General features: G+C 71.4%; 44 protein-coding genes, 1 tRNA gene and 3 pseudogenes (1 of these 48 cut by a window edge). 30 read left to right on the forward strand and 18 right to left on the reverse strand.

Translation table 11 applies throughout. The annotated features are described in order from the left end of the window. Window positions 1-192 precede the first annotated feature (192 nt). Complete coding sequence (locus tag ACFYO2_RS33835; protein WP_388356742.1) at window positions 193-1,791, reverse strand: FadD7 family fatty acid--CoA ligase; 1,599 nt, start codon at window positions 1,789-1,791, stop codon at window positions 193-195. 255 nt (window positions 1,792-2,046) lie between these two features. Between ACFYO2_RS33835 and oxc the strand changes: the two genes are divergently transcribed. Beyond that, entirely contained in the window at window positions 2,047-3,795 is a 1,749-nt protein-coding gene (gene oxc / locus ACFYO2_RS33840; RefSeq protein WP_388356745.1) for an oxalyl-CoA decarboxylase, read from the forward strand. 75 nt (window positions 3,796-3,870) lie between these two features. Continuing rightward, window positions 3,871-5,127, forward strand: a complete 1,257-nt coding sequence (gene frc, locus ACFYO2_RS33845; RefSeq protein ID WP_388356748.1) for a formyl-CoA transferase — start codon at window positions 3,871-3,873, stop codon at window positions 5,125-5,127. Window positions 5,128-5,267: 140 nt separating this feature from the next. Here frc and ACFYO2_RS33850 read toward each other — a convergent pair whose 3' ends face one another. Further along, the gene (locus tag ACFYO2_RS33850; RefSeq protein WP_388356750.1) at window positions 5,268-5,660 is read right to left on the reverse strand and encodes a PAS domain S-box protein; all 393 of its coding nucleotides are present in this window, start codon (window positions 5,658-5,660) and stop codon (window positions 5,268-5,270) included. Window positions 5,661-5,875: 215 nt separating this feature from the next. Between ACFYO2_RS33850 and ACFYO2_RS33855 the strand changes: the two genes are divergently transcribed. The 3 genes from ACFYO2_RS33855 (at window position 5,876) to ACFYO2_RS33865 (ending at window position 8,682) form a co-directional block, all read left to right on the forward strand. Further along, a tRNA-Leu gene (locus ACFYO2_RS33855) sits at window positions 5,876-5,960 on the forward strand. 190 nt (window positions 5,961-6,150) lie between these two features. Beyond that, window positions 6,151-7,836, forward strand: a complete 1,686-nt coding sequence (locus tag ACFYO2_RS33860) for a ribonuclease J (protein ID WP_388356752.1) — start codon at window positions 6,151-6,153, stop codon at window positions 7,834-7,836. Window positions 7,837-7,953: 117 nt separating this feature from the next. Further along, window positions 7,954-8,682, forward strand: a complete 729-nt coding sequence (locus tag ACFYO2_RS33865; protein WP_388356754.1) for a spermidine synthase — start codon at window positions 7,954-7,956, stop codon at window positions 8,680-8,682. A gap of 40 nt (window positions 8,683-8,722) precedes the next feature. Here ACFYO2_RS33865 and ACFYO2_RS33870 read toward each other — a convergent pair whose 3' ends face one another. Beyond that, the gene (locus ACFYO2_RS33870; RefSeq protein WP_388356757.1) at window positions 8,723-9,337 is read right to left on the reverse strand and encodes a TetR/AcrR family transcriptional regulator; all 615 of its coding nucleotides are present in this window, start codon (window positions 9,335-9,337) and stop codon (window positions 8,723-8,725) included. Window positions 9,338-9,555: 218 nt separating this feature from the next. On the opposite strand from ACFYO2_RS33870, the gene ACFYO2_RS33875 reads away from it, so the two are divergent. The 7 genes from ACFYO2_RS33875 to ACFYO2_RS33905 all read left to right on the forward strand — a co-directional run bounded on the left by ACFYO2_RS33875 (window position 9,556) and on the right by ACFYO2_RS33905 (window position 19,600). After that, window positions 9,556-10,116: a 2Fe-2S iron-sulfur cluster-binding protein gene (locus ACFYO2_RS33875; protein WP_388356759.1), complete on the forward strand. Its 561-nt coding sequence runs from the start codon at window positions 9,556-9,558 to the stop codon at window positions 10,114-10,116. After that, a complete protein-coding gene (locus ACFYO2_RS33880) occupies window positions 10,113-11,105 on the forward strand; it encodes an FAD binding domain-containing protein (protein ID WP_388356761.1) in 993 nt (330 codons plus the stop codon). The genes ACFYO2_RS33875 and ACFYO2_RS33880 overlap by 4 nt, the downstream gene beginning before the upstream one ends. Then, entirely contained in the window at window positions 11,102-13,219 is a 2,118-nt protein-coding gene (locus ACFYO2_RS33885; RefSeq protein WP_388356764.1) for a xanthine dehydrogenase family protein molybdopterin-binding subunit, read from the forward strand. Before ACFYO2_RS33880 ends, ACFYO2_RS33885 begins: the two co-directional genes overlap by 4 nt. Then, complete coding sequence (locus ACFYO2_RS33890; protein ID WP_388356766.1) at window positions 13,212-14,369, forward strand: XdhC family protein; 1,158 nt, start codon at window positions 13,212-13,214, stop codon at window positions 14,367-14,369. The genes ACFYO2_RS33885 and ACFYO2_RS33890 overlap by 8 nt, the downstream gene beginning before the upstream one ends. Before the next feature lie 212 nt (window positions 14,370-14,581). Next, window positions 14,582-16,063: an MFS transporter gene (locus ACFYO2_RS33895; RefSeq protein ID WP_388357032.1), complete on the forward strand. Its 1,482-nt coding sequence runs from the start codon at window positions 14,582-14,584 to the stop codon at window positions 16,061-16,063. A 427-nt stretch (window positions 16,064-16,490) separates the two neighbouring features. Beyond that, window positions 16,491-18,623 carry an elongation factor G gene (gene fusA, locus ACFYO2_RS33900; protein WP_388356769.1) on the forward strand — a complete coding sequence of 711 codons (2,133 nt, stop codon included), beginning with the start codon at window positions 16,491-16,493 and terminating at the stop codon, window positions 18,621-18,623. 137 nt (window positions 18,624-18,760) lie between these two features. After that, window positions 18,761-19,600: an alpha/beta fold hydrolase gene (locus ACFYO2_RS33905; protein ID WP_388356772.1), complete on the forward strand. Its 840-nt coding sequence runs from the start codon at window positions 18,761-18,763 to the stop codon at window positions 19,598-19,600. A 72-nt stretch (window positions 19,601-19,672) separates the two neighbouring features. Here ACFYO2_RS33905 and ACFYO2_RS33910 read toward each other — a convergent pair whose 3' ends face one another. After that, complete coding sequence (locus ACFYO2_RS33910) at window positions 19,673-21,091, reverse strand: protein kinase (RefSeq protein WP_388356773.1); 1,419 nt, start codon at window positions 21,089-21,091, stop codon at window positions 19,673-19,675. 510 nt (window positions 21,092-21,601) lie between these two features. Here ACFYO2_RS33910 and ACFYO2_RS33915 point away from each other — a divergent pair. The 4 genes and pseudogenes from ACFYO2_RS33915 (at window position 21,602) to ACFYO2_RS33930 (ending at window position 24,477) form a co-directional block, all read left to right on the forward strand. Continuing rightward, on the forward strand, window positions 21,602-22,138 hold the full coding sequence (locus ACFYO2_RS33915; RefSeq protein WP_388356776.1) for a GNAT family N-acetyltransferase: 537 nt from the start codon (window positions 21,602-21,604) through the stop codon (window positions 22,136-22,138). 4 nt (window positions 22,139-22,142) lie between these two features. Beyond that, window positions 22,143-22,898, forward strand: a pseudogene (locus ACFYO2_RS33920) (ABC transporter substrate-binding protein); the annotation flags it as partial. Window positions 22,899-22,903: 5 nt separating this feature from the next. Then, window positions 22,904-23,215: pseudogene (locus ACFYO2_RS33925) on the forward strand (ABC transporter permease); the annotation flags it as partial. Next, window positions 23,212-24,477, forward strand: a complete 1,266-nt coding sequence (locus ACFYO2_RS33930; protein WP_388356779.1) for an MDR family MFS transporter — start codon at window positions 23,212-23,214, stop codon at window positions 24,475-24,477. The pseudogene ACFYO2_RS33925 and the gene ACFYO2_RS33930, both read left to right, overlap by 4 nt. A 149-nt stretch (window positions 24,478-24,626) precedes the next feature. Here ACFYO2_RS33930 and ACFYO2_RS33935 read toward each other — a convergent pair whose 3' ends face one another. Continuing rightward, window positions 24,627-25,409, reverse strand: a complete 783-nt coding sequence (locus ACFYO2_RS33935; protein WP_388356782.1) for a CDP-alcohol phosphatidyltransferase family protein — start codon at window positions 25,407-25,409, stop codon at window positions 24,627-24,629. Window positions 25,410-25,517: 108 nt separating this feature from the next. On the opposite strand from ACFYO2_RS33935, the gene ACFYO2_RS33940 reads away from it, so the two are divergent. The 5 genes from ACFYO2_RS33940 to ACFYO2_RS33960 all read left to right on the forward strand — a co-directional run bounded on the left by ACFYO2_RS33940 (window position 25,518) and on the right by ACFYO2_RS33960 (window position 30,638). After that, window positions 25,518-26,501 carry a zinc-binding alcohol dehydrogenase gene (locus tag ACFYO2_RS33940; RefSeq protein ID WP_388356785.1) on the forward strand — a complete coding sequence of 328 codons (984 nt, stop codon included), beginning with the start codon at window positions 25,518-25,520 and terminating at the stop codon, window positions 26,499-26,501. A gap of 174 nt (window positions 26,502-26,675) precedes the next feature. Then, complete coding sequence (locus ACFYO2_RS33945) at window positions 26,676-27,074, forward strand: 6-pyruvoyl tetrahydropterin synthase family protein (RefSeq protein WP_388356787.1); 399 nt, start codon at window positions 26,676-26,678, stop codon at window positions 27,072-27,074. Between the two features lie 11 nt (window positions 27,075-27,085). Beyond that, window positions 27,086-28,258, forward strand: coding sequence for a glycosyltransferase family 4 protein (locus ACFYO2_RS33950; RefSeq protein ID WP_388357034.1), 1,173 nt, complete (start codon window positions 27,086-27,088; stop codon window positions 28,256-28,258). After that, window positions 28,255-29,322, forward strand: a complete 1,068-nt coding sequence (locus ACFYO2_RS33955; RefSeq protein ID WP_388356790.1) for a trans-aconitate methyltransferase — start codon at window positions 28,255-28,257, stop codon at window positions 29,320-29,322. The genes ACFYO2_RS33950 and ACFYO2_RS33955 overlap by 4 nt, the downstream gene beginning before the upstream one ends. Next, window positions 29,319-30,638, forward strand: coding sequence for a lysylphosphatidylglycerol synthase transmembrane domain-containing protein (locus ACFYO2_RS33960; protein ID WP_388356793.1), 1,320 nt, complete (start codon window positions 29,319-29,321; stop codon window positions 30,636-30,638). The genes ACFYO2_RS33955 and ACFYO2_RS33960 overlap by 4 nt, the downstream gene beginning before the upstream one ends. Here the strand turns inward: ACFYO2_RS33960 and ACFYO2_RS33965 are convergent. Next, window positions 30,527-31,270 (reverse strand): annotated as a pseudogene (locus tag ACFYO2_RS33965) (creatininase family protein); the annotation flags it as partial. The gene ACFYO2_RS33960 and the pseudogene ACFYO2_RS33965 overlap by 112 nt on opposite strands. A 38-nt stretch (window positions 31,271-31,308) precedes the next feature. Here ACFYO2_RS33965 and ribA point away from each other — a divergent pair. From ribA to ACFYO2_RS33990, 5 genes are read left to right on the forward strand one after another with little or no spacing between them, the layout of a single operon-like run. Next, window positions 31,309-31,968: a GTP cyclohydrolase II gene (gene ribA / locus ACFYO2_RS33970; RefSeq protein ID WP_383874590.1), complete on the forward strand. Its 660-nt coding sequence runs from the start codon at window positions 31,309-31,311 to the stop codon at window positions 31,966-31,968. Window positions 31,969-32,001: 33 nt separating this feature from the next. Further along, the gene (locus tag ACFYO2_RS33975) at window positions 32,002-32,973 is read left to right on the forward strand and encodes an ornithine cyclodeaminase family protein (RefSeq protein ID WP_388356795.1); all 972 of its coding nucleotides are present in this window, start codon (window positions 32,002-32,004) and stop codon (window positions 32,971-32,973) included. Then, a complete protein-coding gene (locus ACFYO2_RS33980) occupies window positions 32,970-34,115 on the forward strand; it encodes an NAD(P)/FAD-dependent oxidoreductase (protein WP_388356798.1) in 1,146 nt (381 codons plus the stop codon). The genes ACFYO2_RS33975 and ACFYO2_RS33980 overlap by 4 nt, the downstream gene beginning before the upstream one ends. Next, complete coding sequence (locus ACFYO2_RS33985) at window positions 34,112-35,164, forward strand: saccharopine dehydrogenase (RefSeq protein WP_388356800.1); 1,053 nt, start codon at window positions 34,112-34,114, stop codon at window positions 35,162-35,164. Before ACFYO2_RS33980 ends, ACFYO2_RS33985 begins: the two co-directional genes overlap by 4 nt. A 1-nt stretch (window position 35,165) precedes the next feature. After that, the gene (locus ACFYO2_RS33990) at window positions 35,166-36,320 is read left to right on the forward strand and encodes a saccharopine dehydrogenase family protein (protein WP_388356803.1); all 1,155 of its coding nucleotides are present in this window, start codon (window positions 35,166-35,168) and stop codon (window positions 36,318-36,320) included. 120 nt (window positions 36,321-36,440) lie between these two features. Here the strand turns inward: ACFYO2_RS33990 and ACFYO2_RS33995 are convergent, their stop codons facing one another. Further along, a complete protein-coding gene (locus tag ACFYO2_RS33995; protein WP_388356805.1) occupies window positions 36,441-37,670 on the reverse strand; it encodes a serine hydrolase domain-containing protein in 1,230 nt (409 codons plus the stop codon). 237 nt (window positions 37,671-37,907) lie between these two features. Between ACFYO2_RS33995 and ACFYO2_RS34000 the strand changes: the two genes are divergently transcribed. Continuing rightward, window positions 37,908-38,345 carry a PPOX class F420-dependent oxidoreductase gene (locus ACFYO2_RS34000; protein WP_388356807.1) on the forward strand — a complete coding sequence of 146 codons (438 nt, stop codon included), beginning with the start codon at window positions 37,908-37,910 and terminating at the stop codon, window positions 38,343-38,345. Window positions 38,346-38,613: 268 nt separating this feature from the next. Here the strand turns inward: ACFYO2_RS34000 and ACFYO2_RS34005 are convergent, their stop codons facing one another. Continuing rightward, the gene (locus tag ACFYO2_RS34005; RefSeq protein WP_388356808.1) at window positions 38,614-39,957 is read right to left on the reverse strand and encodes an MFS transporter; all 1,344 of its coding nucleotides are present in this window, start codon (window positions 39,955-39,957) and stop codon (window positions 38,614-38,616) included. A 173-nt stretch (window positions 39,958-40,130) separates the two neighbouring features. After that, entirely contained in the window at window positions 40,131-40,796 is a 666-nt protein-coding gene (locus ACFYO2_RS34010; protein ID WP_388356810.1) for a TetR family transcriptional regulator, read from the reverse strand. Window positions 40,797-40,954: 158 nt separating this feature from the next. Between ACFYO2_RS34010 and ACFYO2_RS34015 the strand changes: the two genes are divergently transcribed. After that, the gene (locus ACFYO2_RS34015; protein WP_388357037.1) at window positions 40,955-41,833 is read left to right on the forward strand and encodes a shikimate dehydrogenase; all 879 of its coding nucleotides are present in this window, start codon (window positions 40,955-40,957) and stop codon (window positions 41,831-41,833) included. 32 nt (window positions 41,834-41,865) lie between these two features. After that, window positions 41,866-43,668, forward strand: a complete 1,803-nt coding sequence (locus tag ACFYO2_RS34020; protein ID WP_388356812.1) for a bifunctional sugar phosphate isomerase/epimerase/4-hydroxyphenylpyruvate dioxygenase family protein — start codon at window positions 41,866-41,868, stop codon at window positions 43,666-43,668. On the opposite strand, the gene ACFYO2_RS34025 is transcribed toward ACFYO2_RS34020, so the two are convergent. From ACFYO2_RS34025 to tkt, 8 genes are all read right to left on the reverse strand, one after another. Further along, on the reverse strand, window positions 43,655-45,118 hold the full coding sequence (locus ACFYO2_RS34025) for a membrane-associated oxidoreductase (RefSeq protein WP_388356815.1): 1,464 nt from the start codon (window positions 45,116-45,118) through the stop codon (window positions 43,655-43,657). The genes ACFYO2_RS34020 and ACFYO2_RS34025 overlap by 14 nt on opposite strands. A gap of 112 nt (window positions 45,119-45,230) precedes the next feature. After that, on the reverse strand, window positions 45,231-45,818 hold the full coding sequence (locus ACFYO2_RS34030; RefSeq protein WP_388356817.1) for a histidine phosphatase family protein: 588 nt from the start codon (window positions 45,816-45,818) through the stop codon (window positions 45,231-45,233). A 7-nt stretch (window positions 45,819-45,825) separates the two neighbouring features. Then, complete coding sequence (gnd, locus tag ACFYO2_RS34035; RefSeq protein ID WP_388356820.1) at window positions 45,826-46,707, reverse strand: phosphogluconate dehydrogenase (NAD(+)-dependent, decarboxylating); 882 nt, start codon at window positions 46,705-46,707, stop codon at window positions 45,826-45,828. 5 nt (window positions 46,708-46,712) lie between these two features. After that, entirely contained in the window at window positions 46,713-48,395 is a 1,683-nt protein-coding gene (pgi, locus tag ACFYO2_RS34040) for a glucose-6-phosphate isomerase (protein ID WP_388356822.1), read from the reverse strand. Next, window positions 48,388-49,323, reverse strand: coding sequence for a glucose-6-phosphate dehydrogenase assembly protein OpcA (gene opcA, locus ACFYO2_RS34045; RefSeq protein ID WP_388356825.1), 936 nt, complete (start codon window positions 49,321-49,323; stop codon window positions 48,388-48,390). Before opcA ends, pgi begins: the two co-directional genes overlap by 8 nt. Further along, a complete protein-coding gene (gene zwf, locus ACFYO2_RS34050) occupies window positions 49,320-50,915 on the reverse strand; it encodes a glucose-6-phosphate dehydrogenase (protein WP_388356827.1) in 1,596 nt (531 codons plus the stop codon). Before zwf ends, opcA begins: the two co-directional genes overlap by 4 nt. After that, on the reverse strand, window positions 50,912-52,057 hold the full coding sequence (gene tal, locus ACFYO2_RS34055; protein WP_388356829.1) for a transaldolase: 1,146 nt from the start codon (window positions 52,055-52,057) through the stop codon (window positions 50,912-50,914). The genes zwf and tal overlap by 4 nt, the downstream gene beginning before the upstream one ends. 19 nt (window positions 52,058-52,076) lie before the next feature. Further along, window positions 52,077-54,152 carry a transketolase gene (gene tkt, locus ACFYO2_RS34060; protein ID WP_388356832.1) on the reverse strand — a complete coding sequence of 692 codons (2,076 nt, stop codon included), beginning with the start codon at window positions 54,150-54,152 and terminating at the stop codon, window positions 52,077-52,079. A gap of 157 nt (window positions 54,153-54,309) precedes the next feature. On the opposite strand from tkt, the gene ACFYO2_RS34065 reads away from it, so the two are divergent. After that, window positions 54,310-55,215 (forward strand): AraC family transcriptional regulator, encoded by a 906-nt coding sequence (locus ACFYO2_RS34065; protein ID WP_388356834.1) that lies wholly within the window; start codon window positions 54,310-54,312, stop codon window positions 55,213-55,215. 36 nt (window positions 55,216-55,251) lie between these two features. On the opposite strand, the gene ACFYO2_RS34070 is transcribed toward ACFYO2_RS34065, so the two are convergent. Next, a protein-coding gene (locus tag ACFYO2_RS34070) for a transglycosylase domain-containing protein (RefSeq protein ID WP_388356837.1) crosses the window boundary here: on the reverse strand, window positions 55,252-57,340 show its 3' portion. Its footprint extends 356 nt past the window's final position; 2,089 of the gene's 2,445 nt are visible here — the last part of the coding sequence; its start codon lies off the right edge, out of view — the gene reads right to left on this strand; the stop codon is at window positions 55,252-55,254.

Consider the following 57,340-nt stretch of genomic DNA (forward strand, 5'->3'; position numbering starts at 1 on the left):
AGATCACCACGCGCCACCCTCGACAACTACCAGGCCCAGCCGCCCGCCACCGGCAAATCCCAAAACCAATGATCCGAACCTGGAACAGGCCCTAGTGCTCCGCTGGTTATGCGGTTCTCTTGCCGCGGGCCGGTGGGGGCTGGTCGCGCCCACGCGGCGGTAGCCGCAGATTCACCACAGCCCCGCGCCCCTTCAGGGCGCGTACCGCGCCTGCACCGCCTTCCGGTCCAGGCCCCCCTTGGCGGTGTACGGCAGCACCGCGACCAGTTCGAGGCGGTCGGGCACCTCGAACGCGGCCAGCCGGTCGCGGCAGTACTGCAGGATCTCCTCGGCCCCGACGCTCTCGCCCTCGCGCACCACCACGGCCGCGCCGACCCGTTGCCCGTACGTCGCGTCGGGCACCGCGAACACGGCCGCCTCGGCGACTCCCGGGCAGCCGGCGAGGATGTCCTCGACATGCTCGGGGGAGATCTTCTCCCCGCCGCGGTTGATGAGGTTCTTGATCCGCCCGGTCAGGGACAAGTGTCCGTCTCCGTCCAGCGTTCCCAGGTCACCGGTGCGCAGCCACCCGTCGACGAAGGTGTACGACGTCTCGTCCCGGTCGGCGAGATAGCCGCGCGCGACGGTCGGACCGTGCACCCACACCTCGCCCTCGACGCCCGCGGGACAGGGCCGCCCGCTCCGGTCGACGACCCGGACCTCGACCCCGGTCGGCCGGCCGACCGACCCGTGCTTCAGCGGCCCCCGCTGGTGCAGCGGCTCGCTGGTCGCCTGGTGCGAGGCCTCGGTCATCCCGTAGGCGGACAGCAGCGGCGCGCCGAACGTCCGCTCCAGCGCCCGCTGCGTGGCCGTGTTGAGGGGCGCACTGCAACTCCGTACGAACTTCAGGGGCGGCACCTGCAGGCCCGGATACTCCCGCTCCGACCGGTCCAGGAGGATCTCGTGGATGGTCGGGACCGCGGTGAACCAGGTGGCGCCCGCGGCACGCATGTCGTCCCAGAACGTCCCCGCCGAGAACCGCCCCCGCTCGGGCAGCAGCACACAGCCCCCGCTGGCCAGGGAGGCCAGCAGCGCCGCGAACAGCCCGTGGCCGTGGAAGAACGGCATCACCGCGACCGTCGCGTCACCGGGACCCAACTCGTAGGCGGCACAGATGTTCTGGACGGACGCGGTCACGTTGGCGTGGGTCAGCGGGACCATCTTCGCCCGGTCGGTGGTACCGGCGGTGAACAGGACCAGAGCGTCTCGGTCCGACAACTCACCTGCGGCGCCCCGGACGTGGGGCGCGGCGTGCGCGTCGACTCCGAGCGCGACCGCCGCTGTCCCCGCACGGGAGACGTCCACGCGCAGGGGCCACGCCGGGACCGGCAGCGCGACCCCGGACGCCCCGCCCGGACCGACGAGGACCGCCCGCGCCCCCAACGCCTCCAGTCGCGCCGAGAGTTGGGGCCCCGGCAGCGCGGGATCCAGCGGAGCCACCACCAGACCGGCCCGCGCCGCACCGAGCAGCGCGACGACGAACTCCGCGGTGTTGGCACAGATCAGGCCGACCGCATCGCCCGGGCGCAGTCCCGCGCCACGCAGACGCCCCGCCACACCGTCCGCGAGGCTCGCGAGACCTCGGTAGGACAGGTGCACCCGCTCCCCGGTGACGACCAGGGCCCGGGCGTACGGCCGTTCACGCACCTGCCGGTCGAGGAGATCGACGAGGCCCGTGACCTGCGGGGGCCGGTACCGGTTCGTGTCGCGCGCGTTCTTGGACGACATACGTGCCGCGGCCGGAACCGCCATGACCCCACCCCCTCGTGCCAAGTCCGATGAAGCAGTCCTCTGCGAGCCTGCGGTGGCACACGGTGCGCGTCCAATACCCAGTGGCGAACGGCCGATAGCAACCGTCTATCAAGGGAGTTGCGGGCCCCCGACCAGCCATCGATAGACGCTGTTTATCGGCTGGTCGCCGATGGGTCTTGGACGCGGGCGAGCGCGCTGCGGATGGTGAGAGGAGTAGCCGCTCCGGCAGGACCTGCCCAAGGAGGACCTCGGACCATGACCGCCCCCTCGACACTGGAGACCGCGGCAGCAGCCGACGTTCCGACCGAGCTCACCGACGGGTACCACCTGGTCGTCGACGCGCTCAGGATGAACGACGTCGACACCATCTACGGGGTGGTCGGCATCCCGATCACCGACCTGGCCCGCCTCGCCCAGGCGCAGGGCATCCGCTACATCGGCTTCCGTCACGAGAGCAACGCCGGACACGCGGCGGCCATCGCCGGCTACCTGAACAAGAAGCCGGGCGTGGCCCTGACGGTGTCGGCACCGGGCTTCCTCAACGGGCTGGTCGCGCTGGCGAACGCGACCACCAACTGCTTCCCCATGGTCCAGATCTCCGGCTCCAGCGAGCGCCACCTCGTCGACCTCAAACAGGGTGACTACGAGGAGATGGACCAACTCGCCGCCGCGCAGCCCTTCGTGAAGGCCGCGTACCGGGTCAGCCGGGTGGAGGACATCGGCCGGGGCATCGCCCGCGCGCTGCGCACCGCGATCTCCGGGCGCCCCGGCGGGGTCTACCTCGACATCCCCGCCGCGGTGCTCGGCTCCATCTTGCCCGCCGCGGACGGCGCCAGGACGCTGAGCCGTCTCGTCGACCCCGCGCCGCGCCAGCTGCCCGCACCGGAGGCCGTGGACCGGGCGATCGAGCTCCTGGCGGGCGCCGAGCGGCCGTTGGTGGTCCTCGGCAAGGGAGCCGCGTACGCCCAGGCGGACGCCAAGGTACGGGCGTTCATCGAGTCGACGGGCATCCCTTACGTACCGATGTCGATGGCCAAGGGCCTGCTGCCCGACGACCACCCGCAGTCGGCGGCCACCGCCCGTTCCCTGGCGCTGAAGAAGGCCGACGTCGTGATGCTCGTCGGCGCCCGCCTCAACTGGCTGCTGGGCCACGGTCAGGCGGGGTGGAACCCGGACGCCAAGTTCATCCAGGTCGACATCGACCCCAAGGAGATGGACAGCAACCAGCCCATCGCCGCCCCCCTCGTCGGCGACATCGAGTCGGTGCTCGACGCGCTCGCCGAACGCACCAAGCCCGGCCAGATCGCGGCCCCTTCGGCCTGGCGGGAGGAGCTGGGTGCGCGCTCGGCGCAGAACGTCGCCAAGATGGCGAAGCGCCTCGAAGCCGACCCGCAGCCCATGCAGTTCATGGGCGCCCTGAAGGCCGTACGCGACGTCGTGCACGCGCACCCGGAGACGTACATCGTCAACGAGGGCGCCAACGCCCTGGACATCGCGCGCAACGTCATCGACATGCACGTACCGCGCCACCGCCTCGACAGCGGCACCTGGGGCGTCATGGGCATCGGCATGGGCTACGCGATCGCCGCCGCCGTCGAGAGCGGCGCCCCGGTCGTCGCCATCGAGGGCGACAGCGCCTTCGGGTTCAGCGGCATCGAGATCGAGACCATCTGCCGCTACAACCTGCCCGTCGTCACCGTGATCATGAACAACGGCGGTGTGTACCGCGGCGACGACGTCAACCCGTACGACGACGCCCCTTCGCCCACGACCCTCATGTCGGCGGCCCGCCACGACCTCCTGATCGAGGCGTTCGGCGGCAAGGGCTACCGCGCCACCACGCCCGCCGAGGTCACCGCCGCCCTCACCGAGGCCCTGGCCTCGGGCGGCCCGGCGCTCATCGACTGCGTCATCGACCCCTCGGCCGGCACCGAGAGCGGCCACATCTCGCACCTCAACCCCAAGGGCATCACCGTCGGCAACATCACGCCGGCGAAGAAGTGACCCTTGCCCCCTCGCTGTACCTCGAAACCTCGAACCCCCGCTCCGTACGCGTATGTTCACGAAAAGGAAGCAGACATGAGTGAAAAGCCGCTCGCCGGAATCAAGGTGATCGACTTCACCGGGGTCCAGGCCGGTCCCGCCTGCACGCAGATGCTCGCCTGGTTCGGCGCCGACGTCCTGAAGGTGGAGCGCCCCAACGGCGGCGACGTCACCCGCAAGCAGCTGCGGGACATCGAGGACCTCGACGCGCTGTACTTCACGATGCTCAACAGCAACAAGCGCTCCCTCGCCATCAACACCAAGACCGCCGAGGGCAAGGAGGTCCTGGAGAAGCTCATCGAGGGCGCCGACGTCCTGGTGGAGAACTTCGCCCCGGGTGCCCTGGACCGTATGGGCTTCACCTGGGAGCGCATCCAGGAGCTCAACCCGCGCCTGATCTTCGGCTCGGTCAAGGGCTTCAACGACCAGTCGTCCTGGAACGACCTCAAGGTCTACGAGAACGTCGCCCAGTGCGCCGGCGGCGCCGCCTCCACCACCGGATTCTGGGACGGCCCTCCCACCATCTCCGGCGCCGCCATCGGCGACACCAACACCGGTATGCACCTGGCGATCGGCATCCTCACCGCGATCATCGACCGCGGCAGGACCGGCAGGGGGCAGAAGGTCTCCGTCTCCATGCAGGACGCCGTGCTCAACCTCTGCCGGGTCAAGCTGCGCGACCAGCAGCGCCTGGAGCGGGTCGGCTACCTGGAGGAGTACCCGCAGTACCCCAACGGCGAGTTCACCGACGTGGTGCCGCGCGGCGGCAACGCGGGCGGCGGCGGCCAGCCCGGCTGGGTGCTCAAGTGCAAGGGCTGGGAGAACGATCCGAACGCGTACATCTACTTCACCGTCCAGGAACAGAACTGGAAGCGCACCGCCGAGGTGATCGGCCACCCCGAGTGGGCCGAGGACCCGGAGTACGCCACCGCGCGCGCCCGCCAGTCGCACATCTTCGAGATCTTCGGAGAGATCGAGAAGTGGCTCGCGGACAAGACCAAGTACGAGGCGGTGAACATCCTGCGGGAGTGGGAGGTGCCCTGCGCCCCGGTGATGAGCATGAAGGAGATCGCCTACGACGAGGACCTGCGCAAGAGCGGCACGGTCGTCGAGGTCGAGCAGAAGGGCCGCGGTACCTACCTGACCGTCGGCAGCCCGGTGAAGTTCTCCTCCTTCAAGCCGGACGTCGCCGGCGCCCCGCTGCTGGGTGAGCACAGCTCCGAGGTGCTGGTCGAGCTGGGCTACGACGAGGAGACCATCGGCCGGCTGAAGGAGAGCGGGGTCATCGTCTGACGCGAGTCGTCCACCGCGAGTCGTCCACCGCGAGTCGTCCACCGCGAGTCGTCCACCGCGAGTCGTCCACCGCGAGTCGTCCACCGCGGAAGCGGCCGTGGCCTTCGGGCCACGGCCGCTTCCGCGGTGTCCGGTGAGGCTCAGACCGTCGCCTCGGCCCGCCGCCGCATCCGCTCCAGCTCCCGCTCGCGTCGGGCGGTGACGTCCCGGATGACCGCCCCGACGTACGTGCTGCCGTCGGGGCCCGGCAGCAGCACCACGCTGAACTCGATGGACAGCTTGCGGCCGTCCGCCGCCAGCGCCGGAACGGCCAGCAGGTCCGCTGCCCCGTACTTGGTGGACCCCCGGTCCATGGCCTCCTCAAAGCCGTCCCAGTGACGCTTCCGATGCTTCTCGGGGATGATCACATCCAGGCTGCGACCGGCCACATCGGCCGCCGCGAACCCGAAGATGCGCTCCGCACCCCGGTTCCAATAGCGGATCAGTCCCTCGCCGTCGATGATCACTATGCCGTCGGGTGCCTGGGCAGCCATGCCCAGAACCACCTCGGGATCAAGGTCTTCCATCTCGCCTCCGAGCCGGGGCCATTGGTGGCAACAGTATACAGATTAATCGTATACAGAATACGGAAATCGGCCCGGAAGATGCCGCCAGGAGGACGGAAACGCAGGTGAAAGGCACGCCGAAAGCTTGGTATTGTTGTCCATGTCGCCGCGGGGAACACCCCTGGCCAGGCGGCAGACACCTGGTCCGGGTGGCGGAATGGCAGACGCGCTAGCTTGAGGTGCTAGTGCCCTTTATCGGGCGTGGGGGTTCAAGTCCCCCCTCGGACACAACCTGTGCGCACGCGGATGGTGCCGGCCGAGTCTCGGTCGGCACCATCCGTGTTTCATGTGGCGGACACGGCCGTCCGTGTGGGCCAGATGATGCAGGGCACCCGTTCGGGCGTCGGGCCAGACGTCGAGAAGAAGAGAACGCGCAGGTGATGGATCACCCTTTCCCGCTCTCCGGTAACGTCGCGGTATGAGCCATCCGCATCCTGAGCTGCAAGCCGCCCCGCCACTGCCCGAGGGAGGGCTGCGGGTCGTCGCCCTGGGCGGTCTCGGTGAGATCGGCCGCAACATGACCGTCTTCGAGCACGCCGGCAAGCTGCTCATCGTCGACTGCGGCGTGCTGTTCCCCGAGGAGACCCAGCCCGGCGTCGACGTGATCCTGCCGGACTTCACCTCGATCCGGGACCGCCTGGACGACATCGTGGCCGTGGTGCTCACCCACGGCCACGAAGACCACATCGGGGGCGTGCCGTATCTGCTGCGCGAGCGTCGGGACATTCCCGTCGTCGGCTCGAAGCTGACGCTGGCGTTCCTGGAGGCCAAGCTCAAGGAGCATGGCATCCGGCCGCGCACGGTGCGGGTGCGTGAGGGCGACCGGCGCGCGTTCGGGCCCTTCGACTGCGAGTTCGTGGCAGTGAACCACTCCATCCCGGACGCTCTGGCGGTCGCGATCCGTACCCGTGCCGGGATGGTCCTGCACACCGGCGACTTCAAGATGGACCAGTTCCCGCTGGATGACCGCATCACCGACCTGCGCGCCTTCGCCCGCCTCGGCGAGGAAGGTGTCGACCTCTTCCTCACCGACTCCACCAACGCCGAAGTGCCCGGTTTCACTGTCTCCGAGCGCGAGTTGAACCCCGCGATCGAGCAGGTCCTGCGCACCGCCCCACGGCGCGTGATCGTCTCCAGCTTCGCCAGCCATGTGCACCGCATCCAGCAGGTTCTGGACGCCGCTCACCAGTACGGCCGCAAGGTCGCCTTCGTGGGCCGCTCCATGGTCCGCAACATGGGCATCGCCCGCGACCTGGGCTACCTCAAGGTGCCGTCCGGCCTGGTGGTCAGCATGAAGGAACTGGAGAAGCTGCCGGATCACAAGATCACCCTGGTGTGCACCGGATCCCAGGGCGAGCCGATGGCGGCTCTCTCCCGGATGGCCACCCGCGACCACGTGATCCGCATCGGCAAGGGCGACACCGTCCTGCTCGCCAGTTCCCTGATCCCCGGCAATGAGAACGCCATCTACCGGGTGATCAACGGGCTGACCCGGTGGGGCGCGCATGTCGTCCACAAGGGCAACGCCAAGGTGCACGTCTCCGGGCACGCCAGTGCCGGTGAACTCGTCTACTGCTACAACATCGTCAAGCCCCGCAATGTCATGCCGGTGCACGGCGAATGGCGTCACCTGCGGGCCAATGCCGATCTGGCCATCCGTACCGGCGTCGATCCGGAAAACGTGGTCATCGCCGAGGACGGCGTCGTCGTCGACCTCGTCGACGGGCGGGTGTCCATCACCGGCAAGGTGCCCGCGGGCAACGTCTATGTGGACGGCATGGAAGTCGGCGGCGCCACTGAAGCCTCCCTCAAGGACCGCCTCACCCTCGCGGAGGAAGGTGTGGTCACGGTGGTGGCGATCGTCGACGCCGACACCGGCGCCCTCACCGAGACCCCCGACTTCCTGGCCCGCGGATTCGTCCACGACGACGCGACATTCGAACCGGTCGTTCCGGTGATCGAGAAGGCGTTGGCCAAGGCCGCCGACGAAGGCGTCGGTGACGCCCACCAGCTCGAACAGCTCATCGCCCGCGCCGTGGCGAACTGGGCGTTCCGCACCTACCGCCGCAAGCCCCTGATCATCCCCGTCATCATCGACGCCTGACACGTCCCGGACCGGCACTTCCGTCCCCGCCCTGGCCGACGGCGGGGAAGTGCCCGGCGCCGAGCTCGCTGAGCCGGGCCCCGGCGTACGCATCGTCGGCATCAGAAAGGTGAACGGATGAGCGCGCGCTTCGAGGAGATCGACTGGCGCCCGACGGCGATGGGCGACATCAGTCTGCGGCGCCGACGGGACCCGGCATCGGGCGACGACGTGTACGAAGTGAAACTCGGGGACGAGTTCCTGATGTCGAGCCTGTTCACGGCGGGCGAGATCGCCCTGACCCGGCTCGGCCTGGCGGAGCTGCCCGACACCGCTCTCGACATCGCGGTGGGCGGGCTCGGCCTCGGCTACACCGCCCAGGCCGCCCTGGACGACGCACGTGTCCGCTCCCTGGTCGTCATCGACGCACTCGGCGAGGTGATCGAGTGGCATCAGCGCGGGCTGGTCCCGCTGGGCGCCTCTCTGGCGTCGGATCCCCGCTGCCGCCTGGTCCGGGGCGACTTCTTCGCAATGGTCGACGACTCCTGCGGGCTGGACCCCCAGGAGCCGGGGCGCCGCTTCCACGCCATCCTGCTGGACGTGGACCATTCGCCACGCCATGTACTGCACCCACGTCACGCGACGCTCTACCAGCCCGCCGGCCTGCGCGCCCTCGCCGGCCGTCTCCAGCCCGACGGCGTCTTCGCCCTCTGGTCGAACGATCCGCCCGACGAACAGTTCAGCTCCGTCCTCGCGGATGTCTTCGCGGAATCACAGGCCCACGTCGTCGACTTCGACAATCCACTGCAAGGAGGAACCGCGGCCAACACCGTCTATGTGGCGCGGAAGGCCGCCGACGCGACCTGATGTGGTCGTGCCGGTCCCCGGACGCCACTGAGGCCCCTGTTCACCGGGGGTCTTTCGCCTTTCCGGGCGCTCCCGCGCGCAGTCCGTCCATAACGAGGTCCAGGAGCCGGGCGGCGCGCGGCCGCCAGTCTCCGCGGGGGTCGATCTGCCAGAGGCCGGCGATGGCGAGAAGGAAGTCGTCCGCGGTGACTCCCGGGCGGATGGTGCCGGCCGCCTCGTTCGCCCGGAGCAGGAGTTCGGCCGCGGCCGTCACCGGGGTGTGACCCGGCTTCGCAGGGGCGCGGCCCGGTTTCGTACGGCCGTCCGATGCGCTCAAGGCCCGGCGGATCGCCTCCGCCATGCCGGCCTTTGCCATCGCGAACTGTGCCAGCCGGTCCATCCACTCGCGCAGCGCCCGGTCGGGTCCGCGCGTCCCGAGCAGCTGGGGCGCGGCGTCGGCGACCTGCTGCATCTCGTAGCGGTAGACCTCCAGGACGAGCGCCTCGCGGTTGGGGAAGTTCCGGTAGAACGTGCCCTGCCCCACGCCCGCCTTTTTCGCTATCGCGCTCAGCGGGGCGTCCGCGGAGAGCGTCAGTTCGGCCAGTGCCACTTCCAGGATGCGCTCGCGGTTGCGTTGCGCGTCCGAGCGCAGAGGCGCGTCCTTCTTCTGCTGCACTCGTCCTCCTCGGGGCGCGGCCGAAAGCCGTCCTTGCTGACCGGACAGCTGTCCACTACGTTCGAGTGGAACCGGACAGGTGTCCATTTGAGTCCACTCTAGCGCCGATGCCTCGGCGTTCCTCCCCCGCGTCCACCCAAAACGTCTCTGCTCCCGATCTCGGCTGCCCGCCGGAGTGCGCTGTCGACGTGCTCCGGATACGCGAAAGAAGGCTGATCATGGCCCCACCCCCCTCGTCGACGTCCAGCGCCATCACCTTGAAGATCAACGGGGAGAAGCACACGCTGTCCGTCGATCACCGCACCACCCTGCTCGACGCCCTGCGCGAGCGCCTCGATCTGACCGGCACCAAGAAGGGCTGCGACCAGGGCCAGTGCGGTGCCTGCACCGTCCTGCTCGACGGCCGCCGTGCCGTGGCCTGCCTGCAACTGGCGGTGGCGGCCGAGGACCGCGAGATCACCACCGTCGAAGGGCTGGCCGAGGGCGCGCAACTCCACCCGGTGCAGCAGGCGTTCCTCGACCTCGACGGCTACCAGTGCGGCTACTGCACGCCGGGCCAGATCTGTTCGGCCGTTGCGGTGATCGAGGAACACGCGGCGGGCTGGCCGAGTGCCGTCACCGCCGATGTCCGGCCCGAAGCGGGAGTGCCGGCGCTGACCGCGGACGAGATCCGGGAGCGGATGAGCGGCAACCTGTGCCGCTGCGGGGCGTACGTGTCGATCGTCCAGGCGGTCGCCCGGGCGGCCGAGGCACGGGTGGCCGAGGAGGCGGCGGCATGAGGGAGTTCGACTACCGGCGCGCCGCCGACGTCCCCAGCGCCCTCGCGCTGCTCGACGCCGATCCCGAGGCGCGCTTCCTCGGCGGCGGCACCAACCTCGTCGACCTGATGAAGACCGGCGTCGAGCATCCCACCCGGCTCGTCGACCTGCGGGAACTTCAGCTGGACGGCATCGAGTCGACGCAGAACGGTGGTCTGCGCATCGGCGCCACCGTCACCAACAGCGACCTCGCGGCGCATCCCGAAGTCCGCCGCCACTACCCGGCGTTGGCGCAGGCGGTGCTGGCCGGCGCCTCCGGGCAGCTGCGCAACATGGCGACGGTCGGCGGGAACCTGCTCCAGCGCACCCGCTGCGGCTACTTCGCCGACGTGACCAAACCCTGCAACAAGCGCGTCCCCGGCAGCGGTTGCCCCGCCGTCGAGGGCGAGCACCACAACCACGCGATCCTCGGCGCCTCCACGTACTGCGTGGCCACCCACCCCTCCGACATGGGCGTGGCGCTGACGGCGTTCGACGCGGTCGTCTCTTTCGAAACGACCGACGGGCCCGGCGAGTTGGCTCTTGAAGAGTTCTACCTGCCGGTGGGTGACACCCCGCACCTGGAGACCGCCCTGCCGCCGGGCGCACTGATCACCGGCATCACCCTGCCGCCGACGCCCACAGCGGCGGGCTCCCGCTACCGCAAGGTGCGCGAGCGTGCCTCGTACGCCTTCGCGATCGGCTCGCTCGCCGCCGCGCTCGACGTCCGCGACGGTGTCGTACACGACGTACGGCTGGCGTTCGGGGCGGTCGCGTCCCGGCCGTGGCGGGCCCGGGCGGCCGAACACGCGCTGATCGGGGCACCGGCGGACGCGGAGCACTTCTCGGCCGCCGCGGACGCCGAACTGGCCGCCGCGAAGCCGCTGCCGCACAACGGATACAAGGTGACACTCATGCGCAACCTCGTGGTGGCCGTGCTGACCGAACTCGCCGAGGAGACCACCCGATGACCACCGCTCCCACGCGCAGGAACGCCGTCGGCACCGCCCACACCCGCGTCGAGGGCCGGGACAAGGTCACCGGAGCGGCCCGCTACGCCGGGGAGATCCCGTTCGACCGACTCGCCCACGGCTGGCTGGTGTTGTCGACCATCGCCCAGGGCCGTATCAGTTCGGTGGAGGACGCCCCCGTCCTCGCGATGCCGGGCGTGGTCGCCGTCCTGCACCACCACAACGCTCCCCGCGTCGACACCGACTACACCGGCCTGCTCGGCACCCCGCCGGACCCGACCGCGGCCGTCTTCCAGCACGACCGGGTGCCGCACGTGGGCTGGCCGGTCGCCCTGGTCGTCGCCGACACCTCCGAACAGGCCAGGGAGGCCGCGGAAGCGCTCGTCGTGCACTACGAACAGAAGCCGCACGACGTCGACTTCGGCGCCGGCCGTCCGGACGCGTACCCGGTCGACAACCACGGGCCGGCAGTGGTCGAAAACGGGGATCTGGAGGCCGAACTCGCCGCGTCCGCCGTCGTCGTGGACGCGGAGTACACCACCCCGGAGGAGCACCACAACCCGATGGAGCCGCACGCGGCGACGGCCCGGTGGGACGGAGGCCGCCTCGAGGTCGTCGACTCCAACCAGGGCACCACGTGGGTCGCGAGCGAACTCGCGAACCTCTTCTCGCTCGACCCGGCCTCCGTCCGGGTGCGGTCCGAGCACGTCGGCGGCGGCTTCGGCAGCAAGGGCGTCCGCGCCCACCAGGTGGCCGCCGTGATGGCCGCGACCGCCCTGCAACGCCCTGTCCGAGTTGTCATGACGCGCCGCCAGATGTTCTCGCTCGCCGGCTACCGCAGCCCCACACGGCAGCGACTCAGGCTCGGCGCGGAGGCCGACGGCCGACTGCGCGCGCTGGAACACAGCTCGCTCAGCCTCACCTCGACGGTGCACGAGTTCATCGAGTCGGCCGCCCTGCCGGCCCGGACGATGTACGGCGCCCACGCCCACCACACCGCCAACCGGCTCGTACGACTCGACGTGCCGACCCCGACATGGATGCGCGCGCCGGGCGAGGCACCGGGGTCGTTCGCGCTGGAGTCGGCATTCGACGAACTCGCCGAGAAGGTGGGGATCGACCCGATCGAGCTGCGCGCCCGCAACGAGCCCGAGCTGGGTCCCGTCTCCGGGCTGCCGTTCAGCGGCCGCAACCTGCTCGCCTGTTTCCGCGAGGGCGCCCGCCGGTTCGGCTGGGCCGACCGGGATCCGCGTCCCGGGCTGCGCCGCGACGGTCGTCTGCTGCTCGGCAGCGGCATCGCGGCGGCCTCCTTCCCCGCAGGTGCCGCACCCTCCACGGCGGCCGTGACGGCCGAGGCGGACGGTACCTTCACGGTGCGGATCAACGCGGCCGACATCGGCACCGGGGCCCGCACCGCGCTCACCCTGGTCGCCGCCGACGCGCTTCAGACGGCGCCGGAGCGGGTCCGGGTACGCATCGGGGACAGCGACTTCGGGCCCGCGTTCATCGCCGGCGGCTCGATGGGCACCCGCTCCTGGGCCTGGGCGGTCACGGCCGCGGCCGAGGAACTGCGGGAGCGGCTCGCCCTCGGGGCCACCGTCCCGCCCGAGGGACTCACCGTACGGTCCGACACGACCGAGGCCGTCGGCGCCCTCGCCCGGAAGGAACGGCACTCCTTCGGCGCGCAGTTCGCCGAGGTCGCCGTGGACATCGACACCGGCGAGGTGCGGGTGCGCCGCATGCTCGGCATCTTCGCGGCCGGCCGGATCGTCAACCCGCTCACCGCGCGGGGCCAGTTCATCGGCGGAATGACGTGGGGCATCTCGATGGCCCTGCACGAGGAGGCGGTACGGGACGTCGGCACGGGCGGCCACTACGGCGCCGACCTCGCCGGCTACCACGTGGCCGCCCACGCCGACGTCCCGACCGTCGAGGCCGACTGGATCGACGACCCGGACCCGGACGACCCGGTCGGCATCAAGGGCATCGGCGAGATCGGCATCGTGGGCGCCGCGGCGGCCATCGCCAACGCCGTCTGGCACGCGACCGGCGTACGCCACCGCAACCTGCCCATCCGGCCCGACCGCGTCCTGACGGCAGGCCGACATGCTTGACATCGCCACCGAGCTGCACCGGTGGGCCGAGGAGGGCCGCGAGTTCGCCGTCGCCACCGTCGTGGCCGTCGGCGGCAGCGCCCCGCGCGGCCCCGGCGCCGCCCTCGCGGTCGACACGGAGGGCACGGTGATCGGCTCGGTCTCCGGCGGATGCGTGGAGGGAGCGGTGTACGACCTGTGCGGGCAGGCGCTCCAGGACGGTGAGACGGTCGTCGAACGCTTCGGCCACAGCGACGAGGACGCCTTCGAGGTCGGCCTGACCTGCGGCGGAGTCATCGACGTCATGATCACCCCGGTGCGCGCGAATGCACCCGGCCGTACGGTCCTGGCGGCGGCCCTGTCCACCGTCGCCCGAGGTGAGCCGACCGCGCTCGCCCGGGTCGTCCGAGGACCGGCCGAGCTGCTGGGCAGACCGTTGCTCGTGCGGCCCGACGGCTCGTACGAGGGTGATCTCGGCGAGCTGGACCGTACGGCGGCGGCCGAGGCCCGGGCCCTGCTGGACGCCGGCCGTACCGGCACGGTCGAACTGTCGGCCGACGGCTCGCACTGCCCCGGGGGCCTGACCCTGCTCGTCGAGTCGAGCGTGCCGCCGCCCCGCATGATCGTCTTCGGTGCGATCGACTTCGCGGCGGCGCTGGTGCGCGCCGCCAAGTTCCTCGGCTACCACGTGACCGTCTGCGACGCCCGCTCCGTGTTCGCCACCCGGGCCCGCTTCCCCGAGGCCGACGACATCGTGGTCGACTGGCCGCACCGCTATCTGCGGGGTACCGCGACCGACGCGCGCACGGTGGTGTGCGTGCTCACCCACGACGCCAAGTTCGACGTACCGCTGCTCAAGGAGGCCCTGCGGATGCCGGTCGCGTTCGTCGGTGCGATGGGCTCGCGCCGCACGCACGCGGACCGTGAGCGCCGGCTGCGCGAAGTGGGCCTGACCTCACGGGAGTTGGCACGGTTGCGCTCGCCCATCGGGCTCGACCTCGGCGCCCGTACGCCCGAGGAGACCGCCCTGTCCATCGCGGCGGAGATCGTCGCGGCCCGGCGGGGCGGCACCGGCGTTCCGCTCACCGGGTCGGGGACGCCGATCCACCGTGACGGGCAGGAGCCGATCCACCGTGACGGGGGAGAGGGGAGCGCCGTGGCGGCGGCCTGAAGGTCAGGTACGGGTTCGAAAGGTCATGCACGGGTTCGAGTGGAAGGGCCCCGGAGACGGGCGTACCGTCGAACGGTGAACAACGGTGGACGCCAGCGTTCACCACCCCTTGTGAGGGTTCACCTCCCGAGAGTGCCTATGCCATGACGAGCCCGCAACCAAGCCCCTCGGCGCAGACCACCACCCGGGAACCCGGCGGTGGCGGAAACGCGATGGCGTTGCTGGTCATCGCGTCCTGCCAGCTCATGGTGGTCCTGGACATCACCATCGTGAACATCGCGCTGCCGGACATCCAGCGCGCCCTGGACTTCTCCACCACCAGCCTGGCCTGGGTGGTCAACGCCTACACCCTCACCTTCGGCGGTCTGCTGCTGCTCGGCGGCCGGACCGGCGACATCCTCGGCAGACGGCGCGTGTTCATCTTCGGCGTGCTGCTGTTCGTGCTCGCCTCCCTGCTCGGCGGGCTCGCCCAGAACGAGGCCCAACTCCTCGCCGCACGCGCCCTGCAGGGCGTCGGCGGCGCCATCGCCTCCCCGACCGCCCTCTCCCTGGTCAGTACGACCTTCCGCGAAGGCCCCGAGCGCAACCGGGCTTTCGGGGTCTTCGCCGCGGTCTCGGCGGGCGGCGGAGCGATCGGGCTGCTCGCGGGAGGCATCCTCGTGGAGTGGCTGAACTGGCGGTGGGTGCTCTTCGTCAACGTCCCGATCGGTCTGCTCATCGCCCTCGCCACGCCCCGCTGGATCAAGGAGTCCGAACGCCACCCGGGCCACTTCGACATCACCGGCGCGCTGACCTCCACCGTGGGCATGGTCCTGCTGGTGTACGGGTTCATCAGAGCCGCCCAGGAAGGCTGGCGGGACGCCTTCACGCTGGCCTCGTTCGCCGCGGCCGTCGTCGTCCTCGCCTTGTTCATCCTGGTCGAGAGGCGTTCCAGGCAGCCGATCACGCCACTGCACATGTTCGCCGACCGCAACCGCGCCGGCACCTACGGCATCATGCTGTGCCTCGCCGCCGCGATCTTCGGCATGTTCTTCTTCCTCACGCTCTTCGTGCAGAACGTGCTGGAATTCAGCCCGCTGGCAACCGGGTTCGCCTTCCTGCCGGTCAGCGCGGTCATCGCGATCGGCGCCGGACTGGCCTCGCGGTTCCTGCCGACGTACGGACCCAAGCCCTTCATGGTCGTGGGCGCGATCCTCGCCGCCGTGGGCCTGTCCTGGCTTACCCTGACCGACGTCCACTCCACCTACGCGGGCAGTGTCCTCGGCCCGATCCTCGTCTTCAGCCTCGGCATGGGCATGGAGTTCGTCTCGCTCACCCTGATGGCACTCTCCAACGTCTCCGTCCGGGAGACCGGCGCCGCCTCCGGACTCCTCAACGCGACGCAGCAGGTCGGTGGTTCGCTCGGCCTGTCCATCCTGGTCACCATGTTCGGGACGGCCAGTACCAACGAGGCGGAGAAGCAGATCCCGCTCTTCCTCGAGCAGGCCACCCCGGCCGAGCGCCTGCGCTTCCAGCGCACCGGGGAGCTGCCGCGCCCCTTCTCCGACGAGGTCCTCACCGCCGGGGCGTCGGCCGCCTTCGTCATGGCGGCCATCTTCACCGCGGTCGCCGCGCTGATCGCCGTCGTGGTCATCCAGGTCCGGCCGTCCGACCTGGAGCGGCTCAAGGGGGGAGTGGGTCCCGGGGCGGTCTGAGAGGGGCTTGCGGGTGCGGGTGCGGGTGCGGGTGCGGGTGCGGGTGCGGCGGGGTGCGGGGTCCGGGGGGCGGTGGAAAATGCCGTGCCGTGCTCCTTCGCGGTTGCTTACACTCACCACGAACCACGCGTCGTCCACCAGTTCTCGGCGTGTGCGTGTGCCTTGACGTGGAACGAGTGAGGGGAGACCTGCCGTGCGTACGTGCACCGCTGTCGTCGTCCCCCGGTCGCAGTACGACGTGATCCTCGTGTCCTCGCCGGTCCGGTGCCCGCTGCGCGGCCGGTACCGGATGCCCCGGACGAACGACTGACCACGACGCCCGACGTCGAGCTGGGCGATACGTCCATTCACTGACGTCCCGCCAGATGATCAGTCCCGTCCGGGAATCGCGCTGCCCTGTCACAGACCTTCCGAAAGGCCATGGGCCGTGCGCACCAACCTCAACCCGCTCGTCGCCGTCCGCAACCTCGGCATCCTCGCCCACGTCGACGCGGGCAAGACCACCGTCACCGAGCGGATCCTCTACGCCACCGGGACCACGCACAAGCGTGGCGAGGTCCACGACGGCACGACCGTCACGGACTTCGACTCCCAGGAGCGCGATCGCGGGATCACGATCTTCGCCGCGGCGGTGAGCTGCGCCTGGGACGGTCACCGGATCAATCTCATCGACACCCCGGGCCATGTCGACTTCGCCGATGAGGTGGAGCGCTCGCTACGCGTGCTCGACGGCGCGGTGGCGGTCTTCGACGCCGTCGCGGGCGTCGAACCGCAGAGCGAGTCGGTATGGCGGCAGGCAGACCGGCACGGCGTACCGAGGATCGCGTTCGTCAACAAGCTGGATAGGGCCGGCGCCGATCTCGACACGGCCGTCGAGTCGATCCGGGAGCGGCTGCATCCGGCACCGCTCGTCGTGCAGTTGCCCATCGGGCGCGAGGACGCCTTCACCGGTGTCGTCGATCTGCTGCGAATGCGTGCGCTGACCTGGCGCGACGGTAGTGAGACGGTCGAGGAGGGGCCGGTGCCGGAGGCGCTGCGCGAGGAGGCGCTCCGGCGACGGCGGGTGCTGGAGGAGGCGGTGGCGGAACTCCATCCGGGCGCGCTGGAGGAATTCTGTATGCGGTCGACCGGAAGCGTGCAGTCGACGAACAGCGGCATACAGTCGACGGCCGATGGCATCCGGTCGGCGGCCGACATGCCGGTGCTCGACACGCACACGCTCGTCGACGCCTTGCGCGACCTCACCCGCACGCGCGAGGGAGTCGTCGTCCTATGCGGCTCCGCCTACCGCAACCGCGGGATCGAGCCGTTGCTGGACGCCGTTGTGGCGTACCTGCCGTCGCCGCTCGACGTGCCCGCCGTACGCGGCACCCTCGACGACGGAACGGAACAGGAGCGGGCCGCCGATCCGCAGGCGCCCTTCGCGGCGCTGGCGTTCAAGGTGAGCGCCACCCCGACGGGCCGTCTGACGTATCTGCGGGTGTACTCGGGAACGATCGAGAAGGGAGCCGCGGTGATGGACGCGGGTGTGCGGCGCACCGAGCGGATCGGGCGGATTCTGCGGGTGCAGGCCGACCGGCACGTCCGGTTGGAGCGCGCGGTCGCCGGGGACATCGTCGCCGTGGTCGGGCTGAAGTCGGCCCGGGCCGGCTCGACCCTGTGTGGGCCGGACGCCCCGCTCGTGCTCGAACCGCCGAGCGTGGCCGAACCGGTGGTCTCCGTGGCGGTCGAGGCGCGCAGGTCCACCGACACGGACCGGCTGGCCACGGCGCTCGCGCGGCTGGCGGAGGAGGACCCGTCGCTGGCGGCGCGAACCGATCCGGAGACCGGTCAGACGCTGCTGTCCGGCATGGGCGAGCTGCACCTGGAGGTGGCAGTGGAGAAGGTCCGGCGAGACCACGGGCTGGAAGTCGTCGTCGGCCGGCCGAGGGTGGCCTACCGGGAGACGGTCGTCCGCGGGGTGTCCGGCCTGGTGTACCGGCACGTCAAACAGGACGGCGGGGCAGGGCAGTTCGCCCATGTCGTCCTCGACGTGCAGCCATTGGACCCGCAGGCCGGCACCGGCTTCGAGTTCCGGTCCGTCGTCGTCGGCGGGCGCGTGCCGCAGGAGTACGTCCGGGCGGTCGAGGCCGGCTGCCGGGACGCCCTCACGGAGGGGCCGATCGGCGGGCACCCGGTGACCGGGCTGCGCGTCACCCTCACCGACGGGGCCACGCACGTGAAGGACTCCTCGGACACGGCCTTCCGCGCAGCGGGCCGGTTCGCGCTCCGGGAAGCCCTGCGCGCCTCGGCGATGACCCTGCTGGAACCGGTCGTCGAGGTCACGGTCACCGCACCCGAGGACGCCGTCGGTACCGTCCTCGGCGACCTCGCGGCACGGCGCGGTCGGGTCTCCGGCTCGGCCACGCGTGCGGGGTCGGCGGTCGTCACCGCGACCGTCCCGCTGGCCGAACTGTTCGGCTACGCCACCCGGTTGCGCGGCCGGACCCAGGGACGCGGCACCTTCACCGCCCGGCCCACCGGCTACGCCCCGGCACCGCTCGCCACACCGACGCGGTGACCGACATGGCGGCTCCACCCGCACCCGCGGGTGGAGCCGTCGTGGGCTCACGGGCAGGAAACGACAGTTGACGGCACCGTACGCTCCCATCCGCAATCCGGTTGCCGAGAAGGGAACCCGTTGAAAGGCTCGCCCTCATGCCCACCTTCTCCGCATCAGACGGCACCCGCCTCGCCTACCAGGTGTCCGGGGACGGCCCGCCCCTGGTCTGTCTGCCCGGCGGCCCGATGCAGGACTCGGTCTACCTGGGCGACCTGGGCGGCCTGACCGCCCACCGCACCCTGATCCGCCTCGACCTCAGGGGCACCGGCCGCTCGGCGACGCCGGGCGACCCGGCGTCGTACCGCTGCGACCGCCTGGTCGACGACGTCGAGGCGCTCCGCGAGGAACTGGGCCTGGACCGGGCGGACCTCCTCGCACACTCCGCCGGCGCGAACCTGGCGGTCCTGTACGCGGCCCGCCACCCCGACCGCGTCGCACGCCTCGCCCTGATCACCCCGAGCGTCTACGCGGTCGGCATCGAGATCACCGCCGAGGACCGCCTGAGCAGCGCACGCCTGCGCCGTGACGAACCGTGGTTCGCGCCGGCGTACGCGGCCCTGGAAGCGATCACCGCCGGCCGGGCGGGCCCCGACGACTGGCAGGCCGTCGCCCCCTTCTGGTTCGCCCGCTGGGACGACGAGGCGAAGGCCGTACGGGAGGCGGAGGAGAAGCAGCGCAACGACGAGGCGGCGGCGGTGTACGCCTCCGAGGGCGCGTTCGACCCGGCCGCCACCCGCGCGGCCCTCGCCGCGTTCGCCGCGCCGGTGCTCGTGCTGGCCGGCGAGGTGGATGTGGCGGCACCACCGCGCGTCGCGGCGGAGTACGCGGGCCTGTTCCCGAACGCCGAGTCGGTCGTCCAGCCCGGCGCCGCGCACTTCCCGTGGCTGGACGACGCGGGGCGGTTCGTGCCGGTCATGTCGGCGTTCTCGGCCTGATCCGCCGGGAGCGGCGTACACAGACCGTCACCGGCACACGGTCCGGCACGGCCTCCCGGGGCGGCGCTGCCGTCAGGGCGCGGGGATGCGCTTCGGGGCCCGCAGCCGGAATGTGCTGTGGACCAGCGCCGCGCATCCCACGGCGAAGAACCACGCACCCGAGTCGAGGAAGGAGAGGTCGGTGTAGACCCTGCTCAGGGTGCCCACCCAGAAGGCGAACAGCCCGGTGCTGAGCGTGGTGCTCAGTAGGTGCAGGCGTCGGACCGGACGCGGCACGGGCTCCCTGGGGGAGCGGCGCAGCGCGGACAACACTGCCGCACAGGTGCCCAGGCAGAGCACAGCGACCAGTGCGAACGGCCAGGCGCCACCGAAGGGCCAGGCGTCCGTGAACGTCCAGTAAGAGTTGAACAAGTTACCGAAAAGGGTCGTGCGGCTGTAGAAGGGCAGGCACAGGGCGAGCACCAGTGCCGCTCCGGCGAGGCCGAAGGGCACGGCGCGCAGAAGGGGCGACGGCCGCGCGGACACGGCGGTCGTCTCCGCGGCCTGTGCGGGGCGGGTGACTCCGGACGTGATGGCCGGTTCGGGCCGCGTGCCTGTGGACTTCGTGGTCGTTCTCGGGCGGGTGGTTGCGGGCTTCTTGGACTGTTCGGGCTGGGTGGCTCGGGCGGTCGCACCCGGCGTCGGGCGGGCGGCTCGGGAGGTCGCACCCGGCGTGGGCCGGGCGGCTCGGGCTGGGGCAGTGGCGGCCGGGCCGTCGGGGGCCGTTGGGTGCTGGGAGACCGGCGGGGCGGCCTTGGGTCTGCCCCGGACCGGCGGGGCAGGCGGGGAGGCCGGGGGCGCGACCTCGGTCTCCGGCGTACGGGGCGCGGCCGGCAGGGTGGGGACGGTGACAGTGGCCGGCAGTGCGCGAGCGACCTGGCCGGGCAGCCAGGCCGCGGCCTCGGTGACGACCTCGGTGGGTGTGTAGCCGCCCGCGCCCGCCACCTGGGCGAGCTCCTCGATGAGCTCGCCCACCGCCGGGCGGTCGGCGGGGTCCTTGGCCAGACAGCGGGCGATGATCCCCAGGCCTGGTCCGGGCAGCTGGTCGAGACGCGGTTCCTCGTAGGCGATACGGAAGTTGAGCGATTGCGCCGAGCCGGTTCCGAACGGGCCGGTGCCGGTGGCCGTGTATGTCAGCACCGCGCCGAACGCGAACACGTCGGTGGCCGGTGTGACGGACTTGCCGGTGAGCTGTTCGGGAGCCATGAAGCCGGGGGTGCCGAGGATCGTTCCGGTGCGGGTGAGCGCAGCGGACTCGGTCGCCAGGGAGATCCCGAAGTCGACGACTCGGGGTCCGTCGGGAGCGATGAGTACGTTGGAGGGCTTCAGGTCCCGGTGGACCAGACCGGCCGCGTGGATGGCCTCGAGGGCTTCGGCCAAGCCCGCGCCCAGCGCGCGTACCGAGTCCACGGGCCAGGGGCCGTGCGCCGCGACGGCCTGGTCCAGGGCCATGCCGGGCACGTAGGCGGTGGCCAGCCAGGGGGGGCGAACCGTCGGGGTCGGCGTCGACCAGAGCGGCCGTGAAGAAGCCGGTGACCTTGCGGGCGGCCGCCACCTCCTGGGCAAACCTGCGGCGGAAACCGGGGTCTTCGGCCAACTCCGGCCGAACCACCTTCACCGCCACCGGACGTCCGCTGGGTGAACGCCCCAAGAAAACCCGCCCCATCCCGCCGGCACCCAGCAGTGCGGAGATCCGGTACCGGCCCACCTGCCGGGGATCGGCCGGCTTCAGCTCCTCCATCAAGCTCCCCCTGACTCACCCCGGGTGCGTCCGCACCCGCGTCATTACACACCACCGGCCGCTACCGACAGCCACCGCGTATCGGCTCCGGGGCGACGTCTCCCGTGCTGACCGCCGGACCCGGGTTCCGGCTTCGCACCGCTGCGGGTGACGGGCGTCAAATGGTCTGCCGATCACCCCCGCCGATCACCGCAAGGGGACTTAATGCATATGATGTGCAAGTGCATAACTGCAGCATCAGGGTGGCGGGCCCCGACGACCTCGACGGTGCGCGAGCCGTGATGCTCGACACCGTCTACCGCGACTTCGGTACCGGCTACGTGCCTCGCCGGCACGCCGACGTCATCGATCCGGCCGCCGCCTATCTCGCCCCGGCTCGCCACACCCTCCTGGTCGCCGTCGACCCGGGCGACGGAGCCGTCGTGGCCACCGCAGCCCTCGACTCCCGCGGACCGGCCCACCCGCCGAACCCCCGCCATCTCGCCGAGAATTACCCCTCCGGCGAGACCGCGCAACTGCGCCGGGTGTACGTCCGTCCCGGGCACCGCAGGCGTGGCCTCGCCCGGCGCCTGGTCGACGAACTCCTCGCCTTCGCCGCCGCCGACGGCGGCTACCGCAGCGTCTACCTGCACACCGACCCGGGGGTCCCGGGCGCCGAGCCGTTCTGGCGGTCGCTCGGCGAGACCGTGCACGACGAGCGGGAGGACCCCGGCGGCGGCAACGGGGTTCTCCACTTCGAGATCCCGATGGGACGGTGACGGCATGCGACGCCGCCACATGACCGGTTCCCTCCTGCTCGCCCCGCTCCTGACCGCCTGCTTCACCTCCGGCGGCGGCAGCGCCTCGTCGGGCGGCGGCGACGAAGGCTCCCGGCTGCGGGTCGCCCTCGCCTTCCCTCCCGCCGAGAACCTCTCGCCGTACGGCGCCGACGCCACCATCCTCAGCCGCCTCGGCGTCACCGAGGGCCTGACCGCCCTCGACGCCAACGGCGCCGCCGCCCCCGCGCTCGCCGAGTCCTGGCGCCGCGAGAACGGCCGCACCTGGCTCTTCACCCTGCGCGAGGCCACTTTCCAGGACGGCTCGGACGTCACCCCGAGCGCGGTCGCCGCCGCCCTCACCCACGCCACCGCGGCCAGGCCCGCCCCCGCCGCCCTCTCCGGCGTCACCCTCACCGCAAGGGCCGCGGGCGACACCGCCGTACGGATCACCACCACCGCCCCCGACCCCGTACTGCCCCTGCGCCTGGCCGGCCCCGGCCTCGCCGTCCTCTCCTCGAAGGCCTACACCGGCAAGGACGGCGTCGATCCGGTCGGCACCGCCACCGGCCCCTTCGCCCTGACGAAGGTCACCGGATCCGCCTCCGCCACCCTCGACCGCTACGACGACTACTGGGGCGGCCGTGCCCAGGCCTCCGGCGTCGACGTCCGCTTCATCGCCGACGGCACCGCCCGCGCCGGCGCCCTGCGCACCGGCGAGATCGACATCGCCGAGGCGGTCCCCGTCGCGCAGGCCGCCACCCCGCCCTGCCGTCCGTGACCCGCCACGCCCTGCTCCGCCTGCCCGGCATCGCCCTCGCCCTCGCCTCCCTCGCCTTCCTCGGCCTCGGCGCCCAGCCGCCCGCCCCGGAGTGGGGCCTGCTCCTCGCCGAGAACCAGCCCTACGCCGAGCGCGCCCCCTGGGCGGTCCTCGCCCCCGCCGCCGTACTCGCCCTGCTCGGGGCGCTCGCGGTGAGCGCGGCGGGCGGGGTGCGGCTGCCGAGGCGGGTCCGGACTCGCCCGCCCGAGCCGCCGACCGAAGCACCGTCATCCACAAGGAAGTTGGTGGGCACTCGATGACCTCGCTCTTGATCGGCCTGCGACGCAAGGCGCCAGTGGCTCCCGGGGCCACCCGCCTCTCGCCCCTGCTGCGTCTGTTGATCCTCACCCAACTCGCTTTCAACCTCGGCTTCTTCGCCGTCCTGCCCTTCCTCTCCGAACACCTCGGACAGGCCATGGGCATGGCGGGCTGGCTCGTCGGCCTGGTGCTGGGCCTGCGGACCTTCAGTCAGCAGGGGCTGTTCGTCGTGGGCGGGGCACTGGCCGACCGGTACGGCATCCGGCCGGTGGTGCTCGCGGGCTGCGTCCTGCGGATCGCCGGATTCGCCTGGCTCGGGTACGCGCAGGAGACCTGGGCCGTCATCGGCGCCGTCCTGCTGATCGGGTTCGCCGCCGCGCTGTTCTCACCGGCCGTGGAGTCCGAGGTCGTCCGGCAGGCGGTGACCCGGGAGTCGGCGGGCGGCGGCTCCCGAACCCACGTCCTGGCCCTGTTCACCGTCGCCGGACAGGCGGGGGCCTTCATCGGCCCGCTCCTGGGCGCCCTGCTCCTGTCGGTGGACTTCCGCACGGTGTGCCTGGCCGGAGCCGGGATCTTCGTCCTCGTCCTCGCCGGACACGCCTGGCTGCTGCCGCACCACGTTCCCGGCCGGAAGCGCGTCCAAGTGCAAGGCGGCGTGGGCGTGCTGCTCCGCAACCGCCGCTTCCTCGCGCTGTGCTGCGCGTACGGCGCCTACCTGCTCGCCTACAACCAGCTCTACCTCGCCCTCCCCGACGAGGTGCAGCGCGTGGCCGGCTCCCACGCCCCGCTCGCCTGGCTGTTCGCCCTGTCGTCCCTGCTGGTGGTGACCGCCCAACTCCCGGTCACCCGCTGGGTGGGAGACCGCCTCACCCCGCGCCGCTCCATGACGGCCGGACTGCTGCTGATCGCGGCCGGATTCGCGGTGGTGGCGGTCGGACGCCCCGCGGGCTGGACGGGCACGCCGGGCCTGCTGCCCGCCGCCGGCTTCGTCGTTCTTCTCACCTTCGGCCAGATGCTCGTCGCCCCCGTCGCCCGCGCCTGGGTCCCCGACCTCGCCGAAGAAGGCCGACTCGGCCTGTACACGGGAGCGTTGTCCTCGGTCTCCGGACTGATCGTCCTCGTCGGCAGCGCGGCGACGGGGATGCTGCTGGACAGCGGACTGCCCGCCGCGGTGCCGTGGCTGGTGCTGGCTGCCGTACCCGCCGCGGCGATCGGGCTGTTGCCGCGGCGACAGGGTTCGCGGCGGATGCCGGTGGGTGGCTGACGACCGTACGCCGCATCCGCAAGCCGGCCGACCGTATACCGCAGACCGGCTGCCGACCGTATGCCGCGTACCGCAGGCCGGCTGCCGACGGTATACCGCGTACGGCAGGTCGGCTGCCGACCGTATACCGGATATCGGATGCCGGACTCTCAGGACGCCACCCGCTCCGGCTCCCGCGCCGCCACCAGCTCCAGCACCTCCGCCACCGAGACCTCCTCCGCCCGCCAAGTCCGCCACAGCCACAGAATGTCCCGGCCGAACGACCAGACCAGCAGCGCCAGTGCGGTCGCGACGACCGCGAACGTCCCCACGTACGGCAGGAGGCCGGAGGCGGCGAGGAGAAGGAAGACGCCTTGGAGTGCGGCCACCGTCTTGCGGGCGGTGCTCGGGGGGAGCGGGGCGTTGAGCCAGGGCAGGGCGCGGGCCGCGGCGACGAAGGCGTAGCGCATGGCGCCGATCAGCAGGACCCACGGGCCGAGGGCCATGGCGACGTGCACGCTGAGCACCAGGATGAGGAACGCGTCGACCTCCATGTCGAAGCGCGCGCCCAGGGGTGTCGAGGTGCCCGTACGGCGGGCGACCTTGCCGTCCACGCCGTCGAGGATCAGGGCCACCGCCGTCAGGCCGACGAACAGCGTCACCGGTGGTGAGCTCTCGAAGGAGTCGGCGACCAGGGCGGTCACCCCGCCGACCAGCGTCGCCCGGCCCAGAGTCACCCGGTTGGCCGGGCCGAAGGTGCGCAGGCGGGACCGGTGCAGGGCTCGGGAGAGGACCGCCCAGGTGGCGATGGCGAAGGCGAGGCCGGTGAGCCAGCCCGCCGGCCCCATGCCGATCGCCGTGCCGAGCAGGGCCAGCAGCAGGATCTGCACTCCCGCTCCCACCGCGGTCTCCTGCTGGACCAGCCTTGCGTCGTAAGTGTTGTTCAGGGCCACCGCACATTCCTCCGGCCAGGTGACAGAGTCGATCAAGGCCGCGTACTGTGCGCGACCTGTGCACACCTCGGTACGTGAACAGCTTCCCGATCGTTCAGGAGGATGCCGATGAAGCGCACCGGACGTGCGTTCTGGCTCAGCTCTCCGGGTCACGGCGAGATACGCGAGACGGCCCTGCCGGATCCCGAAGAGGGCGAGGTCGTGGTCCGCTCGCTGTACTCCGGGGTCAGCCGGGGCACGGAGACCCTCGTGTTCCGTGGCGGGGTGCCGGAGAGTCAGTACGCGGCCATGCGGGCGCCGTTCCAGGAGGGCGACTTCCCCGGTCCGGTGAAGTACGGCTATCTCAATGCGGGTGTGGTGGAGGAGGGGCCCGACGACCTCGTCGGGCGGACTGTGTTCTGCCTCTATCCGCATCAGACGCGGTACGTCGTCCCGGTGGCCGCGGTGACGGTCGTACCGCCGTCCGTGCCCGCCGAACGGGCCATCCTCGCCGGCACCGTCGAGACCGCCGTGAACGCCCTCTGGGACGCGGCACCCCTGGTCGGCGACCGGATCGCGGTGGTCGGTGGCGGCATGGTCGGCAGTTCCGTCGCCGCGCTGCTGGCCCGCTTCCCCGGCGTGCGCGTCCAGTTGGTCGACGCCGACCCGGCCCGCGCCAAGACCGCCGAGGCCCTCGGCGTCGACTTCGCCCTGCCCGGGGACGCCCTCGGCGACTGCGACCTCGTCGTCCACGCCAGCGCCACCGAACAGGGCCTCGCCCGCTGTCTGGAACTGCTGAGGGCCGAGGGCACCGTCCTCGAACTGAGCTGGTACGGCGACCGGCAGGTCAGCCTCCCGCTCGGCGAGGCGTTCCACTCCCGGCGCCTGGTCGTCCGCAGCAGCCAGGTCGGTTCCGTGTCACCCGCCCGCCGCTCCAGCCGTACCTACGCGGACCGGCTGGCCCTCGCTCTGGACCTGCTCGCCGACCCGGCGCTCGACGCCCTCGTCACGGGGGAGAGCGCCTTCGGCGAACTGCCGGACCTGCTGCCGCGCCTGTCCTCCGGCGAGATCCCCGCCCTGTGCCACCGGGTCCGTTACGACGAGAACGAGTGAACGAGCGCCCCACAGGTCCAATCCCGAACGACCTAGCTCAGGTGCACAAGAGCGCCTGACCTGAGAAAAGAGTGAGAGGAGGCTGAACAACGGGGGGCGAGGAGCCGTACTACACGGCATCCCCCGGCAGGGATCAGCGGGGGACAAGACGCGCCGCACCTGGAGGGTCGTCCGTTGTTCAGCATCACCGTCCGCGATCACATCATGATCGCCCACAGCTTCCGCGGCGAGGTCTTCGGACCGGCGCAGCGCCTGCACGGAGCGACGTTCCTGGTGGACGCCACGTTCCGGCGCGAACAGCTGGACGACGACAACATCGTCGTCGACATCGGACTCGCCACACAGGAACTGGGCGCGGTAGTCAGCGAGCTGAACTACCGAAACCTGGACAATGAGCCCGACTTCGCCGGAGTCAACACCTCCACGGAGTTCCTGGCCAAGGTCATAGCGGACCGGCTCGCCGAACGGATCCACAAGGGTGCGCTCGGCGAGGGCGCCAGGGGTCTGGCGGGTCTCACCGTCTCGCTGCACGAGTCGCACGTCGCCTGGGCGAGTTACGAGCGTGCGCTGTGACCGACACGACGATGGAGCGGACCACCGCGCCGCTCGGCTATGTGCCCGTGCAGCACTCCGCCCTGAAGAACGCGGAGATCATCCCGATGTCCCTGCGCTCCGTGCATTTCGTCCTGCCGGGCGGCGTGGACGACCCGACCGCCCCCAGCGGCGGCAACGCCTACGACCGGCGGGTGAGTCTGGACCTGGCCGGCTTCGGCTGGCAGGTGCACCAGCACGCCGTGCCCGGCGAGTGGCCCCGCCCGGGAGCGGCGGCCCGTGCGCAACTCGCGCAGACGCTGCGGGACCTGCCGGACGGCGCGGTCGTCCTCCTGGACGGGCTGGTCGCCTGCGGTGTCCCGGAGATCGTCGTTCCGGAGGCGGAACGGCTGAGCCTGGCCGTCCTCGTCCACCTCCCGCTCGGTGACGAGACGGGTCTTGCCCCGGCGGTGGCGGCGGATCTGGACGCCAAGGAGCGCGCCGTCCTGCGGGCCGTCCCGGCGGTCGTCGCCACCAGCGACTGGGCCGTGCGCCGCCTCGTCTCCCACCACGGCCTGGCCCCCGACCGGGTCCATGTCGCCGCCCCCGGCGCCGACATCGCCCCGCTCGCCTCCGGCACCGACGGCGTCTCCCGCCTGTTGTGCGTCGCCGCCGTGACCCCGCGCAAGGGCCAGCACCGGCTGGTGGAGGCGCTGGCCGGGGTGACCGACCTGCCGTGGAGCTGCGTCTGCGTCGGCGGACTCGCGCAGGACCCGCAGTACGTCGCCGGACTGCGGATGCTGATCCGCAAGTACGGCCTCCAGGACCGCCTGCACCTCGCGGGCCCGCAGGCCGGCGCCGAACTCGACGCCAGCTACAACGCCGCCGACCTCATGGTCCTCACCTCCTACGCCGAGACGTACGGCATGGCGGTCACCGAGGCGCTCGCCCGGGGCATCCCCGTGCTGGCCACCGACGTCGGCGGTCTCCCCGAGGCGGTCGGCCGCGCCCCCGACGGCGGGGTGCCCGGCATCCTCGTCCCGCCGGAGGACCCCGCCGCCCTCGCCGCGGAACTGCGCGGCTGGTTCGGTGAGGCGGACGTACGACGCCGGCTGAAGGCCGCTGCCCGGGGCCGGCGGTCCGGCCTGGGCGGCTGGGCGGCTACGGCCCGCAGCCTGGCCGGAGTACTGGGCCGGCTGCCGAGGGAACCCAGGAGGGCGGCATGAGGAAGACGGCAATGACACAGCAGGCGGGGAAGATCCCGACCCAGCTCGGGCCCGACGAGGCTGTCGAGTCGAGGAGTTCCGTGGTCACCGGTCCTGGAGGAGCGTCCGTGCAAGCCCTTGGAGCCGGTCCCGGGGGAGCCCCCGGCGAGTCCGAACACGTCATCCCCGGCGCGGGCCCCACCCTGCGCCCCGGCGAGCGGCCCACCGTGCGGCTGCGGGACGCCGGGCCCGACGATCCGCCGCGCTACGCCCCCGAGTGGCTGGAGCTGCGGGAGGGCGCAGACGCGGCCGCGCGGGCCGTCGAGTTGCTCGATCCGCTGCGGATCCGGCTCGCGAACCTGCCGGGGAAGGCCGGGATCGTCGTGCACGACCTGGGCTGCGGCACCGGCTCGATGGGCCGTTGGCTGGCCCCCCGCCTGGACGGCGCCCAGCACTGGATCCTGCACGACCGCGACCCCTACCTCCTGCACTTCGCCGCCGTGGCCTCCCCGCGCTCCGGCGCCGACGGCAGCCGCGTCTCGGCCGAGACCCGCCGCGGTGACGTCGCGCTGCTCACCGCGGACGCCCTCGCCGGCGCGTCCCTGGTGACGGCGTCCGCGCTGCTCGACGTCCTCACCCGCGAGGAGATCGACGCCCTCGCCGCCGCCTGCACCGCAGCGGGCTGCCCGGCCCTGCTGACGCTGTCCGTGGCCGGCCGCGTGGACCTCACCCCGTCCCACCCGCTCGACGCGGAGATCGCCGAGGCGTTCAACGCCCACCAGCGCCAGGGCGGCCTGCTCGGCCCGGACGCCGTCACCGCGGCGTGCGAGGCGTTCTCCGAACGGGGCGCGACGGTACGGCTGCACCCGAGCCCCTGGCGCCTGGGCCGGGCCGAGTCCGCGCTGACGGCCCAGTGGCTGCGCGGCTGGGTCGGCGCGGCCGTCGAACAGCGGCCGGAACTGCGCGAGAGCGCCGACCGGTATCTGCGTGAGCGCCTCGCGGCGTGCGAGGCGGGCGAGTTGCGGGTCGTGGTCCACCACACCGATCTGCTGGCACTGTCCCGGCCGACGGGCGGGACGTCATGAGCGTGGAGACGGTACGGACTTGGGCCGGCCTGCCCGGCGCCGAGCCCCGGGAGCGCCACCCGGACCTGGTCGTGGCGCCCACCCGGCCCGGCGGCAGGACGGTGGTCCCCACGGGGGCGGCCGTCTCCGAGGACCGTATCGGCGTGATCGTGTCGGCGCCCCGACCCGGCGCCGGTCGCTCACTTTTCTCCCGCTTCGACTCCCGTGCCTTTCGCACCCACTTCGGGACCGTCGCGGGCGTGACCATCCTCGCCGTCCTCCTCTGGCGCCTGGGCACCGGCGTCTTCCTGGACGGCCTGCGCCGCATCGACGGACCGACGCTCCTGGTGGCGCTCGGCCTCGGCCTCGTCACCACCGTCTTCAGCGCCTGGCGCTGGCAGTTGGTGGCCCGGGGCCTGCGCATCCGGCTCCCGCTCGGCGCGGCCGTCGCCGACTACTACCGGGCGCTGTTCCTGAACGCGGCCCTGCCCGGCGGCGTCCTGGGCGACGTGCACCGGGCGGTCCGGCACGGGCAGAGCGCCGGTGACCTCGGCCGCGGCGTCCGCTCGGTCGTCATCGAACGGGCCGCCGGGCAACTGGTGCTGGCCGTGGTCGGGGTGGCGGTCCTCCTGACGATGCCGTCGCCCGTGCTGGCCGACGCCCGGCACTTCGCACCCCTGATCGCGTTCGCCGTACTGGGCGCGCTCGCCGTCGTCCTGGCCCTGCGCATGAACCGGTCCCCCTCCCGGCGCGGACGTGCCCTGCGGGCGAGCCTCGGCGAGGCGCGCGAGGGACTGCTGTCGCGGCGCAACCTGCCCGGCGTCGCCCTCTCCTCCACCGTCGTCCTCGCGGGCCACCTCGGGATGTTCGTCGTCGCCGCCCGCGTCGCCGGATCCGCCGCCTCCGCCGCCGTACTGCTGCCGCTGGCGGTCCTCGCCCTGCTCGCCATGAGCCTGCCGCTGAACGTCGGCGGCTGGGGCCCCCGCGAGGGCGTCACCGCCTGGGCGTTCGGCGCCGCGGGACTCGGCGCGAGCAGCGGCCTCACGGTCGCGGTCGTGTACGGGGTGCTGAGCTTCGTGGCCAGCCTGCCGGGCGTCCTCGTACTCGTCGCCCGCTGGTACGCCGGCCTGCGCGCCGAGGCGGGAGGCGGGATCGGGGCCCAGGCCGTCGTAACGGACCCGGAACCCCGTCGGGCGCCGACGAGTTACTCCGTGGGCCCGCTGCCGGTCAGCATCGAGAAATACGTGCCGAAGGATTCCGCCAGACTCGCCAGGAGCGCCTTCCCCTTTTCCGCGGAGCCGAGCGAAGGCCGGCCGATGACACCCGAATCGGTATAGCCGGACATACCGAGGGTCAGGAGATGACGACGGTCGTCCGCGACGAAATCGGAGGTCTCATAGCCGGGCCGCACACATTCGGGATGAGCGTGCAGAAGAATGGAGGTCTCTATTTCCCCCGCATGCATGTCGGTGAGCAGCGAGGTGGCCACCTGCGCCCGCTCCCGCGCCGTCTCCCAGTCCTCCGCGGCCGGGAAGAGCGCCATCCGCTCACCGCGCGCGGAGGATTCCTGAACGACGTTGCCCAGTACGTAGTTCCCGCCGTGCCCGTTGACCACCACGAGGGTGTCGACGCCGGAGCGGCGCAGCGAAGCCGCTATGTCCCGTACCACCGCGTGAAGGGTGACGGAGGAGATGCTGACGGTTCCCGGCCAGGCCGCGTGCTCGTGCGAACAGGAGATCGTCACCGGAGGCAGGAGGTGCACCGGGTACGCCGCGGCGATCTCCTGGGCGACGGCACAGGCGACCAGTGTGTCGGTCGCCAGCGGAAGGTACGCACCGTGCTGCTCGAAGCTCCCGACCGGAAGGACGGCCACCTGCGTTGAGACGTCCGCGCCTCGCGTCCGTACGTCTTCGGTAGTGTCCGCCGGCACCAGACCGTACGCAGCCGACCGTATTCGTGAACCACTCATCTTTTCCCGGCCTTTCGTCTCTGCTTAGGAACCAGATCATGACAGATAAAATTGGCGTGCTCGGCAAGAAGTCGCCACAGCGCACCGGTGTGGAACGCGTGGTGAATGCCCCGCTGCCCACCGTGTACGGGAAATTCCAGGCGGTCGGCTACCTCGATCACGACCGCGGCGACGAACAAGTGGCCCTGGTCTACGGTGAGATCGGCACGGACGACGTCCTGACCCGCCTGCATTCCGAGTGCCTGACCGGTGACGCCTTCGGTTCCCAGCACTGCGAATGCGGCGACCAGTTGGCCTCCGCGCTGCGCGCGGTCGTCGCCGAGGGCAGCGGCATCGTCGTCTACCTCAGAGGGCATGAGGGCCGGGGCATCGGTCTGCTCGGCAAGCTGCGGGCGATGGCGCTGCAGGCGGAGGGCCTGGACACCGTCGAGGCGAACCTGGCGCTCGGCCTGCCGGTGGACGCCCGCGACTACGGGGTCGCCGCCGAGATCCTGCACGACCTGGGCGTGAACTCCGTACGGCTGATGTCGAACAACCCGCGCAAGCGGGAGGCGTTGGTGCGGCACGGCATCGAGGTCGCCGAGACGGTGCCGCTGCTGATACCGCCGTGCGAGAACAACATCACCTATCTGCGGACGAAGCGGGAGCGACTGGACCACCATCTGCCCCATCTGGACGCGGTGGCACACCTGTCCTGATTCCGGGGTGCCGAGTGGGGACAGGAAGAGGGCATGACCGACGACGTCCTCTTCCTCTCCGGGCAGCAGGTGGCGCGCCTCCTCGACGCCGACACGGCGATCGCCTCGCAGCGCGCGGCCTTCACCGCGCTCGGCGCGGGCGGCGCCGACCTCCCCGGGAAGATCATGCATCCCAGCCGCTTCGACGACAGTGTCGTCTTCGCGTACGTCTCCCGGCTGTCGGCGGACACCGGGGCGGTCGCGAAGTTCGGCAGTGTCAACCCGGGCAACGCGGCGGCCGGGCTGCCGACCGTGCACGCCGTCGTCACCGTGCTCGACCCGGTGACGGGCCGCCTCACCGCCGTCATGGACGGCACGGCGGTGACGACGCTGCGCACGGCCGCGGCGAGCGCCGTCGCCATCGACGCGCTGGCCCGCCCCGACGCCGCCGACCTGGCGATCCTCGGCTCAGGCACCCAGGCTCTCGCCCATGCCCGGGCGATCGCCCGGGTGCGGGAGCTGAAGTCCGTACGGCTGTGGAGCCCGACCCCGCGCCGCCGCGCCCGCGCCGCCGAGACCCTGGCCGCCGAAGCGGGCCTGCCCGTCGAACCGGCCGACAGCGCCGAGGCGGCCGTGCGCGGCGCTTCGCTGGTCGCGGCCTGCACGCTCAGCACCACCCCCGTGGTGCACGGCCGGTGGCTGGACCCCGGCTGCACGGTCGTCAGCGTGGGGTCCTTCGAGCCCACCCGCCGCGAGGTGGACGCCGAGGTCGTACGACGATCCGCGGCCGTCGTCGTGGACGACCCTCAGACCGCGGCCGGGCACGCCGGGCCGGTCGTGGACGCCTTGCGGGAGGGGCTGTTGACCCGCGACGACCTGATCTCGCTGGGCGAGGTGCTCACCGGGAGGCGCACGGCCCGGTCCGGCCCCGAGGACGTCGTCTACTACAACAGCGTCGGCCTCGGCATCCAGGACGCGGCCGCCGCCTGGGCCGTGGTCGAGGCGGCGAAGGGGGAACGCCGGTGACCACGCGCGCGGGTGTCGTCGTGATCGGCGGCGGGGTGATGGGCACGAGCATCGCCTGCCACCTGGCCCGTGCGGGCGTACGGGACGTGGTGCTCGTCGAACGGGACGAGCTCGCCTCCGGGTCCACCTCGAAGGCGGCGGGCGGGGTGCGGGCGCAGTTCTCCGACGAGCTCAACATCCAGCTCGGCGCGCGCAGCCTGGAGGCCTTCGCCCGCTTCGAGGAGGACACCGGGTACGACATCGGGCTGCACCGGGTCGGCTATCTGTTCCTGCTGTCGACGCCCGAGGACGTCGCCTCCTTCGAGGCGGGCGTGCGACTTCAGAACCCCCTCGGCGTGCCCAGCCGCATGATCGACCCCGCCGAGGCGCGCCGGCTCTCCCCGCTGATCAGCGCCGACGGACTGCTCGCGGCGGCCTTCTCGCCCGACGACGGCCACTGCACGCCCGAGGCGGTCGTGCACGGCTACGCGGCCGCCGCGCGCCGCCACGGCGCGACCATCCTGCGGCACTGTGAACTCACCGGCATCGAACTGCACGGCGACGCCATCACGGCCGTCACGACCAGCAGGGGCCGGATCGCCACCGACACGGTCATCTGCGCGGCCGGCGCCTGGTCGCGGGCCGTCGGCGCGATGGTCGGCGTGGACCTGCCGGTGGAGCCGCTGCGCCGCCAGATCGCGGTCACCGAACCGGTCGACGGTCTGTCGCCCGACCTCCCCATGACCATCGACTTCACCACCAGCCTCTACTTCCACGCGGAGGGCCCCGGCCTCCTCGTCGGCATGTCCGACCCCGACGAGCGGCCCGGCTTCGCCACCGCCACCCACGACCGCTGGATCCCCCGCCTGGGCGCGGCCATGGAGCGGCGCGCCCCCGCCCTCCTCGACCTGCGCCGCACCGGCGGCTGGGCCGGCCTGTACGAGCTCACCCCGGACCACAACGCCTTGATCGGCGAGGCGACTTCAGTATCTCGTTTTCTGTATGCGACCGGCTTCTCCGGGCACGGCTTCCTCCAGGGACCGGCCGTCGGCGAGGTCGTCCGAGACCTGTACCTGGGCCGCGTACCCTTCGTGGACGTCAGCCCGTTGAGCGTCGGCCGGTTCGCGGCCGACGCCCCGCGCCCGGAGGCCAACCGCGTATGACCGAGCTCCACCTGTGGCTGCGCCACGAGGTCCGCACCACCGAGCGGCGCACCCCCGTCGTTCCGTCCGACGCGCGCCGGCTCGTCGACAGCGGGGTCACGCTGACCGTCGAGGAGTCCCCGCAGCGGATCTTCCCCGTCGAGGAGTACGAGGCGGTCGGCTGCCGCATCGCGCCCGCGGGCTCGTGGGTGTCGGCGCCCGTCGACGCCGTGATCCTCGGCCTGAAGGAACTACCGGACCGGCCCGCCGAACTGACCCACCGCCACATCTTCTTCGGGCACGCCTACAAGCGGCAGCCGGGAGCGGCCGACCTGCTGCGGCGGTTCGCCCGTGGTGGAGGGGCGCTGCTCGACCTCGAATACCTCGTGGACGACAGCGGCCGCCGGCTCGCCGCCTTCGGGTTCTGGGCCGGCTACCTGGGCGCCGCCCTGGCCGTCCTTCAGCACCGGGGCAGGCTCCTCGCGCCGCTGACGCCCACCGACAAGGACGCGCTGGACGAGACGCTGCGCCCGGTGGCCGGGGACGAGGACTTCACCGCCCTGGTGATCGGAGCGCTCGGCCGCAGCGGACGGGGCGCGCGCGACGCCTTCCGCGAGGCCGGTGTCGAGCCCACCTGCTGGGACCTCGAGGAGACCCGCGACCTGGACCGCAGGGCACTGCTGGCCCACGACGTCATGGTGAACGCCGTCCTCGCCACCACCCCCGTCCCGCCCTTCCTCCGCGAGGAGGACCTCGACGACCCCGCCCGCCGCCTGCGCACCCTGTGCGACGTCACCTGCGACGTGGGCTCGCCCCTCAACGTCCTGCCGGTCTACGACCGCACCACCGACTGGACCGAGCCCGCACGCCGGCTGCGCAAGGAGCCGCCGCTGGACCTGATCGCCATCGACAACCTGCCGTCCCTGCTGCCCAAGGAGTCCAGCACCGACTTCTCGGCCGCCCTGCTGCCCCAGCTGCTCGGTTTCGGCGCGGGCGGGCCGTGGGGGCGCTGTCTGGAACGGTTCCGTCAGGCCTGCCGTGAACTCGGCATCGTAGAAGGGCGGTCGTGAGATGTCCGAGGTGGTTCCCGCGAGCGGCACCGTCCACTGGATCGGCGCCGGACTGTCCACCGGCAGTGGCCTGGCCGTGCTGTGCGAGGCGGCCGAGCGGGTGCGGCTGTGGCACCGCACCGAGGAACGCGCCGCCGAGGCCCTCGACCGGCTCGGCCTCGCCTCCCGCGCCGAGCCCCGCGCGTACACGCCGGACGCGCTCGCGGCCGACCTCGCGCCCGGGGACGTGGTGGTGTCGATGCTGCCCGCCTCCGAGCACGCCGCGCTCCTGGCCCTGTGCGTAGGCGAGCGGGCGCACTTCGCCTGCTCCAGCTATGTGTCCGACGCGGTGCTGGCGCAGGTGCCCGCGGCCGCGCGGGCCGGGGTCGTCGTCCTCACCGAGGCCGGCCTCGACCCGGGCATCGACCACCTCTTCGCGCACAGCCTCGTCGGCCGCGCCCGGGAGGCGATCGGCGACGGCACCCCAGCCTCCTACAGCCTCACCTCCTACTGCGGTGGCGTCCCCGCCGTCCCGAACGACTTCCGGTACCGCTTCAGCTGGGCACCCGCCGGTGTACTGGGCGCCCTGCGCTCGCCCGCCCGTTACTTCGAGGACGGTGCCGAGACCATCGCCGAACGGCCCTGGGAGGCGACCCGGCGGCACGTCGTCGACGGCGAGACCTTCGAGGTCTACCCCAACCGCGACAGCGTCCCCTTCGTCGAGCAGTACGGTCTGCCGCGGGCCTGGCAGCCGCGCACCTTCGTCCGCGGCACCCTGCGCCTGGACGGCTGGCTGCGTGCCTGGGACGGCGTATTCGCGCAGCTGCGCACCGGCGACGACGCCCGGATCACCGCCCTGGCCCGGGAACTGGCGGCGAAGTACCCGACCACGGACACCGACCGCGACCGGGTGGTCCTCGCCGTCTCGCTGGACGTGCGCGGCGGCGCCGGACAGGAGTGGTCGGGCGGCTACCTCCTGGACCTGGTGGGTGACGAGGAGGAGAGCGCGATGGCCCGCTGCGTCTCGCGCCCCCTCGCACTCGGCGTCCGGCACATCCTGGACGGTTCCCTGCCCCCGGGCCTCGGCCGCGCCGCCGAGACGGCGGCCCGCTCCCAGGAGTGGCTCGGCGAACTCGCCCGGGAGGGCGTCCACTTCACCCTCCGGGTCGATCAGTAGGCCGGCCGGATCGGAAGGCCCGCGACCGGTCCGTTATCACCCTGAGAAGTCCCCGGCCCCAACCCCGAACCCGGCCCCAACCCCGAACCCGGCTCCAACTCCGAATCCGGCCCCGAAGTCCTAGTCGCCGACCGCCTCGTGCACCAGCCGCTTCAGATCCGGGAAGATCGTGTGTGAGCCCTTCGGCCGCACCTGGGTCATGAACTGCACGGTCACGTCCCGGCTCGGGTCGACCCAGAACGTCGTCGTCGCGACGCCGCTCCAGCCGTACGTCCCGAGCCCCGAGGGCGCCTGCGTGCGGGCCGGGTCGATGACCACGGAAACGCCCAGGCCGAAACCGACGCCGTCGTTGCCGCGTTCGTCGTGGGCGGGGCGGCTGCCGAAGGAGCGCAGGTCGGCGCCGCCCGGGAGGTGGTTCGAGGTCATCAGGTCCACCGTCTCGGGAGCGAGGAGACGAGTGCCGTCGAGTTCGCCGCGGCGGCGGAGCAGCTCCATGAAGCGGTGGATGTCGTGGGCGGAGGCCACCATGCCGCCGCTGCCGGACAGGAAGCGCGGGCGGCCGTGCAGCGGGAGGCCGGGGATCGGCTCGATGCCGCCGCCGTCGGCGTCGCCGTACAACTCGGAGAGTCGGGGCGCCTGTTCGCCGGTGACGCGGAAACCGGCGTCGGTCATCCCGAGCGGGCCGAAGATCCGCTCGGCGAAGAACGTGTCCAGCGGCTGCCCCGACACCACCTCGATGATCCGGCCCAGCACGTTGGAGGCGACGGAGTAGTTCCACTGCGTGCCCGGCTCGAACTGCAGCGGCAGGCTCGCGTACACCTCGGTCGTCTCGGCCAGGGTCGTCCCCGGCACCACCGACGACTCCAGACCGGCCTCGCGGTAGAGGGCGTCGACGGGGTGCGTGTGGTAGAAGGCGAAGGTCAGGCCCGCGGTGTGGGTCATCAGGTGCCGCACCAGTATCGGACCGGCGGCCGGGCGGGTCACGATGTCGGCGCCGGAGCCGCTCACGTACACCCGCGGCTGAGCGAAGGCCGGAAGGTGCCGCTCGACCGGGTCGTCCAGCGACAACCGGCCCTCCTCCACCAGGAGCAGCGCGGCGACCGCGGTGACCGGCTTGGTCATGGAGTAGATCCGCCACAGTGTGTCGGCCTCGACGGGCAGCCCCGCCGCGATGTCGCGGCGGCCGTGCGTCGTGAGGTGGGCGACGCGTCCGCCGCGGGAGACGGCCACGAGGTAGCCGGGCAGGCGGCCCTCGTCGACGTAGTGGGCGAAATGCTGGTCGAGGCGGTCCAGCGCCTTCGCGTCCAGCCCGACCTCACCCGGGTCCACCTCTTGTCGCAGCAGTGCCATCGTTCTCCTCCGTCGCGTTCGTCGAGGTGGTCCGGCAAATACCCCGCCGGGACCACCTCAGACACCATCGTCGCGCAGGAACGGGCGAATGATCCCCCGCATCCCGCTGATCGTCGATCGCTGTGAGGGAACGCACGGGCAGCGCCCGCGGGCTTTCGCACCTGCGACGGCCGCGAGGGAACACGCACGACGGAACACGACGGAATACGCGGCCCGGCCCGCCGGGTTGATCCTGGCATGACTCAGGACGCTCTGCTCCACCTGCTCTCCGAAGGCCACGGCGGGGTCCTGGTGACCCTCAAGCACGACGGGCGGCCCCAGTTGTCGAACGTCTCTCACGCCTACTACCCGGACGAGCGGATCATCCGGGTCTCGATCACCGACGACCGCGCCAAGACCCGTAACCTGCGCCGCGACCCGCGGGCGTCGTACCACGTGACCAGCGCCGACCGGTGGGCGTACACGGTCGCCGAGGGCACGGCCGAGCTCACGCCCGTCGCGAAGGACCCGTACGACGAGACGGTGGAGGAGCTCATCCGCCTCTACCGTGACGTCCTGGGCGAGCACCCCGACTGGGACGACTACCGGGCCGCGATGGTCCGCGACCGCCGGCTGGTGCTGCGGCTGAAGGTCGAGCGGGCGTACGGGATTCCCAGAAGGGGTGATCAGGGCTGAGCGGCAGGGCGGTCGTGGCCGGGTGATGCCGGCCGACGAGCGCTCCGCGCGCACCGGCCGCCCCTGAAACCGGCCGGTGCGCGCGGAGGGTCTCCCCCCTCGGGTCACGGCTGTCGCAGCGCGCGCAGAGGTGTTCTTTTCTGCCTGTTTCGGCCGATGTTCTTGCCGAAAAGGTCATCTGTCAACGGGGCCGCCAGGGATGGTGACCGGCACACGAAGAACCCCCGGAGCCGGCCGCGGCTCCGGGGGCATGTGGGAGATGGCGGGATCAGGCGGTCACCCTCTCCGGCTGCCGCGCCCCCTGCTGCGACCGCTCGCCGAGGTGCTCCGTCGGGACCTTGTGCGTCTCGCGGGCCGTGAGGACGGCGATGACCGGCGGGACGCACAGGGCGGCGGTGAACAGGGCCACCGACGACCAGTCGTCGCCGTCCGGGCCCGCGATCTGCGCGGCGAAGGTGACCGCGAAACCGGCCACGGCGAAGCCGATCTGGGTGCCGATGGCCATGCCGGACAGGCGGACGCGGGTGGAGAACATCTCGCCGTAGAAGGAGGGCCAGACGCCGTTCGCGGCGCTGTAGACGACTCCGAAGGTGACGATGCCGAGGATCAGGGTCAGCGCGTAGGAGCCCGTGGAGATGGCCCACAGGTACAGGAACATCATCACCGCGCTGCCGGCGGCGCCCACCAGGAAGACCGGGCGGCGGCCGATGCGGTCCGACAGGGTGGCCCACAGCGGGATCGCCGCGAGCGCCACGAGGTTGGCGAGCGCGCCCACCCACAGCATGGAGGACCGGCTCATGCCGACCGAGTCGCTGGTCGCGTAGGACAGCGCCCACACGGTGAAGATCGTGCTGACCGAGGCGATGAGGGCGCCCGCGACGACCCGCAGGACGTCCGCCCAGTGCTCGCGGAGCAGGATCGCCAGCGGCATCCTGACGACGCCCTCCTTGGCGGTCTGCTGGGCGAAGGCCGGGGTCTCCTCCAGCTTGCGGCGGATGACGAAGCCGACGACGGCGACCGCGACGCTCATCCAGAACGGCACCCGCCAGCCCCAGGACAGCAGCTGGTCGTCGGGCAGCGCGGCGACGGGTATGAAGACCAGCGTGGCGAGCAATTGGCCGCCCTGGGTGCCGCTGAGGGTGAAGCTGGTGAAGAAGCCGCGCCGGTGGGGCGGCGCGTGCTCCAGCGACATGGAGTTGGCGCTGGCCTGCTCACCGGCCGCCGAGATGCCCTGCAGGACCCGGCACAGGACGAGCAGGACGGGGGCGAGGGTGCCGACCTGGTCGCGGGTGGGCAGGCAGCCGATCAGGAACGTCGACAGGCCCATCAGGATCAGTGTGAAGACCATGATCTTTTTGCGGCCGAGCTTGTCGCCGAAGTGCCCGAGGAAGAGCGCGCCGACCGGGCGGGCCGCGTACGCGACGCCGAACGTGGCCAGGGACAGCAGGGTCGCGGTGGCCGGGTCGGACTCGTCGAAGAAGACCTCGGGGAAGATCAGCGCGGCCGCGCTGCCGTAGATGAAGAAGTCGTAGTACTCAAGGGCGCTGCCGATCCAGGCCGCGGTGGCGGCTTTTTTCGGCTGGCCGGGCGGTGCGGCGACGGGGACGGACACGGCGTGCTCCTTCGGGGGAACTCCGACCTGGGCGGAGTGAGCGGAGGGGAGAAGGGCCGGATCTTCGGCTAATTAACCCACTGGGTAGTTAGTGGCGGTGGGTGGATGTTGCGCCGACGTTTCCCGCCTGTCAAGAGGTCGCGTCGAAGGATCTTCCGCCTCGGGGGGCGCACTCAGTCCGCCGCGCGCTCCGCCGTCAGATAGGCGATCACCATGTCGCCGAGCATCGCGCGGTAGTGCTCGCGCCGGGCGGGGTCGGTCAGGTCGCGGCCGAACAGGGCGCCGAAAGTGTGCCGGTTGGCGACCCGGAAGAAGCAGAACGCGCTGATCATCGCGTGCAGGTCGACGGCGTCGACGTCGGCCGTGAACAGCCCGGACTTCTGTCCCTGCTCCAGGATCCGGCGGATCACGTCGAGGGCCGGCGAACCGATCTTGCCGAGTTTCTCGGAGGCGGCGATGTGCACGGCCTCGTGGATGTTCTCGATGCTCACCAGGCGGATGAAGTCGGGGTGCTGCTCGTGGTGGTCGAAGGTGACCTCCGCCAGGCGCCGGATGGCGGCGACCGGGTCCAGGTGTTCGACGTCGAGCCCCTGCTCGGCCTCGCGGATCACCGCGTACGCCCGCTCGAGCACGGCCGTGAACAGCTGTTCCTTGCCGCCGAAGTAGTAGTAGATCATCCGCTTCGTGGTGCGGGTGCGGGCCGCGATCTCGTCCACGCGGGCCCCGGCGAAACCCGCCCGGGCGAACTCCTGTGTCGCCACGTCGAGAATCTCGGCCTGGGTGCGGACGGCGTCACGAATGCGCCCGCCTGGTCGTGCCGGTTCTTCGACGCTGGTCATCGGATTCCTTCGTTGCTACGGGACAGTGCCGCAGATTGTAGAAGGAGGCCGCCGCCAAGGAGTCCGATCACCGGCAAGGGCTTCCCGCGGGCCGGTGATGCTGATATAGCTAACGTACCAGTTCGTACATTAGTGAGCCGCTCAGGAGGTCCCGCGTGGTGCCCAAGGACTCGTATCTCGTCGGTCTGATCGGCTCGGGCATCGGGCCGTCGCTCAGTCCCGCGCTGCACGAGCGGGAGGCCGACCGTCAGGGCCTGCGCTATCTGTACCGGCTCATCGACATCGACGCCCTCGGCGTGCCGCCCGAGGCGGTGGGCGACCTGGTGCGGGCCGCCCGCGACCTGGGCTTCGACGGGCTCAACATCACGCACCCCTGCAAGCAGCAGGTCATCCGGCACCTGGACGCCCTCGCCCCGCAGGCCGAGGCGCTGGGCGCGGTCAACACCGTCGTCTTCGAGGAGGACGGCCGGGCCGTCGGCCACAACACCGACGTCACCGGCTTCGCCGCCTCCTTCGCGCGCGGTCTGCCCGACGCACCCCTGGAGCGGATCGTGCAGCTGGGCGCGGGCGGCGCGGGCGCGGCCGTAGCGCACGCCACCCTCACCCTCGGCGCCGAGCGGGTCACGGTCGTGGACGCGATGCCCGAGCGGGCGGCCGCTCTCGCCGACTCCCTGAGCCGCCACTTCGGCGACGGCCGGACACTCGCCGCCACTCCCGACGGGCTGGCGGACCTGCTCGCGCGGGCCGACGGCCTGGTCCACGCCACCCCCACCGGCATGGCCGCCCACCCCGGCCTGCCCTTCCCCGCCGAGCTCCTCCACCCCGGCCTGTGGGTCGCCGAGGTGGTCTACCGCCCCCTGGAGACCGAACTACTGCGCAGCGCCCGCGCGCTCGGCTGCGCCACGCTCGACGGCGGCGGCATGGCCGTCTTCCAGGCCGCGGACGCCTTCCGCCTGTTCACCGGTCGGGAACCCGACAGCACGCGGATGCTCGCGGACATCGCGGAGCTGGCCGGCGCCGTGCCGGCACCGAAGTAGTACCGGGCGTCTCGAAAGACAGAGGTACCGACATGCGTACGTCCATCGCCACCGTCTCCCTCAGCGGATCCCTCACCGAGAAGCTCACGGCCGCCTCCCGGGCCGGCTTCGACGGCGTCGAGATCTTCGAGAACGACCTGCTCGCCAGCCCCCTCACCCCCGAGGAGATCCGCGCGCGCTGCGCCGACCTCGGCCTCACCATCGACCTCTACCAGCCGATGCGCGACATCGAGGCAGTGCCCGAGGACGAGTTCGCCCGCAACCTGCGCCGCGCCCGGCACAAGTTCGAGCTGATGCGCAGGCTCGGCGCCGACACCGTCCTCGTCTGCTCCAGCGTCTGTCCCCTCGCGGTCGACGACGACGCCCTCGCCGCCGCACAACTGGCCCGACTCGCGGACCTCGCCCAGGACTTCGGCATCCGCGTCGCCTACGAGGCGCTCGCGTGGGGTCGGCACGTCAGCACCTACGACCACGCCTGGCACATCGTCGAGACGGCCGGCCACCCCGCCCTCGGCACCTGCCTGGACAGCTTCCACATCCTGTCCCGGGGCTCCGACGCCAAGGGGATCGAGGACATCCCCGGCGAGAAGATCTTCTACCTCCAACTGGCCGACGCCCCGCTGCTCGCGATGGACGTCCTGCAGTGGAGCCGCCACTACCGCTGCTTCCCGGGACAGGGCGGGTTCGACATCGCCGGGCTGGTCCGCAGCGTTCTGCATACGGGATACGACGGTCCGCTCTCCCTCGAGGTCTTCAACGACGTCTTCCGCCAGGCCGAGGCCGGCCCCACGGCCGTGGACGCACGGCGCTCCCTCCTCGTCCTCCAGGAGACGGTCGGCATCGCCGCGCCGCCCGCCTCGGTCGCCCCGACCGGCGTCGCCTTCGCCGAACTCGTGACCCCCGACGCCGAGCCGCTCTCGGCGGTGCTCGGCGCGCTGGGCTTCGCCCGCACCGCACGGCACCGCAGCAAACCCGTCGACCTGTGGCAGCAGGGCGAGGCTCGTCTCCTGGTCAACACCGGCACGGCCGTACGCCGTGACGGCACCGGGCTGGCCGCGATCGGGCTGGAGTCACCGGACCCGACGGCCGCCGCCCACCGCGCCGAGGCGCTGCTGGCGCCCGTCCTGCCCCGCCGGCGCGCCCTGGAGGACGCCCAGCTCGACGCGGTGCTCGCCCCCGATGGCACGGAACTGTTCTTCTGTGCCACGGACCGCCCCGAACACCCCAACTGGCGGGCGGACTTCGCGGACACCGAGGCCGTGCCCGCCGCACCGCAGCCGCACGCGGCCCGCATCGACCACCTCGCCCTCACCCAGCCCTGGCACCACTTCGACGAGGCGACCCTCTTCCACCACAGCGTCCTCGGCCTGCACGCGCAGGAGAGCGTCGACGTCGCCGACCCCTACGGGCTGATGCGCAGCCGCGCCGTCACCAACGACGACGGCAGCGTCCGTATCGCCCTCACCGTCGGCGCGGCCCCCACCGACGACACGGCCCACGCCCAGCACATCGCGCTGGCCACCGACGACGTGGTCGCCGCGGCCCGCCGCTTCGCCGAGGCGGGCGGCCGGCTGCTGCCGATCCCGGCCAACTTCTACGACGACCTGGCGGCCCGGTACGAGTTCGCCGACGGTGAGCTGGAGACGTACCGCGAACTCGGCATCCTCTACGACCGTGACGCCCACGGCGAGTTCCGCCACTGCTACACGCCCACCATCGGCCGCGTCTTCTTCGAACTGGTCCAGCGCGACGGCGGCTACCGCGGCTACGGCGCCCAGAACGCCCCGGTCCGCCTGGCCGCCCAGCACACGGCGCGGCGGCTCACTGGCGGCTGACGGTCCGGGTCACGCCGGCGAAGACCGTCGTGGCCAGGATCCAGCCGGCGATCACCAGCGCGTAGGACAGCGTCTGGTACCCGCCCGCCGGGGCGAAGGCGCCTTCCTGGCCGAAGGAGATCACCGGCAGCAACAGGTCGAGCGTGTAGAACACCGGGTCGAAGTCCGGGGCTTCGGACGGCTTGAGCGGGCGCGGATGGTGCAGTGCGTACGCGACCGAGCCGATGGCGAGCAGCGACAGCAGCCACACGCAGGCGCGCAGCGGGCGGAAGCCGTAGCCGACGGTGGCGTCCTGGACATGGCCCCACACGCGGCCGTACCAGGGGAGCGTGGTGCGGTGCCGGCGCTGCTTGGCGAGCTGGACGAGCCGGGCGGCTTGGTCGTCGCCGATGCGCAGGTAGGAGGCGGTCAACTGCTCGTACGAGTGCGGAACATGGCCGTCGCCGTCGCGCTCCAGCATCGGCAGGCGGCGTTCGGCGGGCTCGTGCGGGGTGAGCGTGGTGTAGACGAGGCTGCTCAGCAACACCTCGTCCGGTACCACGTCCGGTTCGAGGAACAGGACGTCGATCTGGGCGCGACGCAGATTCAGGGTGCCGTCCATGCGGGGGCTCTTGCGCAACCAGAGTTCGCCGATGGTGCAACTGCTGGCCCGCAGGGCCGCGTCGCCGGGATTCGAGAGGGTCGCATGCGACAGGTCGAGCCGGCCCGCGACACGGGCGCCCCGCAGCCCGATCCAGCCACGCACCTGCGCGTTCCGCATCAGGACGTCACCCTCCACGGTGAGGGTCTCGGCATCGAGGGCGTGGTGGCCGGGCCGGCTGAGCCGGGCCTCGTTCAGGTTGGCCGACCCGGCGATGTTCGCACCGTTGAGTCGCATCTCCCCGTCGATCCGCAGCCCGGGCGCCCACAGGTCGTCGCCGATGGTCACCTGGTTCAGCTGGAGCACGGGTTCCGAGCCGTCCGCGGAGGTGAGGTGGGCGCGGTCCAGGAACAGCGCCCCCGATATCTGGGCGCCGCCGAGCCGGACCGGACCGCGCAGCCGGCAGTCCGTCATCCGCAGGACGCCCTCCACCTTCATGGTGGCCGCGGTCAGCCCCGGCAGCACGGACCAGCTGAGATTCAACTGGCGCAGCCGGGCACCGTACAACAAGGGGGCGTCCTCGAAGAAGCAGTGGCTCAGCCGTACGGCGTGGTCGCTCGTCCCGTACGGCAGGTCGAGTACGCCGGTGACGCGGGCGCCCGACAGTTTCAGGGCGGGTATCTCCCCGTCCTCCTGCGGGCCGCCCAGCAGCAGCGTCCGCAACACCGAGGCCCGCACGGTCCGTTCGGAACCCCAGTCGGCCCCGAGCGCCGTGTCCTCGTCGTCCGCCGCGCGGAAGTTCACGGACTCGCCCCGCGGGAAGGCCCGCCACACCCGCAGCTCGGCCGGGGTCAGGTTGTCGATCTCCATCAGCGGGGACTCTGACGTGCTCCACCGCTCCTGTCAACAGGCAGACAGCGGGACCCACCTTCTCAACTCGCTCAGAGCTTCGGAGGAGTTGGGCAGTGGGTCCCGTGCTGTCCTACGGCCTGGTGTTCCACTCCGCGATCACCGGTCGACCGTGTTCTGTGGACAGTCGACTGAAGGTTGCCGTCGCGAGCTGGAACAGTCGACCGTCCGCAGGATCCAGTCCCAGCCGGCGTGCCGTCAGCACGCGCAGGAAGTGGCCGTGCGCGACGAGGATGACGTCGCCGTCGGCGAGGGCGGTGTCCACCCGGGCGAGCACCCGGTCGGCACGCAGCCCCACCTCGGCCGGCGACTCGCCCGGATGCCCGTCCGGGCCGGGCGGTACGCCGTCGGTCCACAGGTACCAGTCGGGCCGGGTGCGGTGGATGTCCACGGTGGTGACGCCTTCGTAGCCGCCGTAGTCCCATTCGTGCAGGTCGGGGTCGGGTACGACCCCGGTGATGCCGGCCAGTTCGGTGGTGCGTATCGCGCGGCCGAGCGGGCTGGTCAGTGCGAGAGCGAAGGTCCGCGAGGAGAGGAGCGGAGCGAGGGACTTGGCCTGTTCCTCGCCGTGCTGGGTGAGGGGCAGGTCGGTCCAGCTGGTGTGCTGTCCCGACACGCTCCACTCCGTCTCACCGTGGCGGACCAGAAGGAGATCCCCCACGGCCGGACTACTCCTTCGCCGACTCGACGGCGTGGCCGCCGAACTGGTTGCGCAGCGCCGAGACCATCTTCATCTGCGGGGAGTCGTCCTGCCGGGACGCGAACCGGGCGAACAACGACGCCGTGATCGCGGGCAGCGGCACCGCGTTGTCGATGGCGGCCTCGACGGTCCAGCGGCCCTCGCCGGAGTCCTGCGCGAAGCCCTTGAGCTTCTCCAGGTGCTCGTCGTCGTCAAGAGCGTTGACGGCGAGATCGAGGAGCCAGGAGCGGATGACCGTGCCCTCCTGCCAGGAGCGGAAGACCTCGCGCACGTCGGTGACGGAGTCCACCGCCTCCAGGAGCTCCCAGCCCTCGGCGTAGGCCTGCATCATGGCGTACTCGATGCCGTTGTGGACCATCTTGGAGAAGTGCCCGGAGCCGACCTTCCCGGCGTGGACGTAGCCGTAGTGGCCCTCCGGCTTGAGCGCGTCGAAGATCGGCTGGAGGCGGTCGACGTGTTCCTTGTCGCCGCCGACCATCAGCGCGTAGCCGTTCTTCAGGCCCCATACGCCGCCGGAGACACCGGCGTCGACGAAGCCGATGCCCTTGGTGCCGAGTTCGGCGGCGTGCTTCTCGTCGTCGGTCCAGCGGGAGTTGCCGCCGTCGACGACGGTGTCACCGGCGGACAGGAGGTCGCCGAGTTCGTCCACGACGGACTGGGTGGGGCCACCGGCGGGGACCATCACCCAGACGGTGCGCGGGGCTTCGAGCTTGTCGACCAGTTCGGCCAGGCTCGCCACGTCGGAGAGTTCGGGGTTGCGGTCGTAGCCGATGACGGTGTGGCCGGCGCGGCGGATCCGCTCGCGCATGTTGCCGCCCATCTTGCCGAGGCCGATGAGTCCCAACTGCATGTCGTTCACTTCCTGAGTTGACGGTAGGTGGCCACGAGGGCGGCGGTGGAGGGGTCGAGCCCGGGCACGTCGGCGCCTTCGGTGAGGGCGGGCTCGACGCGCTTGGCGAGGACCTTGCCGAGCTCGACACCCCACTGGTCGAAGGAGTCGATGTTCCAGATGGCGCCCTGGACGAACACCTTGTGCTCGTAGAGGGCGATCAGCTGGCCGAGGACGGACGGCGTGAGTTCCTTCGCCAGGATCGTCGTCGTGGGGTGGTTGCCCCGGAAGGTGCGGTGCGGCACCTGCTCCTCGGCCACGCCCTCGGCGCGCACCTCGTCCGCGGTCTTGCCGAAGGCGAGCGCCTGTCCCTGGGCGAACAGGTTGGCCATCAACAGGTCGTGCTGCGCCCCCAGTTCGTCGCTCAGTTCGGCCACCGGGCGGGCGAAGCCGATCAGGTCGGCCGGGATGAGCTTGGTGCCCTGGTGGATCAGCTGGTAGTAGGCGTGCTGCCCGTTGGTGCCGGGTGTGCCCCACACCACCGGCCCGGTCTGCCACTCGACCGGGTTGCCGTCGCGGTCGACCGACTTGCCGTTGGACTCCATGTCCAGCTGCTGCAGGTACGCGGTGAACTTGGACAGGTAGTGGCTGTAGGGAAGGACGGCGTGCGACTGGGCGTCGAAGAAGTTGCCGTACCAGATGCCCAACAGGCCCAGGATCAGGGGGGCGTTGTCCTCGGCGGGCTCGTTGCGGAAGTGCTCGTCGACGATCCGGAAGCCGTCGAGCATCTCCAGGAAGTGGTCCGGGCCGATGGCGATCATCAGGGACAGGCCGATGGCCGAGTCGTAGGAGTAGCGGCCGCCGACCCAGTCCCAGAACTGGAACATGTTGTCCGGGTCGATGCCGAACTCGGTGACCTTCTGCGCGTTCGTCGACAGGGCGACGAAGTGCTTCGCGACGGCCTTGTCCTCGCCGAGGCCGCCGGGGCCGTGCAGCAGCCAGGAGCGGGCCGAGGTGGCGTTGGTGATGGTCTCGATGGTGGTGAACGTCTTGGACGCGACGATGAACAGGGTCTGAGCGGGGTCCAGGTCGCGGATCGCCTCGTGCAGGTCGGCGCCGTCCACGTTCGAGACGAACCGGAAGGTCATCGAGCGGTCGGTGAACGCGCGCAGGGCCTCGTACGCCATCGCCGGGCCCAGGTCCGAGCCTCCGATGCCGATGTTGACGACGTTCTTGATCCGCTTGCCGGTGTGACCGGTCCACTCGCCGGAGCGGACCCGGCCCGCGAAGTCGCTCATCTGGTCCAGCACGGCGTGGACCTTGGGGACGACGTTCTCGCCGTCGACCTCGATCACCGCGTTCGCGGGGGCACGCAGCGCGGTGTGCAGGACGGCGCGGTCCTCGGTGGTGTTGATCTTCTCGCCGTCGAACATGGCGTCGCGCAGCCCGAACACGTCGGTGGCGGCGGCGAGTTCCCGCAGCAGCGCGAGGGTGTCGTCGGTGATCAGGTGCTTGGAGTAGTCGATGCGCAGGTCGCCGACGCGCACGACGTACCGCTCCGCGCGCCCGGGGTCCGTCGCGAACAGCTCACGCAGATGCGGGTGCCACTGGGCGCGGTGGTCCTCCAGGGCCGTCCACTGCGGGCGCCGGGTGAGCCGGGGGGTGCCGGAAGGGGAGCCGGCCGGGGAGTCGGTGGGGGAGTCAGACATGTGCGGGGATCTCCTTGGTGCCCTCGCCGCGCAGGGCGACGGCGTACATCTCGTCCGCGTCGAGGCGCCTGAGCTCCTCGGCGATGAGTTCGGAGGTGGTGCGGACCTTCAGCGCGAGGGTGCGGGAGGGCTGGCCGGGCAGGGACAGCGTGGCCAGCGGGCCCTCGGGGCGGTCGATGACGATCTCGCCGTTCGCGGTGCCCAGGCGCACGGCCGTGACCACCGGTCCGGCGGTGACGATCCGGTCGACGGTGACGCCGAGCCGGGCCTCCAGCCAGCGGGCCAGCAGTTCGGCGGCCGGGTTCTCCTCCTCGGCCTCCACCGCCGCCGAGGTCACCTTCACCCGGGCCTGGTCCAGGGCCGCGGCCAGCATCGAGCGCCACGGCGTCAGCCGGGTCCAGGCGAGGTCGGTGTCGCCGGGCGCGTAGGAGCGGACCCGGGTCTCCAGCATCTGGAGGGGGTTCCCGACGGCGTACAGGTCGGTGATCCGGCGCTGGGCCAGCGCACCCAGCGGGTCCTTCGCCGGGTTCTCCGGGGCGTCCACCGGCCACCACACGACGACCGGGGCGTCCGGCAGCAGCAGCGGCAGGACCACGGAGTCGGCGTGGTCGGACACCTCGCCGTAGGTCCGCAGGATCACCGTCTCGCCGGTGCCGGCGTCGGCGCCCACCCGTACCTCGGCGTCGAGGCGCGAGCTGGTGCGGTCGCGCGGGGTGCGGGCGTGCCGCTTGATGACGACCAGGGTGCGCGAGGGGTGCTCGTGCGAGGCCTCCTCGGCCGCCTTGATCGCGTCGTAGGCGTTCTCCTCGTCCGTGACGATCACCATCGTCAGGACCATGCCCACGGCGGGTGTGCCGATGGCGCGGCGACCCTGCACCAGCGCCTTGTTGATCTTGCTTGCCGTGGTGTCGGTCAGGTCGATCTTCATGGCCTGCGCCAGCTCCGTCCGTCTCGTGCGAGCATCTCGTCCGCTTCCTCGGGTCCCCAGCTGCCCGACGCGTACTGCGCCGGCCTGCCGTGGTTCGCCCAGTACTCCTCGATCGGGTCGAGGATCTTCCAGGACTCTTCCACTTCCTGGTGGCGGGGGAACAGGTTGGCGTCGCCGAGGAGGACGTCCAGGATGAGGCGCTCGTACGCCTCCGGGCTGGACTCCGTGAACGACTCGCCGTAGGCGAAGTCCATCGACACGTCCCGGATCTCCATCGACGTGCCCGGCACCTTGGAACCGAAGCGGACCGTCATGCCCTCGTCCGGCTGGACGCGGATGACGATGGCGTTCTGCCCGAGTTCCTCGGTGGCGGTGGAGTCGAAGGGGGAGTGCGGGGCCCGCTTGAAGACCACCGCGATCTCGGTGACCCGGCGGCCCAGCCGCTTGCCGGTGCGCAGGTAGAAGGGGATGCCCGCCCAGCGGCGGTTGTCCACCTCCAGCTTGATGGCCGCGTAGGTGTCGGTCTTCGACTGCTGGTCGATGCCCTCCTCCTGGAGGTACCCGGGCACCTTCGCGCCGCCCTGCCAGCCCTCCGCGTACTGCGCCAGCACGGTGTGCTCGCCGATGTTCTCCGGCAGCCGCACCGACTTGAGCACCTTGAGCTTCTCGGTGAGCAGCGACTCGGCGTCGAACGCGATCGGCTCCTCCATGGCGGTCAGCGCCATCAGCTGGAGCAGGTGGTTCTGGATGACGTCACGGGCGGCGCCGATGCCGTCGTAGTAGCCGGCCCGGCCGCCGATGCCGATGTCCTCGGCCATCGTGATCTGCACGTGGTCGACGTACGACCGGTTCCAGATCGGCTCGTACATCTGGTTGGCGAAGCGGAGCGCCAGGATGTTCTGGACGGTCTCCTTGCCGAGGTAGTGGTCGATGCGGAAGACCTGGTCCGGCTCGAACACGTCGTGCACCAGCGCGTTCAGCTCGCGGGCGCTCGCCAGGTCCCGCCCGAACGGCTTCTCGATCACCGCGCGCCGCCAGGACCCCTCCGGGGCGTTGGCGAGGCCGTGCTTCTTGAGCTGCTGGACGACCTTCGGGAAGAACTTCGGCGGTACGGAGAGATAGAACGCGTAATTGCCGCTCGTACCGCGCGACGCGTCCAGCTCCTCGACGGCGGACCGCAGTTGCTTGAACGCGGTGTCGTCGTCGAAGTCGCCGGGGATGAACCGCATGCCCTCGGAGAGCTGCTGCCAGACCTCCTCGCGGAACTCGGTGCGCGCGTGCTCACGGACCGCGTCGTGCACCACCTGCGCGAAGTCCTGGTCCTCCCAGTCCCGGCGGGCGAACCCGAGGAGCGAGAAACCCGGCGGCAGCAGACCGCGGTTGGCGAGGTCGTAGATGGCCGGCATCAGCTTCTTGCGGGACAGGTCGCCGGTGACCCCGAAGATGACCAGACCCGACGGGCCGGCGATCCTGGGCAGCCGGCGGTCCTGAGGGTGGTGCAGCGGGTTGGACCAGTCGGCCGCCGGAAGGACGGGGACGGTCACCTCCGCCGCGGTCTCCTCTGTGGTCGTCTCGGAACGCTTCCTGGTCATTCCCCGTCAACCCCCTTGCTGTTCAGGGACTTCGTCACGGTGTTCAGCAGGTCCTGCCAGGCCGCCTCGAACTTGGCGACGCCCTCGTCCTCCAGCTGCTGGACGACCTCGTCGTACGAGATGCCGAGCCGCTCCACGGCAGCGAGGTCGGCGCGGGACTGGACATAGCAGCCGGTGACGGTGTCGCCGGTGATGTCTCCGTGGTCGGCGGCGGCGTTCAGCGTGGCCTCCGGCATGGTGTTGACCGTGCCCGGCGCGACCAGCTCGTCGACGTACAGCGTGTCCTTGTACGCCGGGTCCTTCACTCCGGTGGAGGCCCACAGCGGACGCTGCCTGGTGGCCCGGGCCCCGCCGAGGGCGGTCCAGCGCTCACCGGAGAAGACGCTCTCGTACGCCTCGTAGGCGAGCCGCGCGTTGGCGAGGGCGGCCTTCCCCTTCAGCGCGAGAGCCTCGTCCGTGCCGAGCAGCGTCAGCCGCTTGTCGATCTCGGAGTCGACGCGGGAGACGAAGAAGGAGGCCACGGAGTGGATCTGCGAGAGGTCCAGGCCCGCCTTCTGCGCCTTCTCCAGGCCCGCGAGGTAGGCGTCCATGACCTCGCCGTAGCGCTCCAGGGAGAAGATCAGCGTGACGTTGACGCTGATGCCGAGGCCGATGACCTCGGTGATCGCCGGGAGACCGGCCTTCGTCGCCGGGATCTTGATCATGACGTTGGGGCGGTCGACCAGCCAGGAGAGCTGCTTGGCCTCGGCGATCGTCGCCTCGGTGTTGTGGGCGAGGCGCGGGTCGACCTCGATGGAGACCCGGCCGTCCCGGCCGCCGGTCGCGTCGTACACGGGCCGCAGGATGTCGGCGGCGGCGCGGACGTCGGCGGTCGTCATCATGCGGACGGCCTCGTCGACCGTGACGCCGCGCACGGCGAGGTCGGTGAGCTGCTCCTCGTAGCCCTCGCCGGAGCCGATGGCGGCCTGGAAGATGGACGGGTTGGTGGTGACACCCACCACGTGCTTGGTCGCGACGAGTTCGGCGAGGTTGCCGGACTCGATCCGCTTGCGCGACAGGTCGTCCAGCCAGATGGAGACGCCCTCGTCGGACAGGCGCTCGAGTGGTTCCGCGGTCGCGGTTTCTTCGGTCACTGTGATCATCTTCTTTCGGGCGATCGGATCAACCGCGGGCGGCGGCCAGGGATTCCCTGGCTGCGGCGGCGACGTTCTCGGGGGTGAAGCCGAACTCGGCGAACAGGGTCTTGGCGTCGGCGGAAGTGCCGAAGTGTTCGAGGGAGACGATGCGTCCTGCGTCACCCACGAACCGGTACCACGTCAGGCCGATACCGGCCTCGACCGCAACGCGGGCCTTCACCGACGGCGGAAGGACGTTCTCGCGGTACTCCCGCGGCTGCTCCTCGAACCACTCCACGGACGGCATCGACACCACCCGGGTGCCGACCCCCTCGGCCTCCAACTGCTCCCGCGCGGCGACGGCGAGCTGCACCTCGGAGCCGGTGGCGATCAGGACGACGTCCGGCGTCTTTGTGGAGGACTCCTTCAGCACGTAACCGCCGCGAGCCGCGTCCGGGTCGGGCGCGTACGTCGGCACGCCCTGGCGGGTGAGCGCGAGGCCGTGCGGGGCCGGGTTGACGGCGTGCCGCTTGAGGATCTCGGCCCAGGCGATCGCGGTCTCGTTGGCGTCGGCCGGGCGGACGATGTTCAGGCCCGGGATGGCGCGCAGGGACGCGAGGTGCTCGACCGGCTGGTGGGTGGGGCCGTCCTCGCCCAGGCCGATGGAGTCGTGCGTCCACACGTACGTCACGGGCAGCTGCATCAGCGCGGAGAGGCGGACGGCGTTGCGCATGTAGTCGGAGAACACCAGGAAGGTGCCGCCGTAGATACGGGTGTTGCCGTGCAGCGCGATGCCGTTCATCTCCGCGGCCATGGAGTGCTCGCGGATGCCGAAGTGGATGGTGCGGCCGTACGGGTCGGCCTCCGGAAGCGGGTTGTCCTTCGGCAGGAAGGAACTCTCCTTGTCGATGGTGGTGTTGTTCGAGCCGGCCAGGTCGGCGGAGCCGCCCCACAGCTCGGGGAGCACCGCGCCGAGCGACTGGAGCACCTTGCCGGAGGCGGCGCGGGTCGCCACGGACTTGCCCTCCTCGAAGACCGGCAGGGCGTCCTCCCAGCCCTCGGGCAGCTGACCTGCGACGACCCGGTCGAAGAGCTTGGCGCGCTCGGGCTGGGCCCCGCGCCACTTGTCGATCCGCTTGTCCCAGGCGGCGTGCGCCTCGGCGCCCCGGTCGAGGGCCCGGCGGGAGTGGGCGAGTACCTCGTCCGCCACCTCGAAGGAGCGGGACGGGTCGAAGCCGAGTGCGCGCTTGGTGGCCGCGACCTCGTCCTCGCCGAGCGCGGAGCCGTGCGCGGCCTCGGTGTTCCGGGCGTTCGGAGCGGGCCAGGCGATGATCGTGCGCATCGCGATGATCGAGGGCCGGCCGGTCTCGGCCTGAGCGGACTTGAGGGCCGCGTACAGGGCGTGCACGTCGATGTCGCCGTCGGCGCCGGGCTCGATCCGCTGCACGTGCCAGCCGTACGCCTCGTAGCGCTTCAGCACGTCCTCGGAGAACGCGGTCGCGGTGTCGCCCTCGATGGAGATGTGGTTGTCGTCGTAGACGAAGACGAGGTTGCCGAGCTTCTGGTGGCCGGCCAGGGAGGAGGCCTCGGCGGAGATGCCCTCCTCCAGGTCACCGTCCGAGACGATCCCCCAGATGGTGTGGTCGAAGGGCGACTCGCCCTCAGGGGCCTCCGGGTCGAACAGGCCGCGCTCGTAGCGGGTGGCCATCGCCATGCCGACGGCGTTGGCGACACCCTGCCCGAGCGGACCGGTGGTGGTCTCGACACCTGCCGTGTGGCCGTACTCGGGATGCCCCGGCGTCTTCGAACCGTGGGTCCTGAAGGCCTTCAGGTCGTCGAGCTCCAGCTCGTACCCCGCGAGGAAGAGCTGCGTGTAGAGGGTGAGCGAGGTGTGCCCGGGGGACAGGACGAAGCGGTCACGGCCCGTCCACTCCGGGTCGGCCGGATCATGGCGCATCACCTTCTGAAAGATCGTGTACGCCGCCGGGGCCAGGCTCATCGCCGTGCCCGGGTGCCCGTTCCCGACCCGCTGCACGGCATCCGCCGCCAGAAGGCGGGCGGTGTCGACGGCACGCCGGTCGAGTTCGGTCCATTCGAAGCTGTCCGGTGTCTGCGTGCTCATCTTCAAGAAGTCCTCGATCGGAGCGAAGTAGCTGGTCTGACGCGTTCAAACTTAAAAGTCTGACTTTTACGAGGGAAGGTCGCGGTGTGTCAGCCTGTGGTGAAAATGGGACACCCCCACGAGGCACGGTCTACGACCGAGGCGACACGAGAAGGACATGGCGGACAGAACCATCCAAGGCGGAGACGGTGACGGCGGCATGGACGGGATCAGAACGTTCCCCTTCCCGGTCGAACTGAGCGTCGGCGGTGTCGGCATGCAGGTCGGCCCCATGGGCACCGGCCGAACCTGGCACGCGGACGCGCCGCTGGAACGCGTGCACCGCATCGACTTCCACGTGGTCATGCTCTTCAGCCACGGCCCCGTACGCCACATGATCGACTTCGCCGAGTACGAGGCGACGGCCGGCGACCTGCTGTGGATCCGCCCGGGGCAGGTCCACCGCTTCTCGTCGGCCTGCGAGTACCGCGGAACCGTCCTGACCATGCAGCCCGGCTTCCTGCCCCGCTCGATCGTCGAGGCCACCGGCCTGTACCGCTACGACCTCCGGCCCCTGCTGCGCCCCGACGAGCCCCGACTCGCCGCGCTCCGGGCCGCCCTCGCCCAGCTCCAGCGCGAGTACGAGGACTCCAGCACCCTCCCGCCGAGCCTGCACACCTCGGTACTGCGCCACTCGCTCACGGCGTTCCTGCTGCGCCTCGCCCACCTCGCCGCGAGTTCCGCCGAGGCGGCCGGGCGGCAGTCGGACACCACCTTCACCCTCTTCCGGGACGCCGTCGAAAAGGGCTTCGCCACCAACCACAGCGTCAGCGCCTACGCCGACGCCCTCGGCTACTCCCGCCGCACCCTCGTCCGCGCGGTCCGCGCCGCCACCGGGCAGACCCCCAAGGGCTTCATCGACAGACGCGTGGTCCTGGAGGCCAAGCGGCTGCTGGCCCACACCGACATGCCGATCGGCCGCGTCGGGGCGGCGGTCGGTTTCCCGGACGCGGCCAACTTCTCGAAGTTCTTCCACCAGCACACGGACCTGACGCCGGCGGCGTTCCGGGCGGAGTTGCGGTAGGGACTGTCCGGCGGGTCGGGCCGGAGTGACGAACGCTCAGCCCTGGGGCACTCCTGTGCCGATGGTCCCGCTTTCGCCGAGCGAGCGACCGGCACCAGTCACGCTCGGCTGCTCCGTCGCGCTCGGTTCCGGGGCGGGAGGAACGGTCGTGGTGGGGGCCGGTGACGTGGCGGTGGGGGATGGGTCCTCGGTGGGCGCGCCGCTGGTCGGCGTGGGCGCGGGCGGCGCCGGCTGGCTTGGTGTCGGCGCGGGCGGCGCCGTGGTGCTCGCTGTCGGGGTGGGGCGAGCCGTCGTGTCGGTGGGTGCAGGGGCGGGCGGCGCCGTGGTGCTCGCTGTCGGGGTGGGGCGAGCCGTCGTGGTGGTGGGTGCAGGGGCGGGCGGCGTCGTCTCGGTCGGGGAATCCGAGGTGGGTGGCCGGGTGGTCCGGGGGCCGGCGGGCTGCGCGGCCGCCACCAGGTTGAAATCCTTCACCGGCAGGCCCTTGAGTGCCGCGGCCATGTAGGCGGTCCAGATCCGAGTCGGGTAGGAGCCGCCGTTGACGCGGCTGATGCCGGCGGCCTTGCCGAGGGAGATCCGGGTGTGGGCCCGGGGTTCCTCGGCGAACATGGCGACCGACGTGGTCAGTTCCGGGGTGTAGCCGACGAACCACGCCGAGAGGTTGCTGTCCGTGGTGCCCGTCTTCCCCGCGGCGGGCCGCCCCAGGCCCGTGGCCAGGTAGCCGGTGCCCTCCGCGCTGACGACGCCCCTCAGAACCGAGGTCACCTGGTCGGCGGCGGCCCGAGGGAACGCCTGGATTGCTTCGTGGCCGGGCACGTCGTACGTCTTGCCGTTCCGGGCGAGCTTCTGCACCGACCACATGGGGATGCGCCGACCGTGGTTGTCGAAGGTCGCGTACGCCCCGGCCATGTCGAGGGGGCTGGGGGTGGCCACGCCGAGGGTCACGGCCGGGTTGGCGCGCATGTCGGGCGTGCCGGAGGGGAGGCCGGCGTCGATGGCGGCCCTGCGGACACCGGCCAGGCCGGCGTCGGCGCCCACCTGCGCAAACACCGCGTTCACGGACTTCATCATGGCGCGGCGCAGGGTGATACGGCCGTAGTCGCGGTCGTCCTCGTTGGGCGGGCAGTAGCGCAGACCACGGGGCAGGCCCTGGACGCAGCGGCGGCTGGTGCCGTCGTAGCGGGTGCCGGGGGTGATGGTGCGGCCGTCCTGGGTGGCGGCACGGTCCCGCAGCGCGGCCGCGAGATCGAACGGTTTGAACGTGGAGCCGACCTGGACGTCGTGGCGGGTGGCGTCGTTGTACGGGCGCACGGCGTAGTCCGGCCCACCGTAGGTGGCGACGATTTTTCCGGTGGACGGTTCGACGGAAGCCGCGCCGACGCGGATGACGTCGGCTTTGCGGGTGTGCGGCAGCTGCCGCAGTCCCTTCCTCACCGCCGCGACCAACGCGTCCTGATCCTTCTTCACGAAGGTGGTGGTGATGTGCCAGCCGCCCGAAGCGAGCGTGGCGTCGTCCACGATCTCGGTGTCGACCAGGTAGCGGCGGGCGATGTCGATGAGGTATCCGACCTGGCCGCCGACCCCGGGGGTGGGCCGGGGTTCCTTGGGCTCGGGGAACGCCATCTTGGCCCGCTGTGTGCTGTCGAGATAGCCGAGCTGGACCATTCCGTCCAGGACGTAGTCCCAGCGCGCGACTGCCGCTGTCCGGTGCGGTAGGTCGGTCGTGGAGACGTCATAGACACTGGGAGCCCTGAGCAGGGCGGCGAGGTAGGCGCTCTGCGGGATGTTCAGCCGTGCGGCGGGGATGCCGTAGTAAGCCTGCGCCGCGGCCCCGATGCCGTAGGCGTTGCGGCCGAAGTAGCTGGTGTTCAGATACCCGGCCATGACGGCGTCCTTGCTCTGTGTCTCATTGACCTTGATCGCGATGACGGCTTCTTTGACCTTCCGGGCGACGGTCCGTTCGTGGTTGAGGTAGTAGTTCCTCACATATTGCTGGGTGATCGTGGAGCCGCCCTGGACCTCATGGCCGCTGACGGTGCTCCAGGCCGCGCGCAGGATGCCGCGGGCGTCCACTCCTTTGTTGGAGTAGAACGTGCGGTCCTCGGCGGCGACCACGGCGTGCTGCACA

The organism is Streptomyces sp. NPDC006602, assembly GCF_042870385.1.
Taxonomy (GTDB): Bacteria; Actinomycetota; Actinomycetes; order Streptomycetales; family Streptomycetaceae; genus Streptomyces.

Excerpts from the sequence above, each read along its gene's own strand:
- ACFYO2_RS33835 (WP_388356742.1), bottom strand. The coding sequence starts at position 1,791 with ATGGCGGTTCCGGCCGCGGCACGTATGTCGTCCAAGAACGCGCGCGAC.
- oxc (WP_388356745.1), top strand. The coding sequence starts at position 2,047 with ATGACCGCCCCCTCGACACTGGAGACCGCGGCAGCAGCCGACGTTCCG.
- frc (WP_388356748.1), top strand. The coding sequence starts at position 3,871 with ATGAGTGAAAAGCCGCTCGCCGGAATCAAGGTGATCGACTTCACCGGG.
- ACFYO2_RS33850 (WP_388356750.1), bottom strand. The coding sequence starts at position 5,660 with ATGGCTGCCCAGGCACCCGACGGCATAGTGATCATCGACGGCGAGGGA.
- ACFYO2_RS33860 (WP_388356752.1), top strand. The coding sequence starts at position 6,151 with ATGAGCCATCCGCATCCTGAGCTGCAAGCCGCCCCGCCACTGCCCGAG.
- ACFYO2_RS33865 (WP_388356754.1), top strand. The coding sequence starts at position 7,954 with ATGAGCGCGCGCTTCGAGGAGATCGACTGGCGCCCGACGGCGATGGGC.
- ACFYO2_RS33875 (WP_388356759.1), top strand. The coding sequence starts at position 9,556 with ATGGCCCCACCCCCCTCGTCGACGTCCAGCGCCATCACCTTGAAGATC.
- ACFYO2_RS33880 (WP_388356761.1), top strand. The coding sequence starts at position 10,113 with ATGAGGGAGTTCGACTACCGGCGCGCCGCCGACGTCCCCAGCGCCCTC.
- ACFYO2_RS33885 (WP_388356764.1), top strand. The coding sequence starts at position 11,102 with ATGACCACCGCTCCCACGCGCAGGAACGCCGTCGGCACCGCCCACACC.
- ACFYO2_RS33890 (WP_388356766.1), top strand. The coding sequence starts at position 13,212 with ATGCTTGACATCGCCACCGAGCTGCACCGGTGGGCCGAGGAGGGCCGC.
- ACFYO2_RS33895 (WP_388357032.1), top strand. The coding sequence starts at position 14,582 with ATGGCGTTGCTGGTCATCGCGTCCTGCCAGCTCATGGTGGTCCTGGAC.
- ACFYO2_RS33905 (WP_388356772.1), top strand. The coding sequence starts at position 18,761 with ATGCCCACCTTCTCCGCATCAGACGGCACCCGCCTCGCCTACCAGGTG.
- ACFYO2_RS33910 (WP_388356773.1), bottom strand. The coding sequence starts at position 21,091 with ATGGCCCTGGACCAGGCCGTCGCGGCGCACGGCCCCTGGCCCGTGGAC.
- ACFYO2_RS33930 (WP_388356779.1), top strand. The coding sequence starts at position 23,212 with ATGACCTCGCTCTTGATCGGCCTGCGACGCAAGGCGCCAGTGGCTCCC.
- ACFYO2_RS33940 (WP_388356785.1), top strand. The coding sequence starts at position 25,518 with ATGAAGCGCACCGGACGTGCGTTCTGGCTCAGCTCTCCGGGTCACGGC.
- ACFYO2_RS33950 (WP_388357034.1), top strand. The coding sequence starts at position 27,086 with ATGGAGCGGACCACCGCGCCGCTCGGCTATGTGCCCGTGCAGCACTCC.
- ACFYO2_RS33955 (WP_388356790.1), top strand. The coding sequence starts at position 28,255 with ATGAGGAAGACGGCAATGACACAGCAGGCGGGGAAGATCCCGACCCAG.
- ACFYO2_RS33960 (WP_388356793.1), top strand. The coding sequence starts at position 29,319 with ATGAGCGTGGAGACGGTACGGACTTGGGCCGGCCTGCCCGGCGCCGAG.
- ribA (WP_383874590.1), top strand. The coding sequence starts at position 31,309 with ATGACAGATAAAATTGGCGTGCTCGGCAAGAAGTCGCCACAGCGCACC.
- ACFYO2_RS33975 (WP_388356795.1), top strand. The coding sequence starts at position 32,002 with ATGACCGACGACGTCCTCTTCCTCTCCGGGCAGCAGGTGGCGCGCCTC.
- ACFYO2_RS33985 (WP_388356800.1), top strand. The coding sequence starts at position 34,112 with ATGACCGAGCTCCACCTGTGGCTGCGCCACGAGGTCCGCACCACCGAG.
- ACFYO2_RS33990 (WP_388356803.1), top strand. The coding sequence starts at position 35,166 with ATGTCCGAGGTGGTTCCCGCGAGCGGCACCGTCCACTGGATCGGCGCC.
- ACFYO2_RS33995 (WP_388356805.1), bottom strand. The coding sequence starts at position 37,670 with ATGGCACTGCTGCGACAAGAGGTGGACCCGGGTGAGGTCGGGCTGGAC.
- ACFYO2_RS34000 (WP_388356807.1), top strand. The coding sequence starts at position 37,908 with ATGACTCAGGACGCTCTGCTCCACCTGCTCTCCGAAGGCCACGGCGGG.
- ACFYO2_RS34010 (WP_388356810.1), bottom strand. The coding sequence starts at position 40,796 with ATGACCAGCGTCGAAGAACCGGCACGACCAGGCGGGCGCATTCGTGAC.
- ACFYO2_RS34020 (WP_388356812.1), top strand. The coding sequence starts at position 41,866 with ATGCGTACGTCCATCGCCACCGTCTCCCTCAGCGGATCCCTCACCGAG.
- ACFYO2_RS34025 (WP_388356815.1), bottom strand. The coding sequence starts at position 45,118 with ATGGAGATCGACAACCTGACCCCGGCCGAGCTGCGGGTGTGGCGGGCC.
- gnd (WP_388356820.1), bottom strand. The coding sequence starts at position 46,707 with ATGCAGTTGGGACTCATCGGCCTCGGCAAGATGGGCGGCAACATGCGC.
- pgi (WP_388356822.1), bottom strand. The coding sequence starts at position 48,395 with ATGTCTGACTCCCCCACCGACTCCCCGGCCGGCTCCCCTTCCGGCACC.
- opcA (WP_388356825.1), bottom strand. The coding sequence starts at position 49,323 with ATGAAGATCGACCTGACCGACACCACGGCAAGCAAGATCAACAAGGCG.
- zwf (WP_388356827.1), bottom strand. The coding sequence starts at position 50,915 with ATGACCAGGAAGCGTTCCGAGACGACCACAGAGGAGACCGCGGCGGAG.
- tal (WP_388356829.1), bottom strand. The coding sequence starts at position 52,057 with ATGATCACAGTGACCGAAGAAACCGCGACCGCGGAACCACTCGAGCGC.
- tkt (WP_388356832.1), bottom strand. The coding sequence starts at position 54,152 with ATGAGCACGCAGACACCGGACAGCTTCGAATGGACCGAACTCGACCGG.
- ACFYO2_RS34065 (WP_388356834.1), top strand. The coding sequence starts at position 54,310 with ATGGCGGACAGAACCATCCAAGGCGGAGACGGTGACGGCGGCATGGAC.